Source organism: Halotia branconii CENA392, assembly GCF_029953635.1.
Lineage (GTDB): Bacteria > Cyanobacteriota > Cyanobacteriia > Cyanobacteriales > Nostocaceae > Halotia > Halotia branconii.
On sequence record NZ_CP124543.1, the window covers coordinates 3,056,591 to 3,114,261 of the forward strand.

The window sequence follows — 57,671 nt, forward strand, 5'->3', positions numbered from 1 at the left end:
GAGGCTGATGTCCTAGATTTACCCTTTGAAAATAATCAATTCGATGCCGCTACAATGGGCTATGGCTTAAGAAATGTTGTAGATATTCCCCGTAGTCTCCAAGAATTACATCGAGTTCTCAAACCGAGTGCGAAAGCAGCAATTTTAGACTTTCATCGACCTAGCAATCCCCAACTGCGCGCTTTTCAACAATGGTATCTAGATAATATAGTTGTACCAATGGCCAAGCAGATGGATTTAAAAGATGAATATGCATATATTAGTCCTAGCCTAGATCGCTTCCCCACAGGGAAAGAACAAGTAGAACTAGCTCGTCAAGTTGGTTTTGCAGCAGTCACACACTACCCCATTGCGAACGGTATGATGGGAGTATTGGTAGTCAAAAAAATGAGTGATGAATGACGAGTTAAGATTGATGAATTTATCAAGTATGAGTAGTGTCTCATATCTAAGTTCTAATTCTTAACTTTTAATTTATACATTCTTAACTTTTTTAATTCTTCCCTTGGACTGGTCTCATCTTTGGCTTTATGTGTCTCCCCCCATACTTGGTGGAGTTATTGGCTATTTCACCAATGATATAGCCATCAAAATGTTATTTCGTCCCTACAGAGCAATTTATATTGGGGGGCGAAGAGTACCATTCACTCCTGGATTGATTCCTCGCAACCAGGAACGTTTGGCTCAAAATATTTCTAATACAATTATGCGATCGCTGTTAACGCCAGAAGAATTACAAAATTTGGCGCGCCGTTTATTACAAACCGAACGCGTACAAGCAGCAATTTTGTGGTTGCTACAAATGGCAATCAAACAAATTAAAACAGATCAAGATGAAAAAAGCGCTAAAATTGTAGCGGGAATTTTGCGTGATTTGTTAGGTGAATCATTACCACGTCTGTTAAAAGTCTTAGCACGGCGGGAAGATTTTTTAGAAGCGCAGATCAATCAAGTTTTTGATCAAATATTACTGGAATTGCAATTAAGCGAAGAACAAGCTACAAGGTTAGCTGATTGGTTATTACAGGTAGTTATACCACCAGATGTATTACGTCAGACAATTATTGATTTTTTAACTGATCGCACCATTGGAATTGTTGATGAAAGCTTTCGGGAAAAGACTAGCGGGACGTATTGGGTAGTAGCAAATCTATTTGGCTTACGTAATACTCTTACGAGACTAAGAACTTTTTGCTTAGATGAAAAAGAAGCAACTAATCAGCGTTTGCAAGAATTAATTCAAGATTTGCAAATGCGCGATCGCCTCAAAAAAATCTTGCAAAATTTATCTTTGCAAAATTTGCCAATTGGTACTGTACGCCAATTACGCAAGACTACGCGTGAAACTGTGCGTCATTATGTACAAACTAGTGGCGGTGATTTGCTACAAGGATTAACAGACTCGGTTAATTGGGAAAATATTGCTTCGTTGCTACTTAATCGCCTTAGCAATTCGCCTGTAATGAGTTCTTCTTTAGAAGTGGTAAGCCAAGAGTTAGCTTTTATTTTAGAACGGTATTTGGAAAAAGATTTAGAAGCGATCGTAGCGCAAGTAATTCCTATTTTGTCAATAGATCAGGTAATTGTTGACCGTGTCAAGTCAACTTCACCCGCCGATTTAGAAGCTGCAATTGAGGGAATTGTCAAAAATGAGTTACAGGCGATTGTGACTTTAGGTGGTGTTTTAGGTGTGGTTGTAGGATTATTTCAAACAGTGTTTTTATTCTTGAATCAACTGTAAATCAAGTGACAAACTGTAAAAATGACCACACCATATAAAGTTGTCAATTTTTTTTACTAACTAAACTTTTATCAGCTATTTAGGTTTGATCGATTCATTGGTGTTTTTGTATTCCACACTTGTTCAAATTCGGCTTTAGTAATGCCAAACTCTTCGATATCCTCTTTACCTAGAGGTTTATCGCATAACATTCCATAATTATCTAAAAAGTGGCTACCATCATAAAATAAGACATTGCCATTTTCGTAAACCTCTATTTGTCTAACAGCACACAAGTCATGACCAACTTCCATAAAGTAGGTGCTAGTACCCCAAGCGTCATAGTCACCTCCTAGTGATTCATCCCAGAACCATTTGCAGTATTGCTTGATCTTTTTTGATAGAGACATAATTGTTTACTCATCTGAGGGATTATTACTTTCAAGCTACTCTACAATAATGTGTTTATTGTGAGTTTAACCAAGAGTATCTTGAAAAGTTAAATACAGAAAAATGTTTTTGTAAGACAAAAATCTACTAAAAGTGGGCAGTGATCAATAATTAGTTTTACACCTTTAGATTGCTTTTCCCTAACCTTGTTTAGGTGTCTGCAAGAGAAAGCATCAACGGTAATACTATGATCTTACCATACTCTTCTCAACTTCTTTAATTGTTTAAGCTCTGTTTTCACTACCAGCTAATTTTCTTGATTCATAGTGACGGCAAGTTTGACAAGGGCCGCTGGGGTTAACAGCACAACGAATATAGCCAGACTGGGCATTGAATTTGCAACTAATGTCGCCAATCAGGTAACCTACACCTTCTAGATAGTAGCGATCGCTTTCAGTAGATGGAATGTTTTGCCGTACTCTGACTCCTGACAAATTTAGCGCAGCTTGCCTTAGCCGTGAGTGTGTCCGCAAGTGGGTTTTGCGGATCACCCACAGGGAAATTAGGGACGGTAAAAAACCAACAGCAATCACTAAAAGTGTCTTTAACATTTCTGTTTACCTCTTTTATGCGCTGATTGTTCATCCCTGATGTTGCACTCTCAGAAAGAACGAAAGTCTAACTTTTTAGGGCAGTTCTGCCTCTTGACTTGCAAAACCAGCTGTTCCCAAGGCTATGAAGCTGAGAAAGTTGTTGTAGATTATGGCATCTAGAGACTTAGGGTAATCATTACCTGATACCATTTCTATCAGCATAACTGTTACAACCAAAGGCCTGATCTGTAATTGAATCTTTATAATTTTAAGATTTGTTAATCAGTGTCTCTTGTTCTGAATGAAAGAAGCAGGAAGAAGTAGGAAGAAAAATCTTCCCTCTTCTTGATCAGCATTAGCCGTACTCTATTTATCGCTGAGAGACCAATTTTTTTCTTTTAGTTTGCTGACGAAGTTTTTGGGCTAACAGCGCAGCTTCTCTTTCTGCTCGGAATAAATCAACTTTCCGCGTAGTGATAATCAATGACTCATCTGGCTTTTGTTTCACCCAAGGCACACTAACTGTCAAATACTTGCAAATGCTTTTGCATGGTTTACCATTCTCTTGTAGATAATTTGTTTGAGTGTTAAGAGTACTGGCTATTGCCTTTAACTCTAATATCTTTACTTCTAACTCGGCTGCCATTTGATTGATACTTTGTGCTTGTGCTATCAAATGCTCCCATCCATTGATGATATTTTCTTGCTGGGGTTGTAATGGCACTATGGCGTTATTTACCGTTATCACCTGTGATAAGGATAATGGAAGCGAGATCGTATTACTATGGCTTTGTTCGATTGTTTTCATGGTTTCTCCTACAAGACTAAAGAGCTTGTAAGGCATTCTATCAAATAGTTAGTACAAATGTACCAAAAATTATATTGATGGTGAAACGGTATTACGCAGAGGCGCTTTAGTTAGTAAAAAGGTCTAATGCCCAGGGATTAGGGACTAAAGTGGTGTATTTCATCCAGATAAAAACGCCATAGCAATCCTATTTGATTTGTGAAAATTGGGAGGCTCAGATCCCTGATTTCTTTGAAAAGTCGGGGTTCTTATTGTTCACAAATGATTTAGGACTGCTATAGGACTCCTATTTGATTTTTGAACACGATTCAGTACATATCTATCCCTTCTTAACTGTTCCCTGTTTCCTGTTTCCTGTTCCCTACCTACACAAATAAATTCACCGAATCAAACCGGATTACTATATATATTTAATGATTTAAATAGTAAATTAATGAAAATTAAGATTTAGTGATATGGTTTTAAGTTTAAAAATAATTATTTCTTTGATAACTTTTACGCCATCTTTCCAGATGATTGATAGATACATATTTACTGAGAACGTTAACACCATTTCCTCTCCATTCAACTTCTGAATCAGTTGTGAAAACACCACATTCTAATTGTTCTAGATTAATATCCCAATATTCACTAAATCGACTTTTTAAAGTAATAACTTGCTCAAATACTTTGTTTCTATGTTTATTTCTTCTTTTCCTTTCTGTTGCCCCTGTTGCTTCTGTATCAATAAACTTAGTTTCAATTAAAAATAGATTACCTTGAAATGTAAGATAGACAAAATCACATTTACCTAAATCTGTATAATCTGCAATTGGAGATTTTTCAAATAACAATAATTCACAGCATGAAGGAAACAATGATTTTATATTCAAAAATAAATAAGCTTGTAAAAGAAGTTCGTTATCATAAGGAAAAACGATAACCCCTTCAAAAAATTGTTTAATGTCTTGCTGAGTCTGAGGCTGAATTTTTTTACAATAAGAAACAAATTGATATAAATCGTTGGCAATCATCCAGTTTTAACTCCTTCCCCTAGCTCTAACCTAAGTCTTCATAGCATAAAAAGATACCATTTTATACATAAAAATATCATCCGCATAAGTAACTAAAAAAACTAAAAAGACTTAATATACTTAAGTTTATATACTGTTGACTTAAATTTAAGGTAAGTATTACTAAATACTTACAAATAAATATTTATACGAAAACTATAATTTTTCTACTTAGTAATACTAAGTAAGTCGGTGAAATAAAATCAAACTCTTTCTCCCCCTGCTCTTGGTCACTGAGCGTCCTTCGACTTCGCTCAGAAACCATAGTCGAAGTAAGCCGAAGTGCTGCCCCCTGCTTTATTCCAATGATAATTATTGACATCAACCTACTTATCTTCAAGTTAGTTACATGCTAATTGCCCAATACTTTGTCGGCAAAGAAAATAAGAATAACAATCTATTAGCTGCTAATCAAAGATTTTAGGTGAGCAGTAAATCTAGCATTTTGTAGAGCTTGAACTGTGATTCGAGAATCTTGCACACAAAATTGCCAACCTAAACGAACTAATTTCCGAGAATTTTCTGCTTGTACAATTCCAATTACCGGCATTTTGGATTTTTCTTTATCCCCTGAATGTTCTTGTAAAACTGTTTTCAAGCGGTGCAATTCTTCAATATCGCCTGCTTGTTGAGGATTAAGTTCCACCATCACCATTTGTACTGTTTCTACTGGTTCTGCATCTTCAACTATTAATTGAGTTTGGTCATCCCGTCGGTCTATTTTACCCCAAATAATCAATCTAGTATCAACTTGTAGGAGAAAATCTATGCGTTCATAAGTTTTAGGAAAAACCACTGCTTCGGATTGGGAAGTCAAATCTTCGATTTGCAAAATGGCCATTGGGTCGCCTTTTTTAGTTATGACTTTTTTCACGTTATTGAGCATCACAACTGCACACAGCTTTGTATCTTCTCTTTGATCTCCCAACTGTGAAAGGTTAATCGGCGTGAGTAATGGTGTTATTTGTCGGAGAGATTTTAGTGGATGATCTGATACATAAAATCCCAACAATTCCTTTTCCATCCGTAATTTTTCTTGGGGAGGAAAATCAAGAACAGGGCTAGCTTTGGGAACCGCTTCAAAACCTTTATTGGTTTTATTATTAGTATTAGAAAATCCACCTAATAAATCAAAGAGATTTCCTTGACCGCTAGCTCGATCTTTGGCACGAGATTGAGCCCAATCGTAAACTAGTTCTAAGTCTTTGATTAATTGCTGGCGATTTGATTCAATTTTGTCAAAGGCTCCACAATAAATTAGTGATTCTAAAGTCCGGCGATTAACTGCCCGCAGATCTAAACGATCGCAGAAATTAGCAAGTGATGTGAACTCCCCTCCTGCATTTCTGGCTTCTAAAATAGAGGCGATCGCATTTTGTCCCACATTTCGCACTGCCGAGAATCCAAACAAAATTTTCCCGGCTGCTGGGGTAAAATCTAGACCGGAACGATTAATATCTGGCGGATCTATTTGAATACCCATATTGGTACAGTTATTAATATATTTCTGCACCTTGTCTGTATCGCCACTGTTAGCCGTCAACAGTGCTGCCATGTACTCTAATGGATAATTAGCTTTTAAATATGCAGTTTGATAAGTGACATAACCGTAGGCAGTTGAATGAGATTTATTGAAACAATTGGCGGCTACGAAATTGTTTTTGATGGCAAAATTATGGTCACGCTCAACGCCAATGTCATAAACATTTTCTTTACCTATATATTTCCGAGTGATTATTTTAACCATTTTCTCAGATCTCTTGGAAATCAAGTTTGTAAAATTAACTTATAAATTAACCAGGATTGTATTCTAGCTCATAGCCAATACCCAATCCTCTGCAATATGTACTAAAATCAATGACTTGAGTCACAAAGAGAGCAATCATGGCATCCATCCGCGATCTGCACGAACAGCTAATTAAAAAAGAACGTTCTGCTGTTGAGATTACCCAAGAAGCTTTAGACCGCATTCAAGTGTTAGAGCCAAAATTACATAGTTTCTTACATGTAACAGCACAACAGGCGTTAGAACAGGCTAAGGCTGTGGATGCCAAAATTGCTGCGGGCGAAAAAATTGGACTGCTTGCAGGTATTCCCGTTGGCATTAAGGACAACATGTGTACCAAGGGGATTCCTACTACTTGTGCCTCGCGGATTTTAGAAAATTTTGTCCCACCTTATGAGTCAACAGTCACACAAAAACTCGCTGATGCGGGGGCAGTAATGGTAGGTAAAACCAACTTAGATGAGTTTGCAATGGGTGGTTCTACAGAAAATTCTGCTTACCAAAGCACAGCTAATCCTTGGGATTTATCAAGGGTTCCGGGGGGGTCTTCTGGTGGTTCCGCAGCAGCGGTGGCGGCAGAAGAATGTGTTGTATCTCTTGGTTCTGATACTGGCGGTTCGATTCGGCAACCTGCATCTTTTTGTGGTGTAGTGGGGATGAAACCGACTTATGGTTTGGTTTCCCGCTACGGCTTGGTGGCTTTTGCGTCGTCTTTAGATCAAATTGGGCCATTTGGACGCTCAGTAGAAGATACTGCAATATTATTAAATGCGATCGCAGGTTACGATCCTCAAGATTCCACTAGCCTGAAAGTGGAAATTCCCAACTACGCTGCCGGTTTAAAACCAGATTTAAAAGCTAGGGGTAAGCTGCGAATTGGTGTGATCAAAGAAACATTTGGCGAAGGCTTGGACTCTGTTGTAGAACAAGCTGTTACCAAAGCAATTGATCAATTACAAAGTTTGGGAGCCGAAATTCACATAATTTCTTGTCCCAACTTCCGCTATGGCGTACCTAGTTATTACATTATCGCCCCATCAGAAGCATCAGCTAACTTAGCACGTTACGATGGTGTTAAATATGGCTTGCGTGTACCAGATGCGGATAATCTGCTGTCTATGTATACTCGCACCCGTGCTACTGGTTTTGGTGCAGAAGTCAAACGCCGGATTATGATTGGAACCTACGCTCTTTCTGCTGGTTATTATGATGCCTACTATCTCAAAGCCCAAAAAGTCCGCACCTTGATTAAACAAGATTTTGAAAGAGCTTTTAAGACAGTTGATGTCTTAGTGTGTCCCACTGTTCCTACAACTGCTTTTAAAGCAGGGGAAAAAAATACTGATCCTTTGAGTATGTATTTGCTGGATTTGATGACGATTCCTGCAAATCTTGCTGGTTTACCTGGTATAAGTGTACCTTGTGGTTTTGATGATCAAGGTCTACCCATTGGATTGCAACTCATTGGTAAAGTGCTGGGGGAAGATCAATTAATTAAAGTAGCTTATGCTTATGAGCAATCAACTACTTGGCATTTGCGTCAGCCGAATTGTAATGAGTGATTAATTGCAATACAACAACAAACCACAGAGAACTCAGAGGACACTGAGCTTTAAGGGTTTAGGAGTTTTTTATTTTTTTAGCCCCAGGCTTTTAGCCTACGGGGCTTTGTAAGAATTAAGCTGGTTTTAGCAAATCCTGGGCTGAGGATGAAGGTGAATTAACATTCTTTTGCAGCTGCGCTACAATTTCGAGTGTAGCGATTTGGTTCTGTAACCAATTTGTAAAGAAATCACCTATAATTTGCAAACGTCGTTGTTCGTCTAATTGTGGTTTAATGATCTCCTCAACTGCAATTATATGTACTCCTTTTGGTGTAATTATTGGCTTGAGAATCTGTGGGGGAGTGGCAGCAAAAACTGCCGCTGCAATTTCTGGTCTCAAATCAGTACGGTAACGGATTCCTTGATAACCCCCTGCACGGCGGCTTTCTAGATTGTCGATATATTGACGAGCAATTTCTTGAAAACTAATTTCACCTTCTTGCAGAGCATAAAATAGTTCTAAAGCTAAGTCTTCATCATCTAAGATAACTTCATAAGTTACGGCTCCAGAATAATCAATTTGGTGAGCGTAAAAAAATGGTTCGACTTTATCTGCAAATAGATGATTAGCTAACTTTGCAGATAAGATAGTTATTTTAGCTATTTCTTCAAAATCATCTAAAGAAAGATGATGTTTTTCTAACCACGACCAAGTATCCTCAGCTTTGGTTAGGTTGTTAGCTAAGCGCATACTATCTGCTGCTTGTTGCAGTTCTTCTGTATCAACTGTGATTCCTGCTGCTTCAGCTGCATCTATAATAACTTTTTTAGTAGCGATCGCTTCTAACATCCCAGGAATTTGACAAGACAATTTGATATGGTAAATAATGTCTTCACTAGAAATTTCTAAGATATTTGACATTATGCCAATCCTCCAAAAATAAATTAATTTGGAATTACTTATGAAAAATTTTCTGGTAGAAAATTATGATTTTTATCATGCTCTCTTAATCTCTTGGTTTCTGTCTCTATCTAATGGTACTTTTAGTATTTAACGTCATTACTAATATAAGTTTGTCTTTAATAGTGTAGCATTGCTGGTTTTTACAGTATAGACAACAAACTAAATTAAAAGACAAAACTATTTATGTCTGTATTTTATAATTAATGTATTTACACATCATATCTTTATAAAATTGTTTATTTAAAAAAGAAATAGCAATGTAATAATGTAAAAGTGAATTTGACTATCAATTTCTCAGTCAACTCGCTATAGCGATTTTCTGATGAATTAAATATACCGCTCTAGTAGCATGACAAGCTTAAAATGTTGGGTAAAGCGATCGCTAAAATTTAATGATTTAGAGATTTTACAGATTCAATTAACCCAGCAAATTAAGCTTGTCGCGCTAGTAGGTTGGGTTGACGTAAGGAAACCCAACATCTTTATCCATGTTGGGTTGCGCTGCGCTTAACCCAACCTACAATTTTTTTGCATCAATTTAGTCTAGACAGTCCACTAGTCCCTTTTCCTAATTAACTAACAAACCTGACCTAAAAAAGCAATACAATGGCTAAAATAGTAATTTTTGATTTACATCCTACGGATGCTGATACGTTTTTGCACGACTTAAATCCGGGAGAAACAAACACTCTATTAGGTGGTTTTCTTCAGAATTTACTAGGTGGCTATAGTGATGTACTACTAACTACAATTCATCATGTTGTAGATCAACAATCAAATAGTACATATCGGTTAGCTGGTGTCGATAATAATAAATTATTTACTGCTGATTTTTCCAAAATAGCTTTCAATTTGATAATTGTATAACTTACAATTTCATAGCAACTATGAACAGCAAAAAATAGGATGGGTTAAACATAGCCCGCCCTATTTTATTTTCAAGATATATCTCATAGACAATTCGCAACTTACTAGTTACTAAAGTTCTAAACCACCTTTTTGCAACTTCTTAAATGGATCTAAGATAAAGTCAATCACTCGACGCTGGCGGATAATTACTTCTGCGGTTGCTGTTTGTCCAGGGGTTAAAGTGATGTGTTTGTTACCAGCTTGGATGTATGGATGATCTAAGGTAATATCCAACTCGTAAGTTTCAACGCGGTTTTGACCTTCATTTTGAACTTTCGAGTTAGGTGAAATCCAACTAACACGACCTTCTAACACACCGTAATCTTGGAAAGGATAGGCATCAAACTTGACTTTGACTGGCATTCCCACCTTCAAGAAACCACTTTGTTGACTAGGCATCTGGGCTTTGAGAATCAAAGGAGTATTTTCTGGGGCAATTTGGGCGATCGCTTGTCCTGTTTCTACTACTGGCCCTGGTTTTTGGATGGGTAACTCAAAAATCACCCCATCAATAGGCGATCGCACTACTCGTTGTTGTAGTTGGAGATTCAAGGATGTAATCTGGCTACCTGTTTGAGCTATTTCTGATTGCAGAGTAGTGATTTGTGTTTGTAGGTCTTTAAGCTGTTCTTGATTTTTTAGTACTGCCAGCTTACCTGCTTGCACAATACTTTGATAACTGCTTTGTTGCTCTTGCAGACGTAGTTTTGCTTGCTGAATGTCTGCAAAGGCTTGATTCATAGTTCCTTGATAGCGACTTACCTCTTCTTGTAAACGCAATCGAGCTTGTGTAATATCGGACTTTGCTTGTTCTTGGGAGCGTTGGCTTTCTTCTGCTATTTTCTCCAATTCCACAATTTTAATTTGGGGAATTGCACCTTGTTCTAAAAGATGACGATAGCGTGTGACTTCTGTTAAATCTCGGTTCAAACGACTGCTAGCTAGTTTTTGAGCAATTGAAGTAGAGTGAATGTTTTGCCTAGCTTGCTCAACTAAAGCTAGTTTTTCTAATTTTTGTAAGTTATAAGCACTTTGTTTGGCATCCAAATTTTGCTGTGCTTGATTAACTTGAGCCATTTTTTCCAATTCTTGGGATTTGTTTTGTTGCTCTTGAGTGCTAATCATCAAGATAAATTGGTTTTTCAGTAATTCCTGTTGCGATCGCTGATTAATTAATCCTTGCAGTTTTGTCTGCGCTTGTTGGAGTTCTGTCCGCATCACATCAGACTCTAACTCCAGCAAAACTTGTCCCGCTTTAACCGTCGAACCTTCTTTAACTTTCACAGAGACAACGCTACCAGGAACCGCAGCGCCTAATGTTTGCGTTGCTCCTTTTGGTTCTAAACGCCCTCTGGCGCTTCCTGTCTCATCAACTTTAGAAAGCATCGCCCAAGGTAAGATGATCGCTGCAAAAGCTGCCAAAAAGTACAGCATGGAGCGTGTCCATATCCTGGGTAAGGCATCCAGCAGTTCCTCAGTACCGTAATACCATTCTTTAGTCTCAGTTGCTGCCTTTGTTCGATAATCAACGATAGCATGAGAGTCTTCAACTTGGTGAGCCTCGTCCTGCTGTGGTTTAACGAGTACAGATGATGAATTGTAATATGGTTTTGGCATAAGTTTATGTGGGGGCATTGGGTATAGGGCATGGGGCAATTAAGAGGAATTGGGGCAGGGTGCGGGGTGCACACTTCGGCTACGCCCTTCGACTACGCTCAGGACAAGCTCAGTGATCGGGAGATGAAGAAAAATTACCTATTTCCCCCTGCTCCCTGCTCCCTGCCCCCCTGCTTCTTCCCTAATCCCTCAAGCTGTAGTAGCGAATTGTTGTTGGTTGAGATAAAAGTAATGACCTCTTCTGGCAATTAATTGATCGTGAGTACCGCTTTCGACTAGTAAGCCACGATCTAAAACCAAAATTAGGTCAGCATGACGCACGGTGGAAAGGCGATGAGCAATGATTAAACTGGTGCGTCCTTGGAGAATTGTTTTTAAATTGTTCTGAATAATACGCTCAGATTCAGAGTCGAGGTGGCTGGTGGCTTCATCTAAAAGTAATAAACGGGGATTTCCCAGCAATGCACGAGCGATCGCTAGTCGTTGGCGTTGTCCGCCAGATAGCATACCGCCGCCCTCACCAATTTGGGTTTCGTAACCCATTGGCAATTGTTTAATAAATTCATCTGCTCCTGCTAATTGCGCCGCTTCAATCACTTCTTCTAAAGTGGCTTCTGGATGAGCAATACTGATATTTTCACGGATTGTCCCACCAAATAAAAAGGTATCTTGATCGACAACACCAATTTGAGAACGCAGCGATCGCAGGGAAATACTTGTCACGTCTTGAGAATCAATTAATACTTTGCCATCTGTCGGCGGATAGAGTCCTAAAATCAGTTTGGAAAGGGTAGTTTTTCCAGAACCACTACGTCCGACAACCGCTACAGTTTGCTCAGGCAGAATTTCAAAACTGAGATTTTGTAATACGTTAATATCGCTTTCTGGGTGATAGCGAAAAGTAACGTTTTCAAAACGAATATTACCGTACAATCTGGGTAAATGTTGGCGGGTTTGGTGTTGTAAGTCTTCTTCTGGCTCTGCTTCTAAAACATCATTAATACGCTCAGTAGAAATAATTACTTCCTGTAATTGATTCCACAACACGACTAGCCGTTGGAAAGGGCGAATTATGTTGCCTAACAACATATTGAAAGCTACTAATTGTCCAATTGTGAGTTGATTTTGAATGACTAACCAAGCCCCATACCACAGTAATCCTGTAGTTACTAAAGATTCAATGGCGGAACTAATAATTTGTAATTGATTACCAATGATCTGCCCACCAAAGGTTTTTTTAATCACCTGATTTAATCGTTCTTCCCAATGCCAGCGTACTGTTTGTTCAATTGCCATTGAGCGAATCGAACGAATACCTGTAAGGGATTGAATCAAATAACTATTTTCATTAGCTGAAGCGTTAAAAACTTCACGGCTAATGCGACGCAAAAAAGGTGTGGCGACAAAAGCAAGTAGTATATAGGGCGGTAAGATGGCTAAACTCAGCAATGCCATTGAAGAACTGTACCAAAACATCAACCCTACATAGACAAACACTGTGAGCAAATCTAAAATGATTGACAGTGCTTCTCCAGTCAGAAAGCGTTGAATTTTCTGATTTTCTTGAACGCGAGAAACAATATCACCAACGTAACGTGACTCAAAGAATGCTAAAGGTAAGCGGAAGGTATGTTTAATAAAGCCTACCAATAAGGCGACGCTGATTCGGTTAGCTGTGTGGTCTAGTAAATATTGCCGCAATCCATTGATAACAACGCGTAATAACCCAAAAATTATTAAGCCTAAACCCACGGCATTTAATGTTAATGTGCTGCCTTGCACAATGACTCTATCTAACAACAATTGGGTAAATAAAGGAGTAATCAGTCCAAATACTTGAATCAACACCGAAGCAATGAATACTTCTAGTAATACTCGTGAGTGAGGTTTTACTAAATCAAAAAATTGCCATAATGTTGTGCTTGCTTCTTCGGTATCTTTGAGCAGGGCTGTAGGCTGCAATAATAAGGCATAACCAGTCCAACCAGCTTTGAATTGGGTAGTAGTCAAGCTGCGTTGACCGATCGCCGGGTCGCCAACAATCACCCGTTTGTTGTTAATTTCATAAACGACAACATAGTGTTTACCTTCCCAGTGGGCGATCGCTGGTAAGGTTTGTTGGGCTAATTTATCTAGACTGGCTTTTACCGGACGAGTAGTAAAACCAATACTTTCTGCTGCTGTTGTCAAACTCCGCAATGATGCGCCACTGCGAGTGACATTAGTTTGCTCCCGCAGTAGATTTATACTTAAGCGTTTACCCCAATAACGACTAATCATCACTAGGCAAGCCACGCCGCAGTCTGAGGCGCTTTGTTGTTCAAAGAACGGATACCGCTTGGTTAAACGTCCCCACCAATGACCTGCTCTCACGGTGGGGCTGGGAAAGTAGACTTGTCGTTGTTTTGGCTTGGGTTCTGGGATGTGATTGAGGATTGACGATTGAGAGTTGGGTAAGGGAGATTGGGAAGAGTCTTCCCCATTGACTCTTTCAGCCTGGCGCTCTTGAAATTTGAGCAACTCTGCCAATTGTGGCCAATACTCTAGTGCTAATTGCCAATCATCATTTTTTAATGTGTAAATAATTGTTGGTTGCTCTGCTTGGCAAGTTCCTAACTTTGGACACACATAGATATTTCCCGGTGTCAATCGACGGCCATCAGTATGTATAAGTTCTCCGCGACGCAATAGCCACAGCTTAGTATCTTGGAATAGTTTGGCTGGTAAGGAACCCGTTCCCAAGGTGTGCCGTTCAAATAAAGATAGCGTTCTGAGTAAGTCTTCTACAGATCCATTGTGAGGCAGTAGAGCGCTTTGACTAGTTAACAGCAATAAATCCCAAAGTTCTGCACTTCTTTTGAGGCGATCGCTAATACTCGGATATTTGTGCATTACTTCGTGTAATGCTGCTTGGGGAAGATGACAAAGTTTTAAATTTACAGAAGCTCTGGCGACATAAGGACTAAACTCCTCTTCGGGGAATAAAGTCAATTCGCCAAATGATGCACTAGTTGACAGGGTAGTAATTAAGTTATTAGAGTTATCTAATAGTCTGACTTTACCCCCAAGAATCATATATATACCAGCAGGTGCTGCTATTGACTGCCAGAATTGTTTTGCTACTGGTGGTTGGACAATTTCTGCCTCTGCTAAGCACATCTCAATTTCACTATCAGACAACGACTCACCTAAAGTTTGGCTGAGTTGTTGAGCTAACTGTTGCTGGGAAAACCCTGATGGCATTTCCTGACCTCCAAAACAGTATTAATCAAGAATGAAATGTATCTACTTTTTAGTTATTGGTCTGCATCAAATTTAATGACCAACGAAAACTAGTTTCTGAGTTCGAGTGCAAATCGGAAATAGTAATACCAGCATCTTGATTTTCGTCAATTTTTCGTTGAGCCGAAGTTTTGGGTTTGGTGGAAAGTCCCATTTGTTTTAACAGGCGGTTAATATGGCGATCGCTGATAGTAATGCCCAACTCATTAGCTAAATGTTTGCTTAACCATTGAGCTGTCCAGTAGGTAAATGCATAACCATAATCACGAGGACTGTTACTAACTAGTTCTTTCAAACGTTCAATATATTGAGCATTGACAATCTTGGGTCTACCTATTGGTCGCTCATGCCATTTATGGGCTAAACCTGCTTCTGCTAGACCTATCCAGTAACGTGCCATCTCTTGAGAACAACCTAATATTTCACATATTTGGGTTTGAGATTTACCCGTATCTGCTAATAACATAATCTCAATTCTTCGCCGATATTCTGGCTGTAATTTTGTCTGCAAATGTTTCAATAAAGCTTTTCTTTGAAAAGGCGTTAAAAACTTACTTTCATGAATTTCAGAGTTGTCGATAGTTGTGTTTTGATGAAGATAGTGTGACATAAAAATTACCAGTTGCTGTCTACAGTACAATGTGGATAAAATGTCCTTTATACTTGCTGCATTAATCCTCATTAACTCAGTGATTACAAATGCAAAATTAATTAGCTTTATGAGGCTAATTAACTATTTATGTAATGTGTTGTCGATGCCGAGTGTTTAACCACCTAGTGTTTTAAATTCTAAGGGGCTATTTGTATACTGCTGCTATTTTTAACCCTCAATCTTAGACTTAGTGTGTTGTACTGGTATGAGAGTGATAATAAAAATTTGTCGGTGGTTCAGTAATAGTAGTAAGCAACCCTAACAAAATGTTGTTTTACCTGAACTAATATTTCAGATAAAATACCTTAACCCAGTAGGTATTTCACTGATTAATTTCCAGAATTGGACAGACTTTATCGAAGACAGTTTTAATGAGTATTATTTTCAACCAATTACTTTGGTTAATAATTTCAGACAAGCGGAACGGAATCTTTTAATAACTTCTATTTTGAGGATGTTATTGAACTTGAGAACACAAGTTCATAGTTACCTTTCAAAATATTTAAGTTGGTGATGTTGAGATTCCCAAAAAGGTTGAAACCTATTCCATAAATTGGAACTTAGAGATAGCTAAGGTCAGGTATGAATATCTACTTTTTACACTAGTGTATTACTAGCTATTTCCTCATCAGCAGATTTTAGTACATCTGAAATAACCTGAAAGATCAGTTCAACGAAAAAGCGACAGTTCTTTAATCTCTTGTCTTAAGCTACTGTTATTTTTTTAGAAACTTTCTTACATATAGTCAATAGTTTTTAGTTAAAAATCGATATTTTCATAATATCTTTATAACATCTTTATAGATTATTTATAATTAGTTATGTCCATAAAAAACTCCTACTTATTGGTTTTTGAGATATGCAAACATTCAATATCGGAAATTACTGATTAAATTGTAACTATTAACATCAAATGTTAGGCTTTTGTATATGAGCTTTAGCAAATGATGAATTATCATTGCCGAGAACTAATACACATACATCTATCTATAGCAATAAAACAGCCTATTTATATTAGCTTATCTCTTGTACATTTTTAGTATCTATCTCTAGGATGAAAGTTATATATAACTGCATTTAAAATGACAAAATTATCTCTAAAAAATTTTTTACTTATTGAGATAAAATTTGATAATATTGAAGTTACTATAGCGATCGCTACTTTGTGTAATTAGTTTCCTAAAACTTCTAAGCAAACATTTATCCGTAACATTATAAACAAAATGGCGCATTATAAAAATTAAAATCATTACTGAAATTTATGTCTGTAAATTTTGTAATTATCCTATAATTAACTTAGTCATGATGAATTAAGCATATAGTCTAGTTCTGTAACTAGCCAGTCGTGAAACATATTGTGGAGAATTTCTTGATATCTTTCAGGGGTTAATTCAGCAGGAAGTAACTCTTCAACTATTAAAAGATGATGACCTTGTTCCGTTTTTAGAGGGCCTATCAGCTGTTTAGGTGGAGTCTGAAATATCATAGCAGCTATATCTGGTTGGATATCAAAACGGTAAATAGTTCCTTCATAACCGCACTTATGTCTGCGATGATCATCAATATCATAAAGGTTCGCTGCATGATAAAAACTGATTTCACCTTCTGCAATTTGATAATAAATTTCTTGAGCAAGTTTGTCAGATTCAACAATGATTTGATAGAGAATTACTTGCTCAAACTCCAGACTATTTTTAATAAAAAAATCTTCTACTTTTTCAGCAAACATGTAGTGAGCTAATTTTTGTGATAATAAGCGATCGCGAATCCCCATTTCCCAGTCATGGGGAGTAACCAATTGATCGCTTAACCATGCAAGAGTATCTGTAGCCTTCTCCAAACGCTGCTCTCGACGCTGGCGATCGGCTTCCGCCTCAATTTCTACAGTTGTAACAGTTATTCCTCTTTGTTGAGCTGCGTATGATATCACTCTTTTAAACAAAATCTCTTGATACACTTCCTTCAGATTCATTTTTCGTTTGAGGAAGCTGACAATTTCCTCAGGTTCAATGAATATTTGGGAAAGATCATTCATTGGGATGTGTGCTTTTAAATAAATGGAAAAATATACATTAAAAGTCGTCTTTGTATCTTTATTATAGAGGGATATAAGGAAAAAGTCGGCTTTCTATACTCTTATGGTAAAGCTAGCTGATACCGTTTCACTTTAAAGTTGATAAATTTGGGCAAGCAGGGGAGGCAGAGGAAGCAGAGGAGGCAGGGGGAGTAAGAAAAGTAATTTGTATCAATAATTTCGTGAAATGGTATGAGAAGAACGAAAGTGATAAAGTACGGTTTGCAGAGTTATTCAGTTATTTAGAATAAGTTGGCGGCGAACAATTTGCTAACAAATAAAAAAAACTGAAAGCTGTTTTTTGTCAGCTTCCAGTAATTGTTATATAAATTGCTAACTTATAAAATGAAGATAATCCTAATTGGAACGACTAGGATTATGATTCATCTAAAGAGAAGCGTAAGAGTTATTAGTTCTATCAGCCACAACAGCGATAACAATTAAACCGTCACTTTTTCTGTTTCCATTTTTAGTGATGGTGCTAAATACGAGTTTTGGAAACTCAACTAACACCAGCGCTAATACAGAAAGTTCTATTCAATTTCTCCACCACAAAGAAATTTGATAAAAGTCAATCAAAGTTAGTTCCGGAGTAAATCACCATTTTAACTTTTGCTTGCTCAGACTTTCTCGGAAAAGAATTACCAGCAGTAACGATTAAATTTGGTCGCAGTCTGGGAGTCACCCACTCCCTAAAATACTGACTGCTTCAGCAACAGCAATCAGTTATGTGTGTTTGATAGTCAATTAATCATTGATTTTATTTTTGAAAACAAATTTATTCATTTAGTCTCCTCTCTTTAAATACTTATTTATAATTTAGAACATTGAAGTATTAAAAGTTTGCCATAATGGCAGATTTTAATAATAATTTTGCAGGTAATTTGAGATAACTAATTAAATTATAGTGATCTGGTCTAATTTCTCAATCCTAAATAGAAGCAGGAAAGAACAGCTAAGAAGGAATAAAGCAAAAAGTCGAGCCAGCCTAAGAGAATAATCTGAAACGCCTATTTTTACGTCTTTTTGCAACAAAAGGATGTAAATGATCAAGCTGGGATGCGATCGCCTACATTTGTGATGATATCTGAGACTCAGGCTAGGAATAATATTTTTCTCTCCTCGTAGTAACAGAAGAGGGGTTATACCAATTCAAATAATGTTTGCGACAGATAAATTCTTCGTAGGGAACATCAGTCACCTGTGTCAACTTACAGCAATTTTCAGGCTTGGCCTCCTCACCCGCCTAGGAATCAATTCCCAGGCTAATAGCGAAAGTCTACTAAAGTAGACTCAAGATTTTGGGCAATATCTAGTAATCTTTAGATGACTTTGGCTATTAGCAAGGAACTTCAGTTCCTTGCGGGGCAAAGGCATGGTATTAGTTGATTACACTGCAAAAACTGCCATGCTAATTGATTAGCATGACAGGCTATGAGGCACTTAATTAACTGGGAAGTAAAATTTATTAACTCAAGATATTGTTTAATTAATTTCGCAGACTTTTAGAGAAAAATCTTGAGTACTTTCAGGTTGTGATTGGGGTTTGACAAATTGAGAGTCGTGAACTTGCTTTTGCTTTGTCAACCACTGATTTAAACCACCGCCACGGATTTCTGTTTTTTGCTTACCTACTACCTCAAGATAAGCAAGGTCTTTCATGTTGCCTAAGCAGCTTTCTGAAACATGAGTATCAGACCTGTTGTCAGGAGATACCTGAGTAACTTTTATTCTTTCCTGATTTTGCTGGTTTGTTCTGTTAAGTTGGGAGTTTTCTTTAAGCAATCTGTTATAGGTGCGATAGGGAATATAGTGTAAAGGATTGTAACCAGCCAAGCGTAGTATCAAAACACATGCCCAGGAATACTTTCCGCCAAGAATTGCCTCAACTATTTGGTCAAATTGTTCAGGATTGATTTTTTTATTGAAGTTGCTATTAATGCTAGAAATTTCTTGGTTCATGGTATTGGTTCTCTTGGATAAAACTAATTCAGTCTTTTTAATGGTCGGGTTTGTATTTATTTAGTCCCAGGAATATATCTACAAATGCTGTAATTACAGATGTTTATTAAAGAGACAACCACATTAATCAAGGCAGACTAATGTCTAAATAGTTAGAAGTCTTTGTATGGTTATTGAGTAAATACGGCTTTGTTCTATTTAAATGTCTGTAATTCTAACTTTACCCACTTGACTTGATAATTGTATTGTATATTTATTTGCACAAAGGCAATAAACATATATGTAAAATTTTAATGTATTCAAGCTGAAAACTACAAGTTTATTCCATGAAATATTAAAAACTGCTTTGGCATTTATATACCTAATATTTTTGTTCATTTTAACAGATGTTTAAGTTAAATCTACTGAACCAATTTCGAGGTTTAGATGTGTATTGTGCAACTTTGTATTTTGTCCCATATTTGTTAGGTAGTGAGGGGCGTAACCCCTCATTGGTAAATCATTTGAGCTTTTATTTTTTTCAGTATACCAAGAAAATTTACCATTAATTACGTTTACAAACAACTGTTAAATCTAGCCAGAAAAATATTATTAAATAAATCTAAAATATACTGTTTATATGTTCAAGAAAAACATTTTTTCATTTACTAGTTAGACTATGTGTATCGAAATTATCTAAATATCTTGATTAGCAAGGTTTACAGACATGTGTATCTAGCAACCTTACCGAAAAATTGTTGTGAATCTAGCTGAATACTTAGTAAGTAATCAGAAAAAATTAAGTTCATTCCTGGAAGTGGCGGGATTTCGTGTCAGGGGTCAGTTGCTTTTGCTATTCACCACTGATACCGTTTCACTTTAAAATTGATACAAATAGGCAGCAGGGAAGCAGCACTTCGGCTACGCGGTAGTTGAATCTCGACTTCGCGGCAGTTGAGCGTAGTCGAAACTCGATTGCCGCGCAGCGCCGCACTGAGCCTGTCGAAGTGTCGAAACTCAGTGACCAGGGGGAAAGAATTAAAGACAAATCATCTGTTTCAAATATTTCGTGAAATGGTATGACACCTGACGGCGACGGGGTGATGGTTACTGAGCTTGTCTTGAATGTAGCCGAAGTACTATTACAGACACTCCTTGAACAAGTAGGTAACGCGATCGCCTTTTGATTAATGGAACTGTAGTTGAGCTAAGTGGGAATATAGACCAGCGATTGCCATTAGTTCTTGGTGATTACCTTGTTCAATAAGAATACCTTTGTCTAAAACAAGAATATGGTCAGCATGGCGAACGCTGAAGAGACGATGGGAAATGATAAAAGTGGTACACTGTTGACTCATCCGGGCTAAATTCTCTTGAAAGCAGCGTTCCGATTCTGCATCTAGACCATTCGTTGCTTCATCAAAAATTAAAATTCCTGGATTCCTAATCAGGGCGCGGGCGATCGCAATTTTTTGGCTTTGTCCATCAGAAAGCCTCAAACCCCCTTCTCCTACTTGAGTGTTATATCCCAAAGGTAAAGCTTGGATAAAAGTATGTGCATCTGCTAGCTTGGCAGCTTTGATCGCATCCTCTAGACTCAAATCCGAGTTGTACAGGGTAATGTTTTCTAAAATGGTTCCCGAAAACAGCAAATCCTCTTGCAATACTAAACCTAATTGACTTCGCAACGACCCAGGAGAAACACCAGCAATATCATATCCATCAATTAAAATTCTTCCAGTATGGGGACGATATAAACCAGCCAGCAAATTTACTAAAGTACTCTTACCAGAGCCACTCTGACCAATAATGCCAATAGTTTGCTGGGGTTTCACCTGAAAAGAGATATTTTGTAAGGTATTACGCTCTTGATCGGGGTGATAACGGAAAGAAATATTGTCAAAATGCACTTCACCACGAACTGAGGGCATTACCACTAGAGGTTTCTGGGGATTTTCTTCGGGTTCAGAAGTCAAAATATCATTGACCCTTTCCAAAGAAATCTGCACTTGTTGAAACTCATCCCACAATCCCACCAACGCCAACACTGAAGTCATAACATTGCTAGTGAGCATATTCAAAGCGACAAATTTACCTAGAGAAACCTGCCCCTCAATTACTAAACTGGTTCCAAACCACAAGACAAGAATGTTACCGACTTGATTAATCAAGCTTCTAGTCAGTTGTAAACGGTTAGCTAATTTCTGCCCTTGAAACCGCGCTTTCAACATCCTCATCAAGCGCTTTTCCCAATGTCTACGTACTGGTTGCTCAGCTGCTGCGGTTTTGATTGTGGCAATACCAGTGATCATTTCTACCATTAAAGAGTTATATCCTGCGGATTCCTGAAAGATTTCTTGTGACGCTTTTTTGAATGCTGGACTTACCCCCAAAGTTAAAATGACGATAGGTAGAATCCAACCCAAGACCAAAAGGGTAAGTTGTAAGTTGTAATCAGCCATCAACCCCAAGTAGATGAATGCCATGAAGGCATCTATCGAGGCACTGATAACTTGATGGGTAAGAAACAGTTGAATTTTGCGGTTTTCTTGAACGCGGCTAATAATGTCTTGTACTTGGCGCGATGCGAAAAACTGCAATGGTAACTGCAACGTATGTGTAATAAAATTACCAATTAAGTTAATGTCAACGTGATTGGCAAGATAGCCCAATAAGTATTGACGCTGGGCGGTTATAATATTACGCCAGATGCTTAAGCATAATAAGCCGATCGCAACGACATTCAGGGTTGCAAAGTCTTTGAGTGGTATAACTTGGTCAATCACTACCTGAGTACACAGGGGAGTCGCTAGCCCAAAAACTTGTACCAACAATGAAGCGAAAATCAATTGTCTAAGTAATTTACGATGACGGCCTAGTATGTGCCAATAACGCCTTAGAGAAACTTTTTCGCTTTTGAGGAGATGAAAACGTTCAGTGGGGTTTAACACAAGAGCATAAGCTGTCCAACTGGCTGCAAAATCTCGGTATGGCAGCCATCGCTTGCCGATCGCTGGGTCAGAAATTAAGATGCGATCGCCTTTAATTTTCCAAACTACGACATAGTGAATGCCTTGCCAGTGGGCAATCCACGGGTGAGGATGCAACTCTAACTTATTCAAACTTGCCCGGACTGGTAGCACGTCATATCCTAAAGATTGGGCTGCTATTGCTAATCCTTGTAAAGATGCACCCATGCGGTCTACCCGCGCTAAGTTCCGCAGAGTAGGGAGACTGAGGCGTTTGCCCCAATACTGGCTAACCATTGCCAAACATGCTGCCCCACAATCCGACGAACTTTGCTGTTGAATAAAGGGATAAGAACGCCAGAATCGAAATATTGATTGACGTTGGTTCTCTACGGTTAGAAAGTCAATCTCTGGAATCTCTAATATTGTTGATATTGATACTGGAGTTTCTAATTGGGAACTACGAGATGGCAAATCCATCAACTTGGGAAGCAGGATTTGAGGTTTGCGATCGTCAGTACTCACTGTACCCGGCTGCTGTTGCTCTTTTACTAGTTCATCCTGGTCAGGAAATAACTGTGGTGCAATTTCCTTGACTGATTCCCAATGTTCTATAGCCAAGCGATAAACTAACAAATTTGTTTGGGCAATGCCAACTGGAAGTTTGACATGAGGATATCCCCAATTTTCTCCTATGTGTGGCGGTTTAGCCGCTGCTGATATGGTCTGAACTTTGCCACTAGCTAACCAAAAGCGTCCCTTAGTCGGGGAAGTTGCTTCTTGCAATGATGAACCAGCAGTTATTTTAGTAGGTTGTAAGTAGGGTAATAATTGCCGCAGAGTTGAACTAGTTAGCGATCGCAACTCGGTGTAGCTTTTAAAGAAAAGTAGCGTTTGTCGCTCAATCGCAAGCTGCTGTAAATAACTTTCTAGATGAGGTAGGCGCTGTAACCAAGATTGCAGTTCAGTAATATTTATTTGAGCTACCAAACTCTCACCAGCTGCGATCGCTCGGTATGGTAGAGCTTGATCGCAAAATAAATGATCTGCACCGAATGTTTGCTGTGCTAATAGTAACTGAGTTGAAACTTCCCGACTGACAGTTGTATCAAACCCCAGCAAGCGCACTCGACCTTGACATACTAAATATAAAAGATTACTGCTATTATCTACAGCATAATTAGTCAGTTCGTCACCTAGTTGAAACTCTCGAACCACCCAAGATTGGCTAAAGTCTGATACTAAGTTTGTATCCCCTACAAACATCTGCAAAATTCTGATGATAGCTGCTTTTGGAGTGAGAAATTTTTGATTATTAGTCTGTTTTTTCAAATCTCTCTGAACTCTTAACAATGAAGAGGGATACATAGTTTAGCCTAAAATACAAAAAATCTTAATTGTTTAAATAATTTATTTTTTAGTCTATCTTAATTAAAAAATAAATTATTTTACTTTTTTAAAACTGTTATTTACATGATTACTTTTCAAAACTTTTTATGTATAAAAGTTTGGGAAACAAAACTATACTATTAAAAAACAAACTTAATTAACATCAGAATATTCATCACTTACTGATGTTTCTAATAAAAGTTAAGTACCCAGACACAATTAATTACACATATTGTTTTTCTGTTCCCTGTTAAGAGTTCCCTACCTACGCAAATATGTTCATTAATCAAATCGGATTGCTATAGTTATCAATATACTTACTTAAAAAATACTAAATTACTTTTTTAATACGATAGAAAAATTAATATGTATATAGACTGAGTAATATTAGTAACAACTATACATTTTTAAAAGCAGTATTAATTTGAGAATATTTAAAGTTTTCTTAACCCTATTTACATTTTCCTTGTATTCATAAAATACCCGGAAAATAAAATCAAAAATTATAGATTTTTTCTGTTTTCCATTGATGCTTATACCAAGTTGCAGTCAAATATGGTATTCCTTCCGTCATTGCGACTGGAACAAAGTGGAAGGAAGCAATCTCATCAACCTTGAACTACTACAATAGAACGCAAATTAGTATTAATCAAACAGTATTGGGTATAGTCGTACTGCACATAAACGAGAAGCATAATAAATACAAGGTAATTAAAAACAAAAGAGGAAGTTAATTAAACTTCCTCTGACAAATAAGATAACTATTTAGTTAGTTATAGACAGGTAGAAACTATATGCGGTTTTGGTTGTGGTCTGGTAGAAGAGCGATGGGATTCACTGCCCCCTTGCCTGATGGATGGATTTCAAAGTGGGTGTGTGGACCAGTACTAAAACCAGTGCTACCCATTTTGGCAATTATTTCTCCTTGACGAACTTGCTGACCTGCTCTAACTAAAATCTTGCTGTTATGAGCATAGCGAGTCATACTACCATCTGGATGTCGAATTTCTACAAGGTTGCCAAAGCCACCCTTATTCCAACCAGCTTTTTCTACCACACCGTCGGATGATGCTTGAACTGGTGTGCCAGTAGCATTAGCAACGTCAATTCCCTTGTGCATTCTGCCCCAACGCCAACCATAGCCGGAGGTGAATACACCTTTTGCAGGCCAAACATAGGCAACAGAAGACGATGAAGGAGGGGGTATAGTCTCGTCAACTGGCTTGGGTAAATATTGATCTACTGCTGCTAATGGTGGGAGAGGGTAATTTGGAGACACATTGGTTCCTCGCGCCCTTCCTAAAGAATCTGAAGCATTAACTCCAACGGGAGGTGTTGCTATTTTCGTGGCCGATGTTTTGGGAGAAAGAGTCACCTTACCAGCTGTTGAATTAGGCAAAAACTCTGGATTTACTGGCTCGTCAGTAGAGAGAGTAGCACGAAATTCTGGCTTAATCGGTTGAGTACTATAACCTGATGCCATCGGGCTAGGAACGGCAATTGGCACTGCCAAATCTTTACGTCCCGAAACGGATGTTGATACCGCAAAGTTGTTAGGAACAGCAACCGGAACTGGAATTGGCACAGCAGCACTATTGCTTTCAGTACCAGTCGTTGTACTGGAAGCTACATTCCCAGATTGTTGGGCGCGGTATTTTTCCTGTAATCTTTGGATTTCCGCTTGTAAGCTTTGGAGACGTTCATTTCTAGCTCTTGCTACCTTCTGCCCTGGTTTTTTAGACAGCTGTATTTCGGTAAAAGCTTTTGGCATTGGAGTATCACCACCCACGCCGTCAGTCTCGACACTTGCAGGGGTTGGCTGAGGTGCGATCGCAGTATTTGCCTCTACCTGATTGTTTGTAACTGTCGGAACCGGAATAGTAACACTGCTGTTATTAGCAACAATTGATACCGGAGAATTACTGACAGGGTTAGCTACAACTGGAATTTTGATCGCTCTAGGTTCAACTTGACCAGCAGGAATAATCAGTCTTTGGCTGATTTTCAGTTGATTGGGATTGCTAAGATGATTTGCCTTGACTAGTTCTGCAACCGAAGTATTGTATCTACTAGCGATCGCTGCTAGCGTATCTCCAGGTTTCACTTCATAGGCTTTAGTGGTCGATGACACAACAGCTTTTTGTGTGGCTGGTACAGGTGCTGTTGCTACTTGCTGCGTTGACTCACTCGTTTGGTTTGTCTGTTTCAACCTCGATAAGAGGTCGGCTTTGCTGGTATCGCTCAGAGTTGGCGACTGTTCTATTACCGTATTGCTTGTACTGATAGGTGGTAATTGATCTACTTCAGTCGTTGCCTGTGCTAACTCAGTTTTAGCTTTTGATGAGTTTTTGGACTCCCCAGACCCTAACTCCGCCAGACTTTTTCTTAAACGGTTCGATTTTTCTTGTAAGCGATTTAGTGCAAACTCTTGTTGTGCTTTGAGTTGAGCATTAACTTCAGTACTAACGACTGTACTTTGTTGCGCCTGAGTTTTCAGGAAAGAATCTTGTCCGCCAGCAACACCGTCAACACTAGACAGTTGTTGTGATGTCTGTTTTAGCTTTTTGGCTGCTTGGATTTCTTGCAACAATTGAGATTGCTGGGAAATACCAGTTTTATCAGCCGTTGTTTTGGAAACATTGTCTGATGCCGGAACCGACAAAGACATTCCGCCTGCTGCAACTTGCCATTTAGCTTCAAGCCCAGGTAATTGCGAAATTGCTGTTGGTTCCACAATGACAGAGTTTTCTGGCACGCTAGCTGATGAGATTATTTGAGTCTTCAGCTTTGTGGAAGCAAATTTCATTTCAGTGTTAGAAGCAGCTGGAATAGTTGAGGCAGCCTTTTGGCTGCCTACGGGCGCTGCTGCTTGGGCTTGATCACTTTGCCGAGTCACCAAAAGGCTAGTTGCGCCCATTGAGATTGCTAAGCCAATCATGGCGGCTTTTGTCCGTACTCGACGGTTAACCATCGGATTAACTGTATTTAGCTGTTCTAACGGGGCACCATCACTGCTGGGGGTATTTTTCAGCACAGCCTTCACTCTTTTTTTCAATGCTCGTTTCAAAGACGACCTCCTATGATCACTAGCGCTTAACTGATCTCGATTTTTTCAGTCGGATACTAGTCAATGATTTAGATCACATCAAACTATGGATCAAGATCACATTCATCAGAGATACTTAGGCAAGATTAACCTGCTTCTCTGATTTAGACAAGTTCACACCTGTTAGCAAAACGTAAAAGTTGCTGTGCTTACTTGTCCGCTCAACTCCTCAACACCCTAGAACACGTTGCTTTTAGCAGTTATCCGTGCTTATCTTGCTTCACTAGTTATGACTGGAAAATATTATTTACCAAGTCCGTTGTCGATGTGAGCAAATGAAAATGCTACGACTTCTGGAAAAGCGATGCCCCCTGCTGTAGATATCTTCAAGGTTTTTTTCCCTGATCAGTCTTATCAACATGAGACTTTACGTTGATTATTCCCTCGAAAACAACCGTACAAACTTATAGCTACTTTTGTCCTCCTGATAAATACGTATTCCCTTAAAATATCTCAAATACTTGATTAGACAAGGCTTTAACCTTTTTGTTCCTTCAGTTCAGGACTATTCAAATTCACCAAAATCTATCATTTAAATCTGGTGTGTTTGGGAATTTGATATACAAATTTCTTATGTTAACCCACTTGTTTTAGTAAGTATTTCTCACTAATATCACATAAGTTTATTGTATTTAAGTATAAAATAATACTTTATTTTATGTAGATATGGGAGTAGCTCTCTCCCTAAAATGTTGATAGTTTTACTTACCATGTCAGCTAATGCAATTGAATTTGCTTACATTTGTAAATGTTTAATTTATCTCATAGAAGTCTTTACCTATATGAGTTTTTGTCCAACACATTAGATCTATTACGGACTAAGAAGTTATCTTCTATATCCCAAGAGTAATGATAATATGGATTATTTAAGATGAATGTTTAAAAACTTTTTAAGTAAAAGTACTTAATAAAAATTAAAGATAAAGACTACATTAAACAGCCTAACTGACGACGAGCTTCAAATAAACTGACTGCTACACTCACTGAAAGATTTAAACTGCGAACCTGGGGTTGTGCCATAGGAATATGAAGAGTCGCATCACAAGCTGACAGAATTACTGGTGGTAAACCAGTGGTTTCACTACCAAAAAGCAACCAATCGTCATCTTGAAATTGGAACTGGACATAATTAACACTGCCCTTGACACTGAAACCCAACCGTCTGCCTCCACGCTTTTTGTGTATGGTTTTAAAGGCTTCTAGTGATTCGTGATAATGCAGTTTGACATAAGGCCAATAATCTAAACCAGCTCTTTTAAGATAGCGATCGCTAATTTCAAATCCCAAAGGTCCCACTAAATGTAATTCTGTACTTGTAGCAGCACAAGTGCGAGCAATATTGCCTGTGTTTGGGGGTATTTGCGGATTGACTAAAACTACCTGAGGCATTACCCGTATAACTTCTTTTTTGTATAAAATGATATTTTTACCAAAGCAAATCTACCATAAGGTAGAGGTCATTGATAGGTTTTCTTAATAAATGTCTGATGATCTCTATCGATTAGATTTTTAAAACAAAAAATTAATTATCCCAGAGCATGATCTAAGAGTATTTATCACTAGCCCTAGGCAACATGCCTGTTTTTGAAGACAAAATACAAAAAATAGTTGTATTTGTAGATTTTTCTGGAATTGGTTGGATCTCCAGAAAATCTACTTTTGGGATGAAGACAGATTTTGAAAACACTCTCTAAGGGCTACCGCCAAAGTATTAAGCCACTAGTGACGAACACAAATTGTTTTCTAATTCCAATTCGCGTTCTTGGGTGGCTGCAATAGCTTGGGTAATAACGCACTGACTATCAAAACCAACTTTGTACAGTTGTAACCACTGCTGGGCTTCGTTCCCTTCGCGAAGGATTTTATGCACAGGAGAAAGAAAGCAGCTAAAACCTTGTTGTTTGGCGATCGCCCAAACATCTTGGTAAAGTTCAGTAATCCAATCTCTAGCTGTAATGCTTCTGCCATCTTGCCAATGTCTCAGTTGAGCATCAAGACTGTTACTAGCTGCTGCTGCTTCGTTGCTAACAATTAGGGTAATGAGTTCTTCGGGAGAAAAAATACTTTGGGTTAACGGATCGATGCTGGGATTGTCTATTATTTGCAACAGACGTGCTTCCAATAAGGCGGTAATTGCTAGTAAGGCAATGGGATCTGTGACTAAATCGCAAATTCGCAATTCTAGACGATTGAGATCGTAGGGACGGCGATCGCCATTTGGTCGCACCGATGACCACAAATGCCTCACGTTTTGCATTGTCCCAGTCGCAAGCTGATTTTCTACCCACTCAATATGATGGGCGTGACTAGCAAATAATGGCACATTAATAGGCGTTTGGGGGAAGATTCCCCAGCGAGTGGAGTGATAACCAGTGGTTTTGCCATCTAAGAAGGGAGATGAGGCGCTGAGGGCGAGAAATAAGGGTGCTTCTGCACGAATGACTCGACAAGCCCGCATTAAAACTTCTGGGTCGCTGATACCCACGTTAATATGAACGCTGGCGGTAACTACTTTTGTGCCGTAAGTTGTCTCTATATAGTCGTGATAGGGGTTGGTAGGGTCGGAACGAAAGAAGCGATCGCTATCACCTAAAGATAGAGTACTCCCTGGTATTAAAGTATAATTGCCCAAACGTTGGAGATAGTCTCGTAACTCACGCCTAGGACGCAACAAGGCGCACAAGAGATTCTCATAATTGCTGGATGGGTCGGTTACGTATTCTACATTGCGGCTATCTGGTTCCCGCATAAATCCATCCAAAGATCCGACAATTTTGTCGGAGAGACCGACTATTTCTCCTTGAGGCGTGCCAGTGTACATCTCAATCTCAAAGCCTTTTAATAGCGCCACTTGATTACTTCTCCTCGGCTTTCCCTGCTTGTAAATTGTATCTAATTAGACGAATCTCTGCATCTACAATTTGAGTTAATCCAAAGTTAAGAATCTTTTAACCCAAAGTACTAAGAAAGATAGATGCTTTGATTCTTTACTGTAAAATTACGAATGATTAAGTATAAAAATACGTGTATATTTCTGGTGAAAAGTATCACGCAGAGGCGCAGCGAAAAGTTGTAAGGAGGGTTTCCCTCCGTAACAAACTTTTCAAGACAGAGACGCAAAGGAGAAGATTAAAGTCAAGAATCTGAAGAGAGATATGGTTATAAGTTTTTCCGTGGTTTTTTTGTCTTTTTTTGTTCTTGCATTTGAGGTTTTGTATGTTGCAAGATAAATTGATCAGGCGAATCACTTTCATCTGAATTTTTCTGATTGAGGATTGCTTGACGTTCAAAATTGATGGTTTCATCTGACAGTTCACACAGTGCTTGCAAGGATATTTTACCTTCAGCTTGTAGTGATTCTAGCCAACTTGATGCCGATTCTAAAATTTGTTTACCGTTTCTTAATTGAATGCTTAATTTATCTTCCAGAACATTGAAGAAAACAAAAATTGATATTTCTTTACTAATTATTTGATTTGCTCCTACTACTCTACAGGCAGTAACAATTTTTCCTTCTTCTGGGATGTGAAATCCTAAACCTGAAGCTTGAATACTTTGTTGAATTTCTGCAAGTGGTAAGCAGGAAATATTAGTATCTGTATGATCTATATTTACAAATTTTGCTAAATCAGGCAAGTTTAACGAAACATCATTTAAAGGTTCAGATTGAAAAATCAACTTTTGATTGAGAGGATCTGAAATAGCATAAATATTTACAGAATATGGAGGCTGTGGTACAGAACCTTTCTCATAAAATGAACGACCTTCAGAAGAAACAGTAATTGGGGATGTTGCTGATAGAGTTTGTAATGTCCGAAGATTTTTAGTTGTACTGCGAATAAATATAGTATCAAGCCCAAGTATAGACGCTAATTCATCTTCTGTTGGTGGCGGATCAAATTCAATTCCCGCACGGATGATAAATTCTTCGAGTACGTTAAATTCGCGTGGTTCTTTGATAGTTATTTCCACACGATTTTGATATAAGCTATAACAAAATTGACGCGCTGCTAAAACCGACAAATTAGGATTTTTGGCTTCAATTTCGTCTATAATTTTTCTGAGATTGTCATCAATAGGTTTAGCTGAATAAGTCATAAACATCAACGAAACCTCCATGACGACTTACAGTATTTGAAACCTCGGAATACATACCTCCGACTCTACCAGATTGATGTGTAAATAAATCATGACAACCCACAATTACTAATAGTTCTTGGGCGCGGGAAAAAGCCACATTTACCCGTTCTGGTTTCTTCGCAAATCCGACATCTTGTTGATGATTATTGCGAACCATACTTACAATTACCACAGGTCTTTCCATACCTTGAAATCGGTCAACTGTACCTGTACGAATTTCTAATGAGGGAAAAAGTTCAGATTGCAAACGCTCATCAATTTTCCGCAGCTGAGCGCCATAAAATGTAATTACGGCGATTTGTTTTTTCGGTTCACCGTTAGCAACTCTAAAAGACCAAGTACTCTCAAATTGTTGACATAAACGTTCAATGACATCAATTTCACGAGTATTAAAAAAAGAAGTATACTCACGTTGTTCTTGAAATTCATTTTCTTGAGGCATTTTTACCCAGATCAAATGATGGTCTGGTTGAATAATTTCACCTACTAGATTGTGAGCGCGTTTTATGTCAGGTTCTAAAAGACCGCATTCTAATTTACCGTCATAAAACTGATTGATTGCTCCCATAATAAAGGGATGCATTCGATATTGGGTAGTTAGCATCTGCTTGATACTTTTATCAGCAGACTCAAACTGACTTTTAAAAAGTGACTCTTCTAAAAATTGTAGTTCTTCTCTTGTGCTGCTGGTTTTTTGGGCAACTTCTTCTAAAGTGCTAGTATCAAGCATGGGTGGTAGTTGTCGATGGTCGCCTACCATAACTAACTTTTTACCTTTCAAGGCGGGTATGAGTAATTCTGGTGGAGTACACTTGCTGACTTCATCAATGATTACCACGTCAAAAGATTTAAATTCTTCAGAAAAATCTCGGCCTGCTGCTTGTACACAAGTAATACCGACGACGTTGGAGTTATCTAAATAAATTTGTCGTAAGTCGTTGCGGTCTCGCTCTGTAGGATTTTTGACTTTTGCAATCCAATCTCCGATAAAATGTTGATAGCGACTGAGATAAGTCTCTTCAGTTTGCAGTTGCTCTTGCCAAGATTCAAACTGAGTTTTCAGGCTGCGTAAAAGCTTCCAATCGAACAAGTTGCCACTAGAATTTTGAGGTTTAAATTTATCTGGTATGGCTTGCCATTCTGTCTGCCACCAGTTTCTTTCAGTTATTAAAGTTTCTGAAATTTCTGGTTGCAATTGCTGCTCTAACTTATGTAATTTTGTTTGAATGTTTTGGAGTTGTTGTTGAGAAACTATAGTTTCTTCATTTAGCTTTAAAAGATGTTCATCCAAAGAGTGTTTAATATTTTCTAATACAGCAAAAGGTTCTAAAGATGAAATTATAGTTTCCAGATTATTTATGCAAGTTTCCCAAGAATTGATTTTTGTGGCAAATTCTTGAGGCTGTTCCCAAATATTTGCTTGCTGATTTAAATACTTTTCAACTAAGGTACGTAATTGAGTAGGTACATTATGCTGCTGGCTGAGTTCTTGCAAAATATTGATAACTCGTCCTAGTTGTAACTTCCCATCTTTTTTAGCTTTTTCTACCTGAGATTGAATACTAGATATTTGCTGCTGGGTGATTTCATAATTTTGCAGTTCATTTAATTGTCGTTGTAGATGCTGAAGTTGATGTTCAGTTTCGATTTTCACTCTTGAAACACAGTGACGAGCATTTTTTAAGATGCTTTCTAATAATTCTTGGGTAATATATTTGATAGTAGAATCGATGTTATCTAATTCCCAGGATGCGCTATAATTTTGTTGCATTCTACTCAAAAAACACTGAGTATTTTCAATCAATAACTTTCGCTGTTTGGGAGTCAGTAATTGATAATTATTAAATTGTTGGTAAGTTTCTTGCCATTGGGTGCGATCGCTTGATAATAGCACTAATGGAATCTGACTTAAAGTTTGTTGTAAAAAATAACTAAAATTATGTTGATTACCTTTTCGATCAATAAAACCTCCTTCTATTTCATAGGCGATCGCTTTATTTAATAGTTTCCAATCTGGCAAGTTAATTGTATAATTTTTAGGCAATAAAGGTAACTTCAAGGAATTAGCAAACATCCACAAACCTAGAGGTAAGTCTACTAAGTTATCTGTTAACGGTTGACCAGATTGCTGACAAGTACTGATTACCTGATACAAATGAGTAGGTGCTGTAGACTTCCAATCGACAACTGCTGTGATAATATAATCAATTTCTCGTTGACGATTTTGTAAAATCTGGATAGTTTGCTGTAAGTTTTGCTGTTTGGGTAGTAATTGCTGACGTTCTGTTTGTAGTTGATGCAAATAGTCACCATTCTTTCTCACAATTTGCGCCGATGCTGCAACTTCTAACATGGCTACACTTGCATCTTGAGCATGATTTAATACTATTCTCAATTGAGATAGTTTATTCGCCACAGTTTCACGCAACCAAACTGCTAATGCAAATGCACCACGCGCAGTAGGCATTAAGCCTAACTCATTTGTATAATTAATAGCTTGACGAACATTTGCTAAAAAGTTTTTAATTAATATATTACTTTCTGTATATGGCTTCAAGCGTGGTAAAAAATCTGCAACTTCTGGAGCTTCCCAATTAACATTTTGGGTAGTATTTAGTAACTTATCTAACCCCAAATATAGAGATTCAACTTCATTTTTTTTGACTTCTAGTTCTTGAAGTACTATTTCTTGCGCTTGAGATTTTGTTACTAAATCTGCTTTAGCTTTCTGAAACTCCTGTTGTTTTTGATGAAATTCTTCCTCTACTTTTAGATATGCTGTAAATCGTTGTGATGATGCTAGCAATTGTCGCAAAATTTGTACATTATCCAGACGTAGAGCAACTCTATTTTCGCAGTCAGCAGCAGTATTTTCTAGCCATTTGCCAATTACTTGATCTTCTAAAAATGCTTGTCCTTCTTCTCCAACTTTCTCGGCTCGTCCCTTACGGATAGCGCGGATAACTGGGTTATGAACTAAGCGACTTAAGGCATTATCAACTGCTAAATTGGCTTGAGAAGCAATCAGGGTACGTCCACCACGCAGGGCAACTTGATAGCAAATCTCAGCAATTACAGTAGTTTTGCCTGTACCTGGGGGGCCTTGAATCAGAACTAAATCTTCGGCTGCAAGTACCTTTTCTACTGCTGCTTTTTGACCAGGATTCGCAGAGGATAATAACAAATCCTGTGGCTGGAGTTGCACAGTTTTTTTAATCGGTCTGGCTTGAGAAGCCTCAAATAAAAAGTTGCCCAAGTAAGGATTTTGGGTATAACCATGATTCAAATCATCTAAGGCTTTTTTCTTACGTTTAATTTGTTGAATATCGCCAACTGCCTCAAAATACAAGAATCCGGTGGCTGGTAGCTGATAATTTTTTGCTGCTATGTATTCGGCTAACTCGCGTTCTAGCTTGATGCTGATAATGCCACGTTTGGGGTCAACTTCTTCAATAGTGCCTAATTGACGACCGCTATACCAGCTTTGTCCTGTGGGAGTATTTTCAAATAGCTTTACTTCTTCGTTTCTGGCTTGTTTTACGCGTTCCCAGAAATTTACTTCCTTCAAGGAATTTTCTTGAGAACCGTCTAGGGTGGCTGAAGCCACATCAATTTCAAAATTAATCCGCCTTTTGTGACTCTGATTTTCAGCTACGTAACGCACGCAAAACTGACGCGCCTTAGCGATATTTTCCTCAATCTGTAAAAATGCTTTCCAAGCTTGTAGTTGTGCTTCTGTAGGTACATGGTCGCCACAGACTGGTGTGGCTGCCATCCGTGCTAAAGCTGTTGAGGGAATACCAATAGAATATTGATGATTGGGTAGCAGTCGTAAACGACAAGGTACTGCATAGCCATCGATTTGTCCCCGCGAAGGTTGTAGCAAATGCGCCGATAGGATTTTTAAACCGCCGTGTCCATCTTGAGGTACAGATGCTCGAAATCCGATAGTTTTTTTGAGTTCGGCTAATCTTGGGGGTAATTTTACATCATCCCAGTCTGTGGCAATTGTTAAGTTCCAAATTTCCTCGCCTGGGTCTCTGCCGTTACCTTGTCGACGCACATAAAACAGGCAAGGTTTTTGACCAACGCATTCATACATTAACTCGTTGGCACGTTCCCGCCGCTCCCGAAAGTCAGAATATAGTTTCAGGGCAGTTTCACCTTCAAGATTGTGAATCAATCTATCAATTGCTGAAGCTATTAAGACATAACCCCAATCTTCTACAGTTTTGACGTTAGAAGTTGTAGGATTTTTTACATCTGGTTTTTTGGCTACTGTGCGAATGCGTTCGGCATCAGCTTCTAAAATTGTGCTTCTTTGGGTTTTGACTGCAATATTAAGTTGAGCGCAAAGAGCTAATAGCTCTTTGCTACCTAAATTTAATTCTTTTAATAATTCGGATATTTTAACTTTGGCGTTGTTCATTCTTAGACAATGCTATCTTAAAGCCTGTACTGCTGATAGACTTGGCTGGCAGCGCGATGTAACAAAGAGTGTCGCCATACTAAAGACTTCATATCATCGGCGTAACCGCCACCAATTACACAGGCGACTGGATAACCTGCACCCACACAAGTACTCAAAACCTGCATTTCTCGCCGAAAAATGCCAGTATCAGTTAAGGCTAATTTGCCCAAGCGATCGCTTAAATGAGGGTCAACACCTGCATCGTAAAATACTAAATCTGGCTTGACTTTTGACAATAGTTCTGGTAGATAATTCGCCAAAGTTTGCAGATAGGCATCATCTTCCATTCCCACAGGTAAAGGAACATCTAAATCGCTGTTTTGTTTAGTACCGGGAAAGTTTACTTCACAGTGCATAGAGAAAGTAAAAACACTCTCATCGTTTTGAAAAATAAAAGCTGTACCATCGCCTTGATGAACATCTAAATCCACAATCAAGATTTTTTGCACAAGTCTGAGTTTTTGTAAAACGCGACAAGCGATCGCTAAATCATTGAAAATACAAAAACCAGACCCATAACTAGGAAAAGCATGATGAGTACCACCGGCAGTATTGCAAGCTAAACCTTGATTTAGTGCCAGCTTGGCAGTCAGTATTGTACCACCAACAGCTACACAAGTCCGATTCACCAGTGCCGGACTCCAAGGTAAACCGATGCGACGCTGTGCTTTAGGGTCTAAAGTTCCGTTACAGTAAGCTTGAACATAGTCAAGAGTGTGAACTAACTCAATTAACTCAGAGGGTGGACGTTCAGGAATGTGAAATTGTTCTATTTGCGCTACACCATCTGTCAAAAGCAATTCATATAATTGTCGGAACTTAGACATCGGAAAACGATGTCCTTCTGGCAGAGGCGCAATGTAATCTGGATGGTAAATAATTGGCAGATCCATGTTATCGATTTTTAATCATAGCTTTGATGCTCAATACATCTTAAGATTTTGTGGAGTTGCATAAATGCGGGATAATTTTATGGATTTTCCTTTGCGTCTTTGCGTCTTTGCGTGAGACATTCATCCTAATACCTTTCCTCTCTTTATCGACCAGATGTAACAATTTATAAGTGCAAATTTCAAGCAGCTACTTAAGCAATTAACAGGGTAGAATTTAACAAAACATGGTTTTGCAATAGTGAATATCTTAATCTTTATTCAAAATCTCAAAATGACTACGGTACAATGGATTCTCCCAGTAGCACTGATTTTATTTGCCTTACTGGCGGGAATAATTGGTGAAAAAGTTATCTTCACAAAATTAAGCAGATTTGTTACCAAAAGACAAATTCTTGGGGGTGAAGTTATATTTAACTCTCTACGCCGAATGACGTTTATTTGGTTTACCCTTGCTGGCTTTTCGGCTGCGATTTCTTATTCTTCATTGAAGATAGATGCAGATTTCAAAATTCTTCTGCAAAAAGTTATCACTATCATTTTTCTATCTTCTGTAACCTTTGTCTTAGCTAGATTAACTGCTGGTTTTGTGAGTTTATTTATTCACAGAACTGAAGGAGTTCCAGCATCACTGATCTCCAATCTAGCCATGACTATTATTTTGGTTTTAGGAACATTAATTATTTTACAAACCGTTGGAATTGAAATTACGCCAATAGTTACCACTTTAGGAATTGGTGGTTTAGCAGTAGGTTTGGCACTTCAAGACACACTAGCAAATTTATTTTCTGGTTTTTATTTAATTGTTTCTAAGCAAGTCCGAACCGGAGATTATGTAAAATTAGATGATGGACAAGAAGGTTATGTCACAGATATTACATGGCGCAATACGACAATCAGAGAAATTTCTAATAATGTAATTATCGTACCAAACTCTAAATTAGCTTCGGCAATTTTCACTAACTACCATTTACCAGAGAAAGAAATTACTTTAACAATGAATGTAGGTGTCAGTTACAACAGCGATTTAGAAGAAGTTGAAAGAGTGACTGTAGAAGTTGCTAAAGATGTAATGCGAGAAATTGCACCAGAATTAATAGCAATTGAACCATATATTAGATTTCATACATTTAATGATTTTAGTATAGATTTTACCCTGTATATGCGCGTCAGCGAATACTTTGATCAACGTATGGGCAAACATCTATTTGTGAAAAAATTACATAAACGCTATCAACAAGCCGGAATTACAATTCCCTTTCCGATTCGAGATGTTTATATGCAGGATAATGGGGCAGAAAATTCAGATATGGAAGTGGACTAAGAGCATTTCAAAAAATGAAAAGCAGGGGGGCAGAGGAGAAAAATCCCCATAAAGGGTGAAGTTTCAACTAAGGGAGCAACTTCGGGGGCGAGGTTTTCAACCTTATTCTTTTGATAAATGATCCGAAACCCGTCATTGCGAACGTTCGCGTAGCGTCTCCATAAGGAGAAGAGTAGCCGCTACACGTCATAGAGAATTGGTATTAGAAGCCAAAAATTCTTGAACAGTTAAAATCTCAATGTTTCTCCAGGGGTTTAGTACTAGCAAATCATCATCTCCGGTAACAATACACTCTGCTTGACCACTGAGTGCTAATTCCAAATATTTGTTATCTTTTGGATCTCGACATTCATTAATCTGCTCATTCACATCAATAAACTGAGCGAATTTTGTTAAATCCTCTATAAATTATTGCCGCCTTGCTTTGGTAAGATATCTATCAAACTTGGGACGATATAAAACATCTTTTAACTCTGATAAGACAGAATTTGATAATACGATAACACCAATGTTCTGAGCTTGGTCTAATGCCTGACGTGGCTTGCTTTGACTAAACAAAAATGCACTAATTAGCACGTTAGTATCAAAAATGAGCCGTCGATTATTCGTGTTCATTCAAAATCGATTCTAAGATTTTAGGCGTTAATCCTCGCTCTTGTGCTTCTTTGCTTGCTTGATCCATTGTGTTTCTTAAACGTGCAATTGCTTCTTCTTTTTTCCTAGGAAACTGAGACTGCATAATTGCCGCAATTTTAAGTTGTAATTGTTCGCGTTCTTCTTCAGTAGCATTGCGGTATGCCTCTGCAACCTCAGAGGAAACTTTGATGGTAATTTCTTCTTTAGTAATCATGGCCTGTTCGCTTTCGTAATTTCTCATCTTTAATCATGTTACTTCCTTGGCTCAGAGTTCCCCCCCTAAAAGACTTTTTGGAACTAATCCCTGCATTTGTGCCTTAGCGCCGGAGAATTTGCCAAAACTGAATGCTCCTGAACCGTATTTACTGAGGTATAGCAAAACCTGCTTCAATTGTTTATATAAAGAAAGCCCCTAATAATTTAATCAACTAGGTATTTTTGCATGGCACTGGATATTTCCACTTTGCCTTTGGCATTTCAGTTTACTTCTCCAGGCCCTATTCTGGTGAAACTAGGCCCAATAACTATCCGCTGGTATGGGTTGTTGATTGCTACAGCTGTATTAATCGGCGTTAGCCTTTCTCAGTATTTAGCAAAGCGCCGTAATATTAATCCTGATTTGTTGAGCGATTTGTCAATTTGGTTGGTGATTGGGGCAATTCCCGCAGCCCGGATTTATTACGTTTTATTTCAGTGGTCAGAATATGCTCAATACCCAGAGAGGATTATTGCCATCTGGCAAGGAGGTATTGCAATTCATGGAGCAATTCTCGGTGGGACTTTAGCAGCCCTAATCTTTGCCAAACTCAAGCAGGTTTCTTTTTGGCAATTAGCTGATTTAGTCGCTCCTTCACTAATTTTAGGACAAGCGATCGGGCGTTGGGGTAATTTTTTTAACTCTGAAGCTTTTGGCAGTCCTACCAATTTACCTTGGAAACTATATATTCCACCACAACGCCGTCCTCCAGAGTTAGCAAATTTTGAATACTTCCATCCCACATTTCTCTACGAATCTCTGTGGGATTTAATGGTGTTTACTTTGCTAATGACTTTGTTTTTTCAGAGTTTATCTGGCAGATTGCGTCTGCGGGTTGGGGCGCTATCTATGGTTTACTTGATAGCCTACAGTTTAGGGCGCTTATGGATCGAAGGTCTGCGTACTGATAGTTTAATGTTGGGGCCTTTGCGAATAGCGCAAGTCGTCAGTCTTATTGGCATTACCTTGGGATTAGCTGGGTTATTTTGGCTTTACATACGTAAACGCCCTTTACCTGATGTAGTTTCTCCCAAAGGCGATGGAGAGTAGAAAGCAGCACTTCGGCTCCTTTCGACTTCGCTCAAGGCAAGACGCTCAGTGACCGGGAATAGGAAAAGTAAGAAAATATGGAGAAAACACAACTGACAACACTTCGACTACGCGGTAGTTGAATCTCGACTTCGCTCGATTACCGCGCAGTCGAAACTCAGTACATCGCTGACCACTGACAACACTTCGACTACGCTCAGTGCATCGCTGACCACTGACCACTAACAACTGACCAAAAAATAAAAAATGCCCCAGAATATTTTCTAGGGCTTAACCAGGGTGCATCTACCATTACTTTCTACTAGGGATAGATGGTAAATCCGGAAAGACACTGAGAAAATACCAAAAAAATTTCTAGAGAATTTCTTACCTGCTGATAATTACGTAACTACACTAAAAATTCTTGTATGCAAAATCATTTCAAGTACATAAAATCAATAGTGTATATTGTAGGAGCAGGTCCCGGAGATCCAGACTTATTAACAGTTAAAGCACAAAAGTTGCTAGCTCTTGCAGATGTAATTTTGTGTGCTGATTCCTTAGTACCCGAACAAATTTTGCAGATTTGTCAACAAGATGCAGAAATTATTCGGACTGCGGATAAGACTTTAGAAGAAATTGTAGCGTTGATGATCGAACGAGTGCGATCGCAACATAAATCTGTAGTTCGTCTGCATTCTGGTGATCCTAGTCTCTACAGTGCTATCCACGAGCAAATGCACCTGTTAGCAGAAGCAAACATTCCTTTTGAAGTCATCCCAGGTATTAGCGCCTTTCAAGCCGCAGCAGCCAAACTCAAAATAGAATTAACTGTCCCAGGTTTAGTCCAAACCATCATTTTGACGCGCATCAGTGGACGTACAGAAGTCCCCGCCAACGAAGAATTAGCCTCCCTCGCCGCACATCAAGCTAGCCTCTGTCTTTATCTGAGTGCGCGTCATGTCGAAAATGCTCAAGCCAAGTTACTTGCACACTACCCCGCCGAAACTCTGATCGCAATTTGTTTTCGTTTAGGATGGCCAGATGAAAAAATCAAAGTAGTTCCCCTGAAGCAAATGGCAGACTGTACTCATGCAGAAAAGTTGACTCGTACTACACTTTATGTAATTAGTCCAGCACTATTGCCAGTGACAGGGCGATCGCGTTTATATGATCCTGAACATAGTCATCTATTTCGCTCCTCACACCATTAACAGTTATAGCAATTTGAATAACAAGATCCCCGACTTCTCAAAGAAGTCGGGGATCTAAAAAACTGATAACTGACTTAAGGTAGCTTCTGCAAATATTCTTTGAGAGCTTCGTTAACTAAATTAGTCATCGGCTGCCCTTGGCTGGTGGCGGCGGCTTTCAATTTTTCGTAAATCTCATCGTGGAGGCTAATCCGATGTCGGGATCTACTAGGAGATTGGCTGGTTTTGGCTTTAGGCTCGATGTCTGCTGTTTCCGGCTCGTACGTAGCTGTAAACTCACGAATCGCATCAAACCCAACGCGATCGCAAAAATCACCGAAGCTTTCTCCAGGTTGCCGCGATTTCTTAAAATAAACAAAAATTGGCTCTAAAAAGCTTTCTAAATCATTATGGTGCAGCTTTTCTGTGTAAGGTTGCGCTAACCGCGTTTGAGCTGGTGAACCCCCCAGCCAAACTTGATAAGATTCGGGAGCGCTACCTACAAAACCCAACTCTGCCATGTAAGGACGGGCGCAACCATTAGGGCAGCCTGTCATCCTTACCACAAAATGTTCATTTTGTAAACCATTTTTATCTAATAGAGCGCGGATTTGCTCTAAAATTCCCGGTATTGCTCGTTCTGATTCGGTGATTGCCAAGCCGCAGGTAGGTAAAGCCGGACAAGCCATCGCATATCTAACTAAAGGCTCGATTTGATTAGGGTCAGAAATAATACCGCAACGGTTGAGAATCTCTTGAACAACTTGTTTTTGATTCGGTTCAATGTCGTAAAAAATGACGTTGTGGTGAGGTGTCAAGCGGATGGGTAAGTTCAATTGTTCGACAATTTCTCTCAAGGCAGTTTTTAGTTGAAACGAGCCTTGATCTTTAACTCGACCATTCTCAACTGAAATACCTAAGAATAGCTTGCCATCGCCTTGTTCTTGCCAACCGAGGAAGTCTTGATATTTAAATTCTGGCAGAGGTTTGAAGGGTGCAACTGATTTGCCGAAATATTCTTCAACCTTGGCGCGGAACTTATCTACACCCCAATCGTTGATTAAATATTTTAATCTAGCGTGACGACGGTCGCTGCGATCGCCATAATCTCTTTGGGTAGCAACAATTGCTTTGACTAAATCGTAGACATCATCTTTGGCTACGTAGCAAATCTCGTCTGCTAATCGAGCAAAGGTTTCTTCTTTGTTGTGTGTTCGACCTAAGCCGCCGCCTGCAAAAACATTAAAACCTTCAAGTTCTCCTTGCTGGTTGGTCATTACAACCAAAGTTAAATCTTGGGAATACAAATCAACCGAATTATCTCCTGGTACAGTCACGCAAACTTTAAACTTGCGGGGCATGTAGTGAGTGCCATAAATCGGCTCTTCGCTGTCATGAATAATTGTGCCAGTGCCATTACGCTGTCGTGCTGCTTTCACTTCTGGGCTTTCTTGGGCGCTAATTGCCTTTTCGCCATCGAGCCAAATTTCGTAATAAGCCCCTGTTTGCGGTGACAACAAGTCAGCTATATTTTGGGCATATTCCCAAGCATACTGGTACTCTGGGCGATTTTTAAAGGGGGCTGGTGGTGCCATGACGTTGCGGTTCAAGTCGCCGCAAGCACCCAAGGTAGAACCTAAATTCTTAACAATAGTAGCGATGGCTAATTTGAGATTTTTCTTTAAAATCCCGTGCATCTGAAAACCCTGGCGGGTAGTTACTCGTAATGTGCGATTGCCATATTCATCGGCCAGCTTGTCTAAAGCCAAGTACAACTGCGGTGGTACAAACCCAGCCGGATTTTTTGTCCGCAGCATAAATTGATAATCTTTCTCCTGCCCCTTTACGCGATTGTCACGGTTATCTTGCTGGTAGGAACCATGAAACTTGAGAAGTTGTATCGCATCTTCATTAAAGTGAGTAGTATCCTCAAGAATTTGTGTTGCGACAGGTTCACGTAAAAAGTTACTTTTTTCCTTAATGCCTTCTACTTTAGAAGGCTTACGGCTGGCTATTGGGGAAGGAGCAGATTTAACCATTAGAGTTATATAGTATTCTCAATAAGGCATCGGTAAACGCCGAGGCACGTTTTCGGCTGTGTTATTCCCGGTAATTCGGTCGGAAATATGAGGAATAATTTAATTTTAACACGGCAAAAGCTGGCTTTGTCCGTGATGTAACACTTAACAAAACCAGCTTGTGGTAGTTATGAGTGCTTAATAACAAGTATAAAGCGACTAAGGACTGAGTAATCTATCTGAAGCGATAGCCGATGCCACCATTAATGCTGACAGCAGAAGCGGGGCTATTTTCATAAGCACTAATTCCGAGTTTGGCATTAGTGTAGACGAGGAAGTTTTTAGCAACTTCTGATTCCACACCAGCACCAACCACTACAGCATCTTTGTTACCAATGGGGCTTGGTGAACCATCTTTATCTAAGAAAGAATAACCACCAGTGATAAAAGCATTAGTGCGATTAGCAATAGGTACGTCTACAGAAACTTCTGGGATGATAACACTCGTATTATCATTCCAAAGCACGTTACCGCGTGCCGAAAATGGTGTGTTTCCTAACTTGACGCGACCTGTGAGATTTCCCCCAAAGTTAGCAGCATCATTATTGGCTCCGCCATTAGTAACACCGGCTGCTACACCAGCACCAATATAACTAGCATCAGTACCTTTTTGTGTTTCGGCAGCAGCTTGTCCCGCACTTAGAATAAAAGGAGCAAACACAAAGGAAGACAATGCAGAGATTGTCACAAAAGACTTGAGTATTAGTTTCATAATCTAGAAATTTGTTGTAGGCTTTGCCTTATATATTCAAAGTCGTAAACCATACACAAAGGTTCCAGATAATTTCTAGAATTTATGGCATCACTGAATCAAGGGATGAATTTTATTTTGTGCCTTTGCGCCTACCCTTCGGGTTCCGCTTTAGCGGTATGCGCGAAACAAACCGCCAAGGACGCATAGACGTGTCAGCGGCTTCCCGCAGGATAGAACACAAAGTTAAGAGGGTTTTAGAGAGTTTTTGCTTAAATTTTATAAGTAGTATAATTGCAGAGATAGCTATAAGCCAGATTTAAAGTGATGCGATCGCCGATTCACGTTTTTTCGGTTGCCGAATATTTAGCAGCAGAAAGTAAAAGCGAACTTCGTCATGAGTACTTGGGTGGTCAAATTTTTGCGATGACGGGGGGCAGTAAGGCGCATAATATCATTACCTTAAATATTGCCAGTCGGTTACGTTCTCAATTGCGTGGCGGGGCTTGCGATGTCTTCATGTCGGATATGAAGGTTAAGTTGGAGGCTGCTAATCAAAATCAGACGATATTTTATTATCCTGATGTGGTAGTTACTTGTAGTGATGAAGATAGAGATAATTATTTTGTAAATTCTCCTTGCATAATTTTTGAGGTGTTGTCACCAAGTACAGAAGTCGATGTGGTAGTTACTTGTAGTGATGAAGATAGAGATAATTATTTTGTAAATTCTCCTTGCATGATTTTTGAGGTGTTGTCACCAAGTACAGAAGTCAGCGATCGCCGCGAAAAGTTGGTTAATTATCAGACTATTAGTAGTTTACAGGAGTATGTTTTAGTTTCGCAAGATGAGATCAAAGTAGAAGTTTATCGTCAAGATTTGCTAGGGAATTGGACACAGGAAATTTTGGGAAGTGAAGATAAATTGGTTTTAAATTCGGTCAATTTATCTCTGACAATGGCAGATATATATGAAGATATTTTTTGATGTTAGAGATCGCAACTACGATTCAGTCTATTATTCATAATGCCCACCAATCGCTATGATGTATATGCTGTCTTCATCAAAACTATAGATTAATCGATCTTTATCAGATAGTCTTCTTGAATAATATCCAGCTAATTCATACTTCAAAGCTTCAGGTTTTCCTGTTCTTTGCGTGGGATCTCCTTTTTGCATTTCTTTGATGATATTAAACAATTGTTTGTGAATAGTTTTATTAGTTTCTCTTAAATATTCATAGGTTTGCAGAGTGTCCTCATGAAATACGATTGATCGCATGATGCTGCTGTTTATGGGTTTCGATTAGTAATTGAATTTGTGGAATCAGTTCTGGATTGTTGAGAATATAATCGAAATCAATCGAATGGATTGATTGGTTAGGGTGTGATTTTTGGGAATTATGCTTGAACTGACTGATCTGTTGCATGAGATGTGAGTTGCCCAAGACATATTCGGTTTCTTGATGGGTATCCATAAGGTTTAGTAGATTTTATCGGCTACGTTTATGTTTTTAGTATATCTGAATCATTCTTTGAAGAGCGATCGCAATCAACTTTTACCATACTCCTGTACGAAAAAAATCTGTCCGACTGCTTTTATATTTTGCTTCATAACCCGCAACAAACGATTCTGTAAGGTTCGACTATCCTCATCTAAAAAATCAATTATTGCCTTGACTTTCCCAGAATAATCACGATCGTATTTAAAAATAATCATGCCAGCATAATTTGGTGCAGTGCGATGTAGATCGATAAAATCTTGGCGATTTTCCGTAATCGAAATGCGACCTATCGCTGTGGCATACTGCAAAACAACATCGTCAGGAATCCCTTGATTTGCTTGACCTGCTTCGTAGGAAGTTAATACATCGTGTCCCTCCAATCTGAGTAAGTTTACCATTGCGATGGGAAAATTTTCATTAGAGTAAAATTGTAATGCCATTAAACTAAATCATCGTGAGCAATTTCTTGATCGATTTGTTCAGGATTTTGTTCGTAGTAATGCCAAGCTGCACTTAAATCTTCCGCAGTCAATCCAGGATAATTTGACAATAATTCTTCATCCGGGGCACCTTGTTGACGATATGCTACCAAAGTCCATACGGGAATTCGTGTATTTCTAATTCGCGCTTGTCCCCCGCAAACTTTTGGTGTAATCTGAATCGGATTTTGCAACATTTGCACGTAATTTAATGCTTGGTCAACTAATTCCTCTGGTAAAGCTGCAATTACTTCGAGCAATTGAGTCCTCTTATTCATGACAACAAAATCTCTCTCGCTTATTTCATCCTATGAAATTTTATAGTAATTATCCTAGCGACTATTTTGAAGCCCAATCTCAATTTCGGATAAGCGATCGCCAATACTAAAACCGACTTATATGTTTTGCGATCGCCTTTTCCCATCATCTCAAGGTGCGATCGCTAACCACAAAATCTCAAGGCGCGTTGGTGTAGCCTGCCGCAGGTATCGCCAACAAGTAATGGTCTAGTATTTTTCCCTAATCAGTTAAAATCATCTTCATCAATCTTCTTTCCTTTTACCCTTTTCCTTGGAATTATGTATGACGCAGGATGAGTTGTTGCAACTGATAAATCGCGCGGCAGCTGAGGGTTGGCAAGAGTTAGACCTGTCGGGGCATGTGTTGACTGAGTTACCTGTGGAGATTGGTAAGCTGAAGCAGCTTAACCTCCGTAACAACCAAATTACCCAGATTCCAAAGGCGATAGCTAAATTAACCAATCTCAGGCAGCTTAACCTCCGTAACAACCAAATTACCCAAATTCCAGAGGCGATAGCTAAATTAACCAATCTTAGGCAGCTTTCCCTTTATAACAACCAAATTATCCAGATTCCAGAGGCAATAGCTAAATTAACTAATCTGAGAACACTCGATCTCAGTTACAACCAAATTACCCAGATTCCCGAGGCGATAGCTAAATTAACCAATCTTAGGCAGCTTTCCCTCTATAACAACCAAATTGCCCAGGTTCCAGAAGCGATAGCTAAGTTAACCAATCTAACAACGCTTTACCTCAGTGGTAACCAAATTACCCAGATTCCAGAGGCGATAGCTAAATTAATCAATCTGACAACACTTGACCTCAGCGGCAACCAAATTACCCAGATTCCAGAGGCGATAGCTAAATTAACCAATCTGACAACACTTGACCTCAGCGGCAACCAAATTACCCAGATTCCAGAGGCGATAGCTAAATTAACCAATCTGACAACACTTGACCTCAGCGGCAACCAAATTACCCAAATTCCAGAGGTGATAGCTAAATTAACCAATCTGACAACGCTTCGCCTCCATAAAAACCAAATTACTCAAATTCCATTAGAAATTCTTAATTCAAAAAATGTAAAAGAGATTTTGAATTACTTGAGGCAAATTCGCACAAATGAAACTCGACCATTACACGAAGCCAAACTCTTGCTCATCGGACAAGGTAGCGTCGGCAAAACATCCCTCATCGAGCGACTAATCCGCAATAAATACGATAAAAATCAATCCCAAACCGATGGACTGAATGTAGAAACTTGGAACGTGCAGGTCAATAGCAAAGACATCCGCCTGAATGTTTGGGACTTTGGCGGACAGGAAATTTATCATGCCACCCATCAGTTTTTTCTGACTAAGCGCAGCCTCTATCTCCTCGTTTGTAATTGTCGCACCAGCGAAGAAGAAAACCGCATTGAATATTGGCTGAAACTAATCGAAAGCTTTGGCGGACAATCCCCCGTGATTATTGTTGGCAACAAAAAAGACGAACAACCCCTCGACATCAACCGCAAAGCGTTACGCGAGAAATATCCCAATATTCAAGCGATTATCGAAACTTCCTGCCAAGATAATACCGGCATTGATGAACTTCGCACCGCCATTTTGCAGCAAATCGCCAACCTCAAAGAAGTCTACGACCTTCTACCGCTGACATGGTTTGATGTTAAACAAAAACTCGAATCCATGCCTCAAGACTTCATCAGCTACAACCGCTATATCGGCATCTGCCACGAAAACAAGATTCCTGAAGAACAAAACCAAGAGCAACTCATAGACTTGCTGCACCGACTCGGCTTAGTTCTCAACTTCCGCGAGCATCCCATCCTCAAAGATACTAATGTCCTCAAACCCAACTGGGTTACAGAAGGCATTTATGCCCTTCTAAGCGATGAAAGCCTCAAAACTAAAACCAAAGGCATCTTCACCCCCGCCGATTTCACCCGCATCCTCAATCCAAATCGCTATCCCATCAAGCGTCACGGCTATCTAATCGGGCTGATGAAAGAATTTGAGCTTTGCTTTGCACTAGAATGTCAGCCACCACAATTCCTGATTGCGGGACTTCTACCCAAAGACCAACCAGGCGAAACAGAACTTCACGGCGAAACCCTCGAATTTCAATACCATTACAAAGTTCTTCCCAAAAGCATCATTTCCCGCTTCATCGTCATCACCCATGAGAAAATTCATAACCAAATCTATTGGCGCAGTGGCGTAATGCTTGCCTATCAAGAAAACAACGAAATCTACAACATCGCTCGCATCAAAGCCGATCCCGAAGACAAAAAAATTTTCATCACTATTAGCGGACGCAAAGAAACCCGGCGCTTATTTCTCGGCATCCTCCGCGATGTCTTCCAAAAAATCCACAAAAGTCTTCCCAATCTCGAAATCACCGAATGGGTTCCCGTCCCTGGCTATCCCAAACATCCACCCCTCGATTACCAAGAACTTCTCGGACTTGAATCGATGGGCGAAAGCAAAATCATCATCGGTAAACTAAAATTAAAACTCGATTTGCGTCAACTTTTAGATGGCTATGAAGACATTGGAACACGTCAAAGAAAGTCAAAAGGCGATCAATTTATTGATGTAGATGACTCACCTATTACAGTTAATGTCAATGTTAGCGATCGCCGTTCTAAAACCATTAACCAACATGGAGAAGGCGATAACTTTGCAGGCGATAATGTAAAAGGCAATAAAACAGCGCCTCGTTAGTTACTATATTTTGAGGTAATGCCCATGCTTGCAACTTCAAACAAACTCAATTTATTAGATATTGTTGCTCTTAAAACTCCCTTATTTGAACATAACCTCCTTGCAGGTCAAGTGGGAACTATTGTCGAAGTCCTCGCCCCTGAAGTATACGAAGTAGAATTTAGCGATGAGGACGGTCAAACCTATGCCACGCAAGCCTTACCAGCCCATCAGCTTCTTAAACTCTATTACAAACCCCTAAAAACTATGTCTAACACCATCAATCAATTCGGCAAAGGCGATAACGTTGCAGGTGATAAAATCCAAAATGACTTCCAAAAGGCAACTATTGGAATTGTTGCTCAAAACCAAGCCCAAGCCACAGTAAACAACCTTAATCAAACAAGCGGCGCAAGCGTAGCAGAAATAATGCAAATCATCAGCACCATGCGCCAAACTGTAGCCCAATTCCCGCCAGACATCCGCGACGACATGATTATTGATATTGATGATGTAGAAGTAGAAATTCAAAAGCCAGAACAAGAACGCAATTTACCCAAACTCAAAAAGCGTCTACTAGCTTTACTAACTGCTGCTACTGTAGTCGCTGCCCCGATCGCAGGTATGACAGATTTCACAAACAATGTTCTGGAAATAGCGAACAAAGTAGGCATAGAACTAAAGCTTCCCTCTGGTAAATAGACTTTTCTCACTCCAGAGGCGATCGCATAGGTTGAAATGATACCCGCCTTTGATTTGATGAAAATTGAACTAGCGATCGCAAAGCAAAATAATTACTAAATAATTGTTACCTTTTGCAGTATTTTTTTATAGATTTATGTCTAACTTCGAGCTTCGTCAGCATCACCATAAAACTCAGCATCTTTGAAATCAGACTCAGTGGATTTTTGAGAACCTGAAAACATACCAAAAGACATCCGCTGACTATCTGAACTGACTGATTTAGAAGTTAAAAAAGTGACAAAAACTTGGCTTTCAGTAATGTCTTGCGGGACTTCAGCTAATTCGATTTTGCCGTTCCTGTATATTCCTTGAATTGTTTGTAACATAATGGGTTGCGTTGAGGAAGTTGAGCGATCGCTAATAAATTACGGCACTAGAACATTTAACTAACTTACAGCAAACTCTGTATCAGAACACACCCTAGGAGGTTGAAAACCCAAAACTATATCTTGATGTGGTACACCTAATTTTAATAACTCATAAGCAATACCATCTTCCGTGGCATCATATTGAATCCAAATCTTGCCATTCTTAATATCCAAATGTAGCAAACATCCATAATCCCTGATATCGTTTTGCTTCCAACCCACATACACTAATTGATAGCGATCGCGCTCCGTATCAAAAATAGGTTGAGCCTCAACATTCTGTGACGATTTCATCGAGCGATCAGCTTTTGCTTGGATTAGTTGTTGAATGTATTGCCTGTAGAGAGCTACTTTATCCATTGCTCAATCGTCTCCTTTTCTTTAAACCGGCACAAAGCTCTAATTAATTTCAACTACTACCAGGCAGATAAAACACCCGATTCACTAGCACTTACCTAGCTTTTTAAATAAGACGAAACAGTCGGCTGTAACAGTTATGGCAACAAGCTCTACAAGAAATATATAAAGTTAAATTTTAGCAATTTTCATGGAGATTGAATAATGCTAACCGCTGCAAAAACATTATCTGGTTTGATGGGTTTATGTGTCGGTGATGCGTTGGGTGTACCAGTAGAGTTTACTAGCCGTGCTGAACGAGTTAAATCCCCGGTGACAAAGATGCAGGGTTATGGCACATGGAATCAACCGCCGGGAACTTGGTCTGATGATAGTTCTTTAACGTTTTGCTTGGCAGAAAGCCTTTGTAGAGGTTATTCCCTAGATGCCATAGCTAATTCCTTCTGGCGTTGGTACAAAGCGGCTTACTGGACTCCCCGTGGCGACTTGTTTGATATTGGTCAAACAACCCATGCGGCAATTATGCGCCTCAAACAGGGAGTTTTACCCCACCAAGCCGGCGGCAAGGTAGAAAACAGTAATGGCAATGGTTCCTTGATGAGAATCTTGCCGATGGCGTACTGTCATCAGACCTTAACTTTTAGCGAATTAATTTCGCGGGTGCATGATGTTTCGGCAATTACTCATGCTCATTTGCGATCGCAGATGGCCTGCGGCATTTACATTACTATTGCAGTAGAGCTATTAAAAGGGGCTAATCCTCAAACAGCTTATTTACAAGGCTTAGAAAATATCCAAAAAATCTATTCTGCTCGTGAACATATCTTAGAGAAGCCCCATTTTGGCAGAGTCTTGGGTGGTGAAATTGCCCAAGTGCCAATTGAAGAAATTAATTCTGGCGGCTATGTGATTGATACTTTGGAAGCGTCTTTATGGTGCTTATTAAATAGCTCATCCTACTCAGAGACTGTATTGAAGGCTGTCAACTTAGGCGGTGATGCGGATACTACGGCTGCGGTTACTGGTGGATTAGCCGGAATTTATTACGGTGTGGAAAATATTCCCCAAGAATGGATCAATCAAATCGCCCGTAAAAATGACATCATTAACTTGGCAATGCGTTTTGCAGCGGCTGTTTATAATTCGTAATTCGTAATTCGTAATTCGTAATTACCTTTTTGCGAAGGTTTCAGACATTTAAAGTGGACGGTTTATTTCCGCCAAACTGTATTAGGGATTAGGGACTAGGGAGCAGAGGATGAACAACCTTGGGAAAAGGTTAAAGGGTAAAGGATGAAGAAGTAAACCCTTTCCCCCTTACCCCTTTCCCTTTACCCTTTTTCCCCATGCCCAGTCTTAGACCAGAGACAGAGAGTAAACCTGACCATCAATTAAAAGTCGTGTGATACCTTTGGCTTGTAAGTGAATACTAGCCTTGTGTAACAGTTTACTATCAGGGACTTTAATGACGCGATCGCGCTTGGTAGAAAAGCGCTTTGCCACTCGGTGATTATCAAACACTGGCAAAGTTCTTTGCTGTGTTTCCAGGCTAGGAATTTGTCCTAAGTCGCCAAAATCTTTGAGTGGTCGAGTAATCAATTCGGAGGCGCGGTCAATTACCAAATAGCAAGTCTTGGGTAAAGGGGCTGCTGACAATGGCAGGACTTGAACTGGTATTTCACCCAACCTTCGTCTGGTAACTAAAGGTCTTGACCCCTCAAAATAATCATCATCATCTTCATAATCGTCTTCTTCTAAATCGTCTAAATCGTCCTCTTCTAAATCGTCTAAATCTTCCGACTCATCTAGCAAATCTTCACCCAGCATTTGGGCAATGACGGTTGCTTCTGGTCGTTCATCCGCTGGTATAGGGCTGGGAATGCTGGCTATTTCCGGCGGCTTTTCTTCTACAGTTTCTAATCGCTTGGCGGACCTCAGCTTTGGTTTTTCCATCGCCGAGGAGCGCCGTCGCACTCGTCTACTATCAGAGGTTAAATCCTCATCCTCATCTTCTTCGGGGTAAGTTTTTGCCTCTACTACTGTCTTTGGTGACTCAATATCTGGTAACTTCAAGCGTTGGTTTTCGCGACTGGGAAGTTCCTTTTCTGGCTCTGGTTGACTTAGTAAAGGTAACTGCTCATAGTTTACCTGCGCCCTGCCTTCAGGAGTTCTAGCAGCACGTTTTAAAGAAACGAGATATTCGTACTCATCTTCTGGTAAGGTGCTTTTGAGCAGACGGCTAATTGTGGAGTTACTCACGTCATAGCGTTCTGCTAAAGTTGAGGTTGTTTCAGCAGTTTCTCGATATAACTTTAGGATTTCTTGCTTGTCAGGATCTGTTAATTTTCTCACAGTAGATACCAAAATTTTCTAAGCTCGTTTGCGTCCACGCTCCCTCCGATTTCGGCTTAATGATGCGTCATGTTCTAGAACAGCGCCCATGCCAAATAAAACTCCACTAAATACCCAAAACACTTCTAGTATCTCTCCACTTTGATAATTGGGCCCTTGGGCATATTTAAACCACATATCTGCAATGTAGAGCGAAAACGCGGCCGCTGCAATCATTCGCCAAGACTGAGCGACTCGTCCCCCCCAGAAGGCGAGTAGGAGTGTGGTAGCAATAATCAGCAAAAATACATCGCTAACTACGTAAAACCAATTCAAAATAGTTGCTAGTAGTTCTGTAGATGTTGCCTGTTGCATAGAAATCCACCATGCCAACAAACTACCGAACAGTCCAATTGCTAAAACTATTAGCCATTGCCACTTTTCGAGATTGATTCGTCTGGATGCCACAGCTAAAATCATGCCTGCGCCAAGTGATAAATAAGTCAGTACAAAAAATACATCGCCAATAGACACATCTGGTTCTTCGTTTAAAATGATTTCGGTATATCCGAAAAATATCCCTCCCAGGAAATAAGACAGCATACCTATAGCAATTGCCAGCCAAACATTCCGGCTACTGACGATTTGTGGGCTGCGCCAGTTCCTCAAGCATAAAATACCAGCACCCAGGTAAGCGAAAGCTTCAAAAATATTTGTCCCAATTACATACCACTCGGCACGGCTTTCTACACCATCTGCGCCTGGAACTTTGGCACTAAATAATAAAAAGTATAACAGCGCCAGGACAGCCCAGCCGATACTAGCCAAGAGGATATTTTGATTGGTGAAAAGGGATTTTAAACGATAGGAATCTTTGTATGAACTACTCATAGGAATTGACTAGGTAAATGCACTTTGGCAGTTTTTTGGTGTGCAGGACTGTGTCGGTAGCGGTTTATCTGTCCAATGATGCACAATTGAACGCCAAAAGCAAATGCCATTAGCCGCAGTTTTCCAACACTTTCCATGCTATTGCCACAGTTTACTCAGTGAAGATTGATTTAGCCAACTGATAAACAGCGATCGCTCTGCTTCTGGCATATCTTGTAATCTATCAACGACTTGATGGGCAAAGTTAGCATTACCAAAATATGTTTTGCCTAATTTATGTAGTTCTTGTAAGAAAATCGTCACATGATTTTCTTGCCAAGCAGGTAGTTTGGCAGCCTCTAGCGGGTTAGTAGTTACTAACTGTTTAACTGCTTCTGGAGTGGATACTTCCGGAAATTGCTGTTTTTTCAATACTTCTGCAATATCTTTTTGAAATAATGATGCTTGCTTAGTCCCTAAAAATTCTTCAATTTCCATATCAACAGCTTGTAGCAGCAAAATACTGGCTTGGATAAAAATCCCTATTTTGCTATGACCGCCTGTATCATTACCTAGCTGGTCTAAACGGACTTTACCCCAGACACTAAAACGATCTGCTTCTTCTAATAGAACACAGGCCTTGCCCCGATTATCAGTTAACTCTCTCCACAAGGCTCTAGCTTCTTCTTCTTGGCTAGCTTTAAACAAGCTAATCAAGCGAAAGGTTTGCCCCTGATAATGGAGGATCGGCACTTGCTGATCCCGTTTTGGGTGCTGAATACTTGATATCTCAACATCCTGCCGTTTCAGAATAAACATGGCACTAGCAAATAACTCCTCACAGGGGCTTTGTGGATATGCGATCTATAATCCGATTTGGTAGCATCGCCAAGAGTGCGATTACCTAGCGTGATATTAGGGTCAGCTTTGCGATCGCTCTTTAGCTACCCTATAGTAAGCCGCCCAAAGGGCATCTACACTAACACCACCTATTGACCAAACAATATAGCTAATGAATAGCCCATTTGCTGCATTTTTAGTATAAATCGACTCAACAGCGACTTAGATTTTAGCCTCGCAAACAAAAAATCTGCAATTTTTAGATTGCTTCTTGCTAAAGAAGAACGATATAATTGTATAGATGACTCTTTTAAGAGCCAGTAATTTTGTTTGGGCGCGTAGCTCAGTGGATAGAGCCACGGATTTCTAATCCGTTGGTCGCAGGTTCGAACCCTGCCGCGCTCGTTTTAACTCAATATAAACTCTGAAGTATCATTGTGATGACAGTTATTTTGTAATAGGGTTTTCATAACAAGTTTAGGTAATACATAGGACTTACGCACTCGCAACGAAAATCAAGGCTTTGCGATTGCTTCCCTTCGGTCGCAATGACGGAAATACGTTATTGTTGCGTAAGTCCTGATACATTCAAAGCAACTCAAAGCTTGTCTCGCTTAGAAGTTCTAATAGCATTGGCACGAGGACTGAACTATACCTTCAGCGGTTCCCCAAAGTCGATTTTGGCAGCTTACACCGATGCAGCGTCAATTCAAAGTGATGTTCCTATTGCGATCGCAGCATTTACAGAAAAGGGTATTGTGGTTAATTATCCCGATATCTCAGTCTCTCAATGCTGAAGTCAGTTGTTAGTTGTTTTTGATCTGGTTTAATATAAAAATCCAGTTTGATTTGGTGAAATTACTTGCGTGGACGGGGAACGGGGAACAGAGAACAGGGAACAGGAAATAAAGCTCTTTGAAGTGTACTGAATTTTTTCAAAAATCAAATATGAGTCCCATACCTTATTTCCTTAGGAATGGTCTGAAAAACATCTTCTTCAAAAATTGTACTGACCACTGACCACTGACCACTGACAACTGACCACTGACCATTGACCACTGACCACTGACAAAACTCTACCCACAAAGAAAGGGATAAAGTTTTTATTTCTTAAGTAAAAATATTGGTTCGCCAGGATTCAACAGTGTTTAGATATAATTACCCAAACAGCTTTGATGGATCTAAATACTGTGATTGCTATTTATCCTGGTAGCTTTGACCCGATCACCTTAGGACATCTTGACATCATCCAGCGTGGTAGTCGGCTATTTGAGCAGGTAATCGTTGCTGTGTTGCGGAACCCCAATAAAATACCATTATTTACTGTACAACAACGCATTGAACAAATTCGCCTAGCTGCGCGACATCTGCCCAATATAGAGGTAGATAGCTTTAACGGTCTTACCGTTAACTACGCCCAAAAGCGACAAGCAGGAGTTTTATTGCGGGGTTTACGGGCAATTTCCGATTTTGAAGTAGAGCTACAAATGGCTCATACTAATAAAACTATTTCCACCCAAATAGAAACAGTTTTTCTAGCAACATCAAATGAGTATAGTTTTTTAAGTAGTAGTGTGGTAAAAGAGATTGCAAGGTTTGGTGGTTCTGTCGATCATCTTGTTCCCCCACACGTTGCCCTAGATATATACAAATGCTACAATCACAACTCTCCAACGGAGAACCCAATCACAACGGAAGCTACCCCCCCCCTCAAGAGTATCCCAACGGATCTGGAAGCTTAGATATTCAGCAGGAACTCAATCGTCTTGAGGAGTTGATTTTGTATGGTCTGCGGATTCCATTAACGGGACGCACACTCATAGACGAAGAAAGACTTTTAGAACAGCTTGATTTTATCAGGCTTTCTTTGCCTTCAGTCTTTCAAGAAGCTGCAATGGTGATGGAACAAAAACAAGAAGTATTACTAGAAGCAGAAGAGTATGGGCAGCAAATTGTTGATGCAGCCCAAGCAAAAAGAGCGCAAATTTTAGCTGAAAGTGATATTATCCGACAGGCAGAACGGGAAGCTGAGCAACTGCGGCAACAGGTGCAACAAGAATGTGAGGCGATGATGCAAGAAACCCTCACCGAAGTTGATCTTAAGCGGCGTGCTTGCCAACAAGAGTTAGAAGAAATGCGAAAAACTGCGATCGCCCAGGCTCAAGAAATTGAAAATGGGGCTGACGAATACGCTGATAGTGTTCTCGAAAACATCGAACGAGATCTCGAAGATATGTTACGAATTATTACAAATGGACGGCAACAACTGCGACAAGACACCATGTCACAGCGCTCACCAAAGAGAAAATGAGGATAAGGAAGCAGACAGCAGGGGGCAGAGGGGCAGGGGAACAGGGGAGCTAGGGGGCATACTTTGACTACTTCGACTACGCTCTTCTCCTGTCAAAGACGCTGCGCCCTTCGGCTGCGCTCAGTAACCAGGGGTAAAGAATTAAAGACCAATCATCTGTTTCAAATATTTCGCGAAATGGTATCACTCCCAAAATGAGCAATACACGCTTTGACGCAATTTAGCACCTAACTATAAGGTGTAAGTGAAATCATTCACCAACATACCAGGAACTAGACTACCTCCAAGGTGGCGACCTTCATAAGTTCCAACTTCGGGGATAAATTCTTGAAAAGTTGTCAAATCGATGAGATTTTCTCCCCAGAAGCGATAAAGGCTTTCATCAAAGCGTAAGTTTTCGATGGGAGCAACTATTTCGCTGTTTTCTACCCAAAAACACGCATAACGGGTCATACCTGTAATTCTACCAGTCGGGCGATCGCTCCAATTTAAATAATGCAAATTTGATACATATAATCCTGTATCTAACTCACTCATAATCTGCTCAGGTGCTAAATTTCCTGGACTCACCTCCGGCGCACGTAAAGTTTCTGCACCGTTAGCGCCGTTAGCAATTTTTTCATATTCTTTAGCAGTGCGAGAGTTTACCAAAGTATTTACTAATATGCCTTGTTCTATGACAGATAACTCTGGTGCTGCCATTTCTCCTAATTCATTAAATCGCGGCACTAATCCTCGTTGAAAGTTTTCTTTTAAACTAAATGCTGAAGAAAGTTGTTTTTCTTGACGTGCTAAAGCAGCCAATGCACTATTTCCTTGTTGGATATCTGCTTCGCCCACAGCCGCCCAAGAAAGCATCATTAATAAATTAGCAACAGCAGCAGGTGCAAAATAAGTTTTATATTGTCCTCGTGGCAATTCTTGAGTAGTTCGAGAAAGTAGTGCTAGTTGTTCTTTTGCTTGATTGATTTGGGCTATATAGGCGTGTTCGTCCCAATTAATTCCGGCAAAAGTACCTTTAACAGCTTGTCCTGATGTTGTAAATAAAGAATAATCTAAAGTAAAAGAATCTGTCGCAAACCAATGTTTTTGTCCACTAGAATCAGCGTAAGCTTTAATTACTGAACCTCCAGCATATATACCAGTAAAATCTAAATTTGTGACTAATTCTAATACTGTTGGAACTACTGCTTCTGGTGCTAACAATTTACCCAAATGTATTTCCCGACTAATTAGAGTTCCTGATGGTACAACTAAATAGGGATCAACTGGTAAAAGTGAAAGTTCACCACGCAATTCTTGCAAAGCTTTGTATGCTACTTGCCAATCCAAGTTCCAGTTTCCAGTGAAAGGAAAT

46 protein-coding genes, 1 tRNA gene and 1 pseudogene (2 of these 48 running past the window's edge) are annotated in these 57,671 nt (G+C 39.3%); 15 read left to right on the forward strand and 33 right to left on the reverse strand.

The features are described 5' to 3' along the window. Window positions 1–402: the 3' portion of a bifunctional demethylmenaquinone methyltransferase/2-methoxy-6-polyprenyl-1,4-benzoquinol methylase UbiE gene (gene ubiE, locus QI031_RS13370; protein WP_281485617.1), read on the forward strand. Its footprint begins 300 nt before the window's first position; the window shows 402 of its 702 coding nt (coding positions 301–702); its start codon lies beyond the left edge, outside the window; it ends in the stop codon at window positions 400–402. Window positions 403–505: 103 nt separating this feature from the next. Beyond that, a complete protein-coding gene (locus QI031_RS13375; RefSeq protein ID WP_281485618.1) occupies window positions 506–1,741 on the forward strand; it encodes a DUF445 domain-containing protein in 1,236 nt (411 codons plus the stop codon). 71 nt (window positions 1,742–1,812) lie between these two features. Here QI031_RS13375 and QI031_RS13380 read toward each other — a convergent pair whose 3' ends face one another. From QI031_RS13380 to QI031_RS13405, 6 genes are all read right to left on the reverse strand, one after another. Then, window positions 1,813–2,130: a hypothetical protein gene (locus QI031_RS13380; protein WP_281485619.1), complete on the reverse strand. Its 318-nt coding sequence runs from the start codon at window positions 2,128–2,130 to the stop codon at window positions 1,813–1,815. A 264-nt stretch (window positions 2,131–2,394) separates the two neighbouring features. Beyond that, window positions 2,395–2,721, reverse strand: a complete 327-nt coding sequence (locus QI031_RS13385) for a DUF6464 family protein (protein ID WP_281485620.1) — start codon at window positions 2,719–2,721, stop codon at window positions 2,395–2,397. Between the two features lie 75 nt (window positions 2,722–2,796). Continuing rightward, the gene (locus QI031_RS13390; RefSeq protein WP_281485621.1) at window positions 2,797–2,940 is read right to left on the reverse strand and encodes a hypothetical protein; all 144 of its coding nucleotides are present in this window, start codon (window positions 2,938–2,940) and stop codon (window positions 2,797–2,799) included. Between the two features lie 133 nt (window positions 2,941–3,073). Next, a complete protein-coding gene (locus QI031_RS13395) occupies window positions 3,074–3,511 on the reverse strand; it encodes a hypothetical protein (RefSeq protein ID WP_281485622.1) in 438 nt (145 codons plus the stop codon). Window positions 3,512–3,978: 467 nt separating this feature from the next. Then, the gene (locus QI031_RS13400; RefSeq protein WP_281485623.1) at window positions 3,979–4,524 is read right to left on the reverse strand and encodes a hypothetical protein; all 546 of its coding nucleotides are present in this window, start codon (window positions 4,522–4,524) and stop codon (window positions 3,979–3,981) included. 439 nt (window positions 4,525–4,963) lie between these two features. After that, window positions 4,964–6,310 (reverse strand): helix-hairpin-helix domain-containing protein, encoded by a 1,347-nt coding sequence (locus tag QI031_RS13405; protein ID WP_281485624.1) that lies wholly within the window; start codon window positions 6,308–6,310, stop codon window positions 4,964–4,966. Window positions 6,311–6,447: 137 nt separating this feature from the next. On the opposite strand from QI031_RS13405, the gene gatA reads away from it, so the two are divergent. Continuing rightward, window positions 6,448–7,911, forward strand: coding sequence for an Asp-tRNA(Asn)/Glu-tRNA(Gln) amidotransferase subunit GatA (gatA, locus tag QI031_RS13410; protein ID WP_281485625.1), 1,464 nt, complete (start codon window positions 6,448–6,450; stop codon window positions 7,909–7,911). 115 nt (window positions 7,912–8,026) lie between these two features. Here the strand turns inward: gatA and QI031_RS13415 are convergent, their stop codons facing one another. Beyond that, window positions 8,027–8,815, reverse strand: a complete 789-nt coding sequence (locus QI031_RS13415; protein WP_281485626.1) for a peptidylprolyl isomerase — start codon at window positions 8,813–8,815, stop codon at window positions 8,027–8,029. A 648-nt stretch (window positions 8,816–9,463) separates the two neighbouring features. Between QI031_RS13415 and QI031_RS13420 the strand changes: the two genes are divergently transcribed. After that, window positions 9,464–9,724: a hypothetical protein gene (locus tag QI031_RS13420; protein ID WP_281485627.1), complete on the forward strand. Its 261-nt coding sequence runs from the start codon at window positions 9,464–9,466 to the stop codon at window positions 9,722–9,724. A gap of 111 nt (window positions 9,725–9,835) precedes the next feature. On the opposite strand, the gene QI031_RS13425 is transcribed toward QI031_RS13420, so the two are convergent. From QI031_RS13425 to QI031_RS13480, 12 genes are all read right to left on the reverse strand, one after another. Continuing rightward, window positions 9,836–11,383, reverse strand: a complete 1,548-nt coding sequence (locus tag QI031_RS13425) for a beta-barrel domain-containing protein (protein WP_281485628.1) — start codon at window positions 11,381–11,383, stop codon at window positions 9,836–9,838. A 189-nt stretch (window positions 11,384–11,572) separates the two neighbouring features. Continuing rightward, the gene (locus QI031_RS13430; protein ID WP_281485629.1) at window positions 11,573–14,626 is read right to left on the reverse strand and encodes a peptidase domain-containing ABC transporter; all 3,054 of its coding nucleotides are present in this window, start codon (window positions 14,624–14,626) and stop codon (window positions 11,573–11,575) included. Between the two features lie 49 nt (window positions 14,627–14,675). Then, a complete protein-coding gene (locus QI031_RS13435) occupies window positions 14,676–15,275 on the reverse strand; it encodes a helix-turn-helix domain-containing protein (RefSeq protein WP_281485630.1) in 600 nt (199 codons plus the stop codon). 1,342 nt (window positions 15,276–16,617) lie between these two features. Next, window positions 16,618–17,352 carry a peptidylprolyl isomerase gene (locus tag QI031_RS13440; protein ID WP_281485631.1) on the reverse strand — a complete coding sequence of 245 codons (735 nt, stop codon included), beginning with the start codon at window positions 17,350–17,352 and terminating at the stop codon, window positions 16,618–16,620. Between the two features lie 1,524 nt (window positions 17,353–18,876). Continuing rightward, window positions 18,877–19,353 (reverse strand): HetP family heterocyst commitment protein, encoded by a 477-nt coding sequence (locus QI031_RS13445; protein ID WP_281485632.1) that lies wholly within the window; start codon window positions 19,351–19,353, stop codon window positions 18,877–18,879. Window positions 19,354–20,519: 1,166 nt separating this feature from the next. Continuing rightward, window positions 20,520–23,669: a cysteine peptidase family C39 domain-containing protein gene (locus QI031_RS13450; protein WP_281485633.1), complete on the reverse strand. Its 3,150-nt coding sequence runs from the start codon at window positions 23,667–23,669 to the stop codon at window positions 20,520–20,522. A gap of 811 nt (window positions 23,670–24,480) precedes the next feature. Further along, complete coding sequence (locus QI031_RS13455; RefSeq protein WP_281485634.1) at window positions 24,481–26,724, reverse strand: peptidoglycan DD-metalloendopeptidase family protein; 2,244 nt, start codon at window positions 26,722–26,724, stop codon at window positions 24,481–24,483. Window positions 26,725–27,723: 999 nt separating this feature from the next. Then, window positions 27,724–28,185 carry a tRNA (cytidine(34)-2'-O)-methyltransferase gene (locus QI031_RS13460; RefSeq protein ID WP_281485635.1) on the reverse strand — a complete coding sequence of 154 codons (462 nt, stop codon included), beginning with the start codon at window positions 28,183–28,185 and terminating at the stop codon, window positions 27,724–27,726. A 322-nt stretch (window positions 28,186–28,507) separates the two neighbouring features. After that, the gene (gshA, locus tag QI031_RS13465) at window positions 28,508–29,647 is read right to left on the reverse strand and encodes a glutamate--cysteine ligase (protein ID WP_281485636.1); all 1,140 of its coding nucleotides are present in this window, start codon (window positions 29,645–29,647) and stop codon (window positions 28,508–28,510) included. Between the two features lie 308 nt (window positions 29,648–29,955). Then, entirely contained in the window at window positions 29,956–30,894 is a 939-nt protein-coding gene (locus tag QI031_RS13470; protein WP_281485637.1) for a hypothetical protein, read from the reverse strand. Continuing rightward, window positions 30,878–35,365 (reverse strand): AAA domain-containing protein, encoded by a 4,488-nt coding sequence (locus tag QI031_RS13475; RefSeq protein WP_281485638.1) that lies wholly within the window; start codon window positions 35,363–35,365, stop codon window positions 30,878–30,880. Before QI031_RS13475 ends, QI031_RS13470 begins: the two co-directional genes overlap by 17 nt. A 17-nt stretch (window positions 35,366–35,382) precedes the next feature. Further along, entirely contained in the window at window positions 35,383–36,300 is a 918-nt protein-coding gene (locus QI031_RS13480) for a histone deacetylase family protein (protein ID WP_281485639.1), read from the reverse strand. 271 nt (window positions 36,301–36,571) lie between these two features. On the opposite strand from QI031_RS13480, the gene QI031_RS13485 reads away from it, so the two are divergent. Then, on the forward strand, window positions 36,572–37,621 hold the full coding sequence (locus tag QI031_RS13485; RefSeq protein WP_281485640.1) for a mechanosensitive ion channel family protein: 1,050 nt from the start codon (window positions 36,572–36,574) through the stop codon (window positions 37,619–37,621). 186 nt (window positions 37,622–37,807) lie between these two features. On the opposite strand, the pseudogene QI031_RS13490 reads toward QI031_RS13485, so the two are convergent. Beyond that, window positions 37,808–38,236, reverse strand: a pseudogene (locus tag QI031_RS13490) (putative toxin-antitoxin system toxin component, PIN family). Then, window positions 38,223–38,498 carry a hypothetical protein gene (locus tag QI031_RS13495; protein ID WP_281485641.1) on the reverse strand — a complete coding sequence of 92 codons (276 nt, stop codon included), beginning with the start codon at window positions 38,496–38,498 and terminating at the stop codon, window positions 38,223–38,225. Before QI031_RS13495 ends, QI031_RS13490 begins: the two are co-directional and overlap by 14 nt. 201 nt (window positions 38,499–38,699) lie before the next feature. Here QI031_RS13495 and lgt point away from each other — a divergent pair, with 201 nt between their 5' ends. After that, on the forward strand, window positions 38,700–39,563 hold the full coding sequence (gene lgt, locus QI031_RS13500) for a prolipoprotein diacylglyceryl transferase (protein WP_281485642.1): 864 nt from the start codon (window positions 38,700–38,702) through the stop codon (window positions 39,561–39,563). 407 nt (window positions 39,564–39,970) lie between these two features. Further along, window positions 39,971–40,756: a precorrin-4 C(11)-methyltransferase gene (gene cobM / locus QI031_RS13505; protein WP_281485643.1), complete on the forward strand. Its 786-nt coding sequence runs from the start codon at window positions 39,971–39,973 to the stop codon at window positions 40,754–40,756. Between the two features lie 74 nt (window positions 40,757–40,830). Here cobM and sir read toward each other — a convergent pair whose 3' ends face one another. Both sir and QI031_RS13515 read right to left on the reverse strand, forming a co-directional pair. Then, a complete protein-coding gene (gene sir, locus QI031_RS13510) occupies window positions 40,831–42,774 on the reverse strand; it encodes a sulfite reductase, ferredoxin dependent (RefSeq protein WP_281485644.1) in 1,944 nt (647 codons plus the stop codon). Window positions 42,775–42,988: 214 nt separating this feature from the next. Further along, window positions 42,989–43,525: a hypothetical protein gene (locus QI031_RS13515; RefSeq protein ID WP_281485645.1), complete on the reverse strand. Its 537-nt coding sequence runs from the start codon at window positions 43,523–43,525 to the stop codon at window positions 42,989–42,991. Window positions 43,526–43,831: 306 nt separating this feature from the next. On the opposite strand from QI031_RS13515, the gene QI031_RS13520 reads away from it, so the two are divergent. Beyond that, window positions 43,832–44,491: a Uma2 family endonuclease gene (locus QI031_RS13520; RefSeq protein WP_281485646.1), complete on the forward strand. Its 660-nt coding sequence runs from the start codon at window positions 43,832–43,834 to the stop codon at window positions 44,489–44,491. A gap of 30 nt (window positions 44,492–44,521) precedes the next feature. Here QI031_RS13520 and QI031_RS13525 read toward each other — a convergent pair whose 3' ends face one another. From QI031_RS13525 to QI031_RS13540, 4 genes are all read right to left on the reverse strand, one after another. Next, the gene (locus tag QI031_RS13525) at window positions 44,522–44,785 is read right to left on the reverse strand and encodes a Txe/YoeB family addiction module toxin (RefSeq protein WP_281485647.1); all 264 of its coding nucleotides are present in this window, start codon (window positions 44,783–44,785) and stop codon (window positions 44,522–44,524) included. Next, window positions 44,763–44,981, reverse strand: a complete 219-nt coding sequence (locus QI031_RS13530; protein WP_281485648.1) for a hypothetical protein — start codon at window positions 44,979–44,981, stop codon at window positions 44,763–44,765. Before QI031_RS13530 ends, QI031_RS13525 begins: the two co-directional genes overlap by 23 nt. 74 nt (window positions 44,982–45,055) lie before the next feature. Next, window positions 45,056–45,448 (reverse strand): DUF5615 family PIN-like protein, encoded by a 393-nt coding sequence (locus tag QI031_RS13535; RefSeq protein ID WP_281485649.1) that lies wholly within the window; start codon window positions 45,446–45,448, stop codon window positions 45,056–45,058. Then, window positions 45,448–45,765 carry a DUF433 domain-containing protein gene (locus QI031_RS13540; RefSeq protein ID WP_281485650.1) on the reverse strand — a complete coding sequence of 106 codons (318 nt, stop codon included), beginning with the start codon at window positions 45,763–45,765 and terminating at the stop codon, window positions 45,448–45,450. Before QI031_RS13540 ends, QI031_RS13535 begins: the two co-directional genes overlap by 1 nt. A 304-nt stretch (window positions 45,766–46,069) precedes the next feature. Between QI031_RS13540 and QI031_RS13545 the strand changes: the two genes are divergently transcribed. Then, on the forward strand, window positions 46,070–48,514 hold the full coding sequence (locus tag QI031_RS13545; RefSeq protein ID WP_281485651.1) for a leucine-rich repeat domain-containing protein: 2,445 nt from the start codon (window positions 46,070–46,072) through the stop codon (window positions 48,512–48,514). A 24-nt stretch (window positions 48,515–48,538) separates the two neighbouring features. Next, a complete protein-coding gene (locus tag QI031_RS13550; protein WP_281485652.1) occupies window positions 48,539–49,195 on the forward strand; it encodes a DUF4926 domain-containing protein in 657 nt (218 codons plus the stop codon). A gap of 140 nt (window positions 49,196–49,335) precedes the next feature. On the opposite strand, the gene QI031_RS13555 is transcribed toward QI031_RS13550, so the two are convergent. Together QI031_RS13555 and QI031_RS13560 are read right to left on the reverse strand one after the other, a co-directional pair. Then, a complete protein-coding gene (locus QI031_RS13555; RefSeq protein WP_281485653.1) occupies window positions 49,336–49,563 on the reverse strand; it encodes a hypothetical protein in 228 nt (75 codons plus the stop codon). Between the two features lie 60 nt (window positions 49,564–49,623). Next, window positions 49,624–49,965 (reverse strand): XisI protein, encoded by a 342-nt coding sequence (locus tag QI031_RS13560; RefSeq protein ID WP_281485654.1) that lies wholly within the window; start codon window positions 49,963–49,965, stop codon window positions 49,624–49,626. Window positions 49,966–50,166: 201 nt separating this feature from the next. Between QI031_RS13560 and QI031_RS13565 the strand changes: the two genes are divergently transcribed. Beyond that, window positions 50,167–51,111 carry an ADP-ribosylglycohydrolase family protein gene (locus QI031_RS13565; RefSeq protein WP_281485655.1) on the forward strand — a complete coding sequence of 315 codons (945 nt, stop codon included), beginning with the start codon at window positions 50,167–50,169 and terminating at the stop codon, window positions 51,109–51,111. A 207-nt stretch (window positions 51,112–51,318) separates the two neighbouring features. On the opposite strand, the gene QI031_RS13570 is transcribed toward QI031_RS13565, so the two are convergent. From QI031_RS13570 to QI031_RS13580, 3 genes are all read right to left on the reverse strand, one after another. Further along, entirely contained in the window at window positions 51,319–52,314 is a 996-nt protein-coding gene (locus QI031_RS13570; RefSeq protein ID WP_281485656.1) for a transposase, read from the reverse strand. Between the two features lie 18 nt (window positions 52,315–52,332). After that, window positions 52,333–53,184, reverse strand: coding sequence for a hypothetical protein (locus QI031_RS13575; protein WP_281485657.1), 852 nt, complete (start codon window positions 53,182–53,184; stop codon window positions 52,333–52,335). A gap of 138 nt (window positions 53,185–53,322) precedes the next feature. Then, window positions 53,323–53,982, reverse strand: coding sequence for an Npun_F0813 family protein (locus QI031_RS13580; RefSeq protein WP_281485658.1), 660 nt, complete (start codon window positions 53,980–53,982; stop codon window positions 53,323–53,325). Between the two features lie 353 nt (window positions 53,983–54,335). On the opposite strand from QI031_RS13580, the gene QI031_RS13585 reads away from it, so the two are divergent. From QI031_RS13585 to QI031_RS13600, 4 genes are all read left to right on the forward strand, one after another. Further along, a tRNA-Arg gene (locus tag QI031_RS13585) sits at window positions 54,336–54,408 on the forward strand. Window positions 54,409–54,551: 143 nt separating this feature from the next. Then, entirely contained in the window at window positions 54,552–54,800 is a 249-nt protein-coding gene (locus QI031_RS13590) for a hypothetical protein (RefSeq protein WP_281485659.1), read from the forward strand. A gap of 393 nt (window positions 54,801–55,193) precedes the next feature. Further along, window positions 55,194–55,745: a pantetheine-phosphate adenylyltransferase gene (gene coaD, locus QI031_RS13595; protein ID WP_281486018.1), complete on the forward strand. Its 552-nt coding sequence runs from the start codon at window positions 55,194–55,196 to the stop codon at window positions 55,743–55,745. After that, complete coding sequence (locus QI031_RS13600) at window positions 55,655–56,314, forward strand: DivIVA domain-containing protein (protein ID WP_281485660.1); 660 nt, start codon at window positions 55,655–55,657, stop codon at window positions 56,312–56,314. The genes coaD and QI031_RS13600 overlap by 91 nt, the downstream gene beginning before the upstream one ends. Before the next feature lie 231 nt (window positions 56,315–56,545). Here QI031_RS13600 and QI031_RS13605 read toward each other — a convergent pair whose 3' ends face one another. Then, on the reverse strand, window positions 56,546–57,671 hold the 3' portion of the coding sequence (locus tag QI031_RS13605) for a TldD/PmbA family protein (protein ID WP_281486019.1). Its footprint extends 221 nt past the window's final position; only the last 1,126 of its 1,347 coding nucleotides appear in the window; its start codon lies off the right edge, out of view; its stop codon occupies window positions 56,546–56,548.

Bases quoted from the DNA above. Each gene is read 5' to 3' on its own strand.
- QI031_RS13580 (WP_281485658.1), bottom strand. From the start codon at position 53,982: ATGTTTATTCTGAAACGGCAGGATGTTGAGATATCAAGTATTCAGCAC.
- QI031_RS13475 (WP_281485638.1), bottom strand. From the start codon at position 35,365: ATGAACAACGCCAAAGTTAAAATATCCGAATTATTAAAAGAATTAAAT.
- QI031_RS13535 (WP_281485649.1), bottom strand. From the start codon at position 45,448: ATGGCATTACAATTTTACTCTAATGAAAATTTTCCCATCGCAATGGTA.
- QI031_RS13540 (WP_281485650.1), bottom strand. From the start codon at position 45,765: ATGAATAAGAGGACTCAATTGCTCGAAGTAATTGCAGCTTTACCAGAG.
- QI031_RS13440 (WP_281485631.1), bottom strand. From the start codon at position 17,352: ATGAATGATCTTTCCCAAATATTCATTGAACCTGAGGAAATTGTCAGC.
- QI031_RS13520 (WP_281485646.1), top strand. From the start codon at position 43,832: ATGCGATCGCCGATTCACGTTTTTTCGGTTGCCGAATATTTAGCAGCA.
- QI031_RS13400 (WP_281485623.1), bottom strand. From the start codon at position 4,524: ATGATTGCCAACGATTTATATCAATTTGTTTCTTATTGTAAAAAAATT.
- QI031_RS13550 (WP_281485652.1), top strand. From the start codon at position 48,539: ATGCTTGCAACTTCAAACAAACTCAATTTATTAGATATTGTTGCTCTT.
- sir (WP_281485644.1), bottom strand. From the start codon at position 42,774: ATGGTTAAATCTGCTCCTTCCCCAATAGCCAGCCGTAAGCCTTCTAAA.
- QI031_RS13590 (WP_281485659.1), top strand. From the start codon at position 54,552: ATGACGGAAATACGTTATTGTTGCGTAAGTCCTGATACATTCAAAGCA.
- QI031_RS13435 (WP_281485630.1), bottom strand. From the start codon at position 15,275: ATGTCACACTATCTTCATCAAAACACAACTATCGACAACTCTGAAATT.
- QI031_RS13425 (WP_281485628.1), bottom strand. From the start codon at position 11,383: ATGCCAAAACCATATTACAATTCATCATCTGTACTCGTTAAACCACAG.
- QI031_RS13565 (WP_281485655.1), top strand. From the start codon at position 50,167: ATGCTAACCGCTGCAAAAACATTATCTGGTTTGATGGGTTTATGTGTC.
- QI031_RS13575 (WP_281485657.1), bottom strand. From the start codon at position 53,184: ATGAGTAGTTCATACAAAGATTCCTATCGTTTAAAATCCCTTTTCACC.
- QI031_RS13525 (WP_281485647.1), bottom strand. From the start codon at position 44,785: ATGCGATCAATCGTATTTCATGAGGACACTCTGCAAACCTATGAATAT.
- QI031_RS13450 (WP_281485633.1), bottom strand. From the start codon at position 23,669: ATGTATCCCTCTTCATTGTTAAGAGTTCAGAGAGATTTGAAAAAACAG.
- QI031_RS13485 (WP_281485640.1), top strand. From the start codon at position 36,572: ATGACTACGGTACAATGGATTCTCCCAGTAGCACTGATTTTATTTGCC.
- QI031_RS13530 (WP_281485648.1), bottom strand. From the start codon at position 44,981: ATGGATACCCATCAAGAAACCGAATATGTCTTGGGCAACTCACATCTC.
- QI031_RS13515 (WP_281485645.1), bottom strand. From the start codon at position 43,525: ATGAAACTAATACTCAAGTCTTTTGTGACAATCTCTGCATTGTCTTCC.
- QI031_RS13480 (WP_281485639.1), bottom strand. From the start codon at position 36,300: ATGGATCTGCCAATTATTTACCATCCAGATTACATTGCGCCTCTGCCA.
- QI031_RS13385 (WP_281485620.1), bottom strand. From the start codon at position 2,721: ATGTTAAAGACACTTTTAGTGATTGCTGTTGGTTTTTTACCGTCCCTA.
- QI031_RS13420 (WP_281485627.1), top strand. From the start codon at position 9,464: ATGGCTAAAATAGTAATTTTTGATTTACATCCTACGGATGCTGATACG.
- gatA (WP_281485625.1), top strand. From the start codon at position 6,448: ATGGCATCCATCCGCGATCTGCACGAACAGCTAATTAAAAAAGAACGT.
- QI031_RS13495 (WP_281485641.1), bottom strand. From the start codon at position 38,498: ATGAGAAATTACGAAAGCGAACAGGCCATGATTACTAAAGAAGAAATT.
- lgt (WP_281485642.1), top strand. From the start codon at position 38,700: ATGGCACTGGATATTTCCACTTTGCCTTTGGCATTTCAGTTTACTTCT.
- QI031_RS13415 (WP_281485626.1), bottom strand. From the start codon at position 8,815: ATGTCAAATATCTTAGAAATTTCTAGTGAAGACATTATTTACCATATC.
- cobM (WP_281485643.1), top strand. From the start codon at position 39,971: ATGCAAAATCATTTCAAGTACATAAAATCAATAGTGTATATTGTAGGA.
- QI031_RS13560 (WP_281485654.1), bottom strand. From the start codon at position 49,965: ATGGATAAAGTAGCTCTCTACAGGCAATACATTCAACAACTAATCCAA.
- QI031_RS13380 (WP_281485619.1), bottom strand. From the start codon at position 2,130: ATGTCTCTATCAAAAAAGATCAAGCAATACTGCAAATGGTTCTGGGAT.
- QI031_RS13460 (WP_281485635.1), bottom strand. From the start codon at position 28,185: ATGCCTCAGGTAGTTTTAGTCAATCCGCAAATACCCCCAAACACAGGC.
- QI031_RS13430 (WP_281485629.1), bottom strand. From the start codon at position 14,626: ATGCCATCAGGGTTTTCCCAGCAACAGTTAGCTCAACAACTCAGCCAA.
- QI031_RS13600 (WP_281485660.1), top strand. From the start codon at position 55,655: ATGCTACAATCACAACTCTCCAACGGAGAACCCAATCACAACGGAAGC.
- QI031_RS13555 (WP_281485653.1), bottom strand. From the start codon at position 49,563: ATGTTACAAACAATTCAAGGAATATACAGGAACGGCAAAATCGAATTA.
- QI031_RS13395 (WP_281485622.1), bottom strand. From the start codon at position 3,511: ATGAAAACAATCGAACAAAGCCATAGTAATACGATCTCGCTTCCATTA.
- QI031_RS13470 (WP_281485637.1), bottom strand. From the start codon at position 30,894: ATGACTTATTCAGCTAAACCTATTGATGACAATCTCAGAAAAATTATA.
- QI031_RS13545 (WP_281485651.1), top strand. From the start codon at position 46,070: ATGACGCAGGATGAGTTGTTGCAACTGATAAATCGCGCGGCAGCTGAG.
- QI031_RS13405 (WP_281485624.1), bottom strand. From the start codon at position 6,310: ATGGTTAAAATAATCACTCGGAAATATATAGGTAAAGAAAATGTTTAT.
- QI031_RS13445 (WP_281485632.1), bottom strand. From the start codon at position 19,353: ATGAACCAAGAAATTTCTAGCATTAATAGCAACTTCAATAAAAAAATC.